49 protein-coding genes and 1 tRNA gene (1 of these 50 only partly in view) are annotated in these 57036 nt (G+C 61.8%); 20 read left to right on the top strand and 30 right to left on the bottom strand.

Going from position 1 to position 57036, the window contains the following annotated elements; translation table 11 throughout:
- Positions 1–761, bottom strand: partial view of a TRAP transporter large permease gene (locus tag C5L12_RS21965; RefSeq protein WP_105374200.1) — the 5' portion only. Its footprint begins 1162 nt before the window's first position; only the first 761 of its 1923 coding nucleotides appear in the window; it begins with the start codon at positions 759–761; its stop codon lies beyond the left edge, outside the window.
- A 1-nt stretch (position 762) separates the two neighbouring features.
- Positions 763–1323, bottom strand: a complete 561-nt coding sequence (locus tag C5L12_RS21960) for a TRAP transporter small permease subunit (RefSeq protein ID WP_105374199.1) — start codon at positions 1321–1323, stop codon at positions 763–765.
- Positions 1324–1722: 399 nt separating this feature from the next.
- On the opposite strand from C5L12_RS21960, the gene C5L12_RS21955 reads away from it, so the two are divergent.
- The 9 genes from C5L12_RS21955 to C5L12_RS21915 all read left to right on the top strand — a co-directional run bounded on the left by C5L12_RS21955 (position 1723) and on the right by C5L12_RS21915 (position 10073).
- On the top strand, positions 1723–4038 hold the full coding sequence (locus C5L12_RS21955) for a putative bifunctional diguanylate cyclase/phosphodiesterase (protein WP_245422995.1): 2316 nt from the start codon (positions 1723–1725) through the stop codon (positions 4036–4038).
- A 215-nt stretch (positions 4039–4253) separates the two neighbouring features.
- The gene (locus C5L12_RS21950; protein ID WP_105374197.1) at positions 4254–4478 is read left to right on the top strand and encodes an aa3-type cytochrome c oxidase subunit IV; all 225 of its coding nucleotides are present in this window, start codon (positions 4254–4256) and stop codon (positions 4476–4478) included.
- Positions 4479–4563: 85 nt separating this feature from the next.
- A complete protein-coding gene (locus tag C5L12_RS21945) occupies positions 4564–5817 on the top strand; it encodes a Re/Si-specific NAD(P)(+) transhydrogenase subunit alpha (protein WP_105374196.1) in 1254 nt (417 codons plus the stop codon).
- Positions 5817–6227 carry a proton-translocating transhydrogenase family protein gene (locus C5L12_RS21940; RefSeq protein WP_105374195.1) on the top strand — a complete coding sequence of 137 codons (411 nt, stop codon included), beginning with the start codon at positions 5817–5819 and terminating at the stop codon, positions 6225–6227. The genes C5L12_RS21945 and C5L12_RS21940 overlap by 1 nt, the downstream gene beginning before the upstream one ends.
- Positions 6228–6243: 16 nt before the next feature.
- Positions 6244–7644: an NAD(P)(+) transhydrogenase (Re/Si-specific) subunit beta gene (locus tag C5L12_RS21935; protein WP_105374194.1), complete on the top strand. Its 1401-nt coding sequence runs from the start codon at positions 6244–6246 to the stop codon at positions 7642–7644.
- A gap of 108 nt (positions 7645–7752) precedes the next feature.
- Entirely contained in the window at positions 7753–7983 is a 231-nt protein-coding gene (locus C5L12_RS21930) for an AbrB/MazE/SpoVT family DNA-binding domain-containing protein (protein WP_105374193.1), read from the top strand.
- Positions 7973–8374 carry a PIN domain-containing protein gene (locus C5L12_RS21925; protein ID WP_105374192.1) on the top strand — a complete coding sequence of 134 codons (402 nt, stop codon included), beginning with the start codon at positions 7973–7975 and terminating at the stop codon, positions 8372–8374. The genes C5L12_RS21930 and C5L12_RS21925 overlap by 11 nt, the downstream gene beginning before the upstream one ends.
- Complete coding sequence (locus C5L12_RS21920) at positions 8374–9351, top strand: acetylxylan esterase (protein ID WP_105374191.1); 978 nt, start codon at positions 8374–8376, stop codon at positions 9349–9351. The genes C5L12_RS21925 and C5L12_RS21920 overlap by 1 nt, the downstream gene beginning before the upstream one ends.
- Positions 9348–10073, top strand: coding sequence for an esterase family protein (locus C5L12_RS21915; RefSeq protein WP_105374190.1), 726 nt, complete (start codon positions 9348–9350; stop codon positions 10071–10073). The genes C5L12_RS21920 and C5L12_RS21915 overlap by 4 nt, the downstream gene beginning before the upstream one ends.
- Positions 10074–10084: 11 nt before the next feature.
- On the opposite strand, the gene C5L12_RS21910 is transcribed toward C5L12_RS21915, so the two are convergent.
- From C5L12_RS21910 to rpsU, 3 genes are all read right to left on the bottom strand, one after another.
- Positions 10085–11377, bottom strand: a complete 1293-nt coding sequence (locus C5L12_RS21910) for a TadE/TadG family type IV pilus assembly protein (protein WP_105374189.1) — start codon at positions 11375–11377, stop codon at positions 10085–10087.
- A gap of 187 nt (positions 11378–11564) precedes the next feature.
- Complete coding sequence (locus C5L12_RS21905; RefSeq protein WP_105374188.1) at positions 11565–12452, bottom strand: tetratricopeptide repeat protein; 888 nt, start codon at positions 12450–12452, stop codon at positions 11565–11567.
- A gap of 159 nt (positions 12453–12611) precedes the next feature.
- The gene (rpsU, locus tag C5L12_RS21900; protein ID WP_105374187.1) at positions 12612–12839 is read right to left on the bottom strand and encodes a 30S ribosomal protein S21; all 228 of its coding nucleotides are present in this window, start codon (positions 12837–12839) and stop codon (positions 12612–12614) included.
- A gap of 373 nt (positions 12840–13212) precedes the next feature.
- Here rpsU and C5L12_RS21895 point away from each other — a divergent pair, with 373 nt between their 5' ends.
- The 4 genes from C5L12_RS21895 (at position 13213) to C5L12_RS21880 (ending at position 18586) form a co-directional block, all read left to right on the top strand.
- Positions 13213–14466 (top strand): sarcosine oxidase subunit beta family protein, encoded by a 1254-nt coding sequence (locus tag C5L12_RS21895; RefSeq protein ID WP_105374186.1) that lies wholly within the window; start codon positions 13213–13215, stop codon positions 14464–14466.
- A gap of 241 nt (positions 14467–14707) precedes the next feature.
- Positions 14708–15064, top strand: a complete 357-nt coding sequence (locus tag C5L12_RS21890; RefSeq protein WP_105374185.1) for a sarcosine oxidase subunit delta — start codon at positions 14708–14710, stop codon at positions 15062–15064.
- Positions 15061–18039: a sarcosine oxidase subunit alpha gene (locus tag C5L12_RS21885; protein WP_105374184.1), complete on the top strand. Its 2979-nt coding sequence runs from the start codon at positions 15061–15063 to the stop codon at positions 18037–18039. Before C5L12_RS21890 ends, C5L12_RS21885 begins: the two co-directional genes overlap by 4 nt.
- Positions 18032–18586 (top strand): sarcosine oxidase subunit gamma, encoded by a 555-nt coding sequence (locus C5L12_RS21880; protein WP_105374183.1) that lies wholly within the window; start codon positions 18032–18034, stop codon positions 18584–18586. The genes C5L12_RS21885 and C5L12_RS21880 overlap by 8 nt, the downstream gene beginning before the upstream one ends.
- A 68-nt stretch (positions 18587–18654) precedes the next feature.
- Here the strand turns inward: C5L12_RS21880 and C5L12_RS21875 are convergent, their stop codons facing one another.
- Positions 18655–19101: a hypothetical protein gene (locus C5L12_RS21875; protein ID WP_105374182.1), complete on the bottom strand. Its 447-nt coding sequence runs from the start codon at positions 19099–19101 to the stop codon at positions 18655–18657.
- Between the two features lie 212 nt (positions 19102–19313).
- Here C5L12_RS21875 and C5L12_RS21870 point away from each other — a divergent pair, with 212 nt between their 5' ends.
- Positions 19314–19622, top strand: a complete 309-nt coding sequence (locus tag C5L12_RS21870; RefSeq protein ID WP_105374181.1) for a hypothetical protein — start codon at positions 19314–19316, stop codon at positions 19620–19622.
- 12 nt (positions 19623–19634) lie between these two features.
- On the opposite strand, the gene C5L12_RS29090 is transcribed toward C5L12_RS21870, so the two are convergent.
- From C5L12_RS29090 to C5L12_RS21785, 17 genes are all read right to left on the bottom strand, one after another.
- A complete protein-coding gene (locus C5L12_RS29090; RefSeq protein ID WP_280952545.1) occupies positions 19635–19760 on the bottom strand; it encodes a hypothetical protein in 126 nt (41 codons plus the stop codon).
- Positions 19760–19999: a hypothetical protein gene (locus C5L12_RS21865; protein WP_105374243.1), complete on the bottom strand. Its 240-nt coding sequence runs from the start codon at positions 19997–19999 to the stop codon at positions 19760–19762. Before C5L12_RS21865 ends, C5L12_RS29090 begins: the two co-directional genes overlap by 1 nt.
- Before the next feature lie 56 nt (positions 20000–20055).
- Positions 20056–20541 (bottom strand): MaoC family dehydratase, encoded by a 486-nt coding sequence (locus C5L12_RS21860; protein WP_105374180.1) that lies wholly within the window; start codon positions 20539–20541, stop codon positions 20056–20058.
- Positions 20542–20621: 80 nt separating this feature from the next.
- Entirely contained in the window at positions 20622–22571 is a 1950-nt protein-coding gene (gene glgX, locus C5L12_RS21855) for a glycogen debranching protein GlgX (RefSeq protein WP_105374179.1), read from the bottom strand.
- A gap of 199 nt (positions 22572–22770) precedes the next feature.
- Positions 22771–24399 (bottom strand): alpha-D-glucose phosphate-specific phosphoglucomutase, encoded by a 1629-nt coding sequence (locus C5L12_RS21845; protein WP_105374242.1) that lies wholly within the window; start codon positions 24397–24399, stop codon positions 22771–22773.
- Between the two features lie 2 nt (positions 24400–24401).
- The gene (glgA, locus tag C5L12_RS21840; protein ID WP_105374177.1) at positions 24402–25847 is read right to left on the bottom strand and encodes a glycogen synthase GlgA; all 1446 of its coding nucleotides are present in this window, start codon (positions 25845–25847) and stop codon (positions 24402–24404) included.
- A complete protein-coding gene (gene glgC, locus C5L12_RS21835; protein WP_105374176.1) occupies positions 25847–27109 on the bottom strand; it encodes a glucose-1-phosphate adenylyltransferase in 1263 nt (420 codons plus the stop codon). The genes glgA and glgC overlap by 1 nt, the downstream gene beginning before the upstream one ends.
- Before the next feature lie 10 nt (positions 27110–27119).
- Positions 27120–29330 carry a 1,4-alpha-glucan branching protein GlgB gene (gene glgB / locus C5L12_RS21830; RefSeq protein WP_105374175.1) on the bottom strand — a complete coding sequence of 737 codons (2211 nt, stop codon included), beginning with the start codon at positions 29328–29330 and terminating at the stop codon, positions 27120–27122.
- The gene (locus C5L12_RS21825; protein ID WP_105374174.1) at positions 29330–31792 is read right to left on the bottom strand and encodes a glycogen/starch/alpha-glucan phosphorylase; all 2463 of its coding nucleotides are present in this window, start codon (positions 31790–31792) and stop codon (positions 29330–29332) included. Before C5L12_RS21825 ends, glgB begins: the two co-directional genes overlap by 1 nt.
- Before the next feature lie 194 nt (positions 31793–31986).
- A complete protein-coding gene (locus C5L12_RS21820) occupies positions 31987–33276 on the bottom strand; it encodes a TadE/TadG family type IV pilus assembly protein (protein ID WP_165924240.1) in 1290 nt (429 codons plus the stop codon).
- 131 nt (positions 33277–33407) lie between these two features.
- Entirely contained in the window at positions 33408–34289 is an 882-nt protein-coding gene (locus C5L12_RS21815) for a transglutaminase family protein (protein WP_105374172.1), read from the bottom strand.
- An 18-nt stretch (positions 34290–34307) separates the two neighbouring features.
- On the bottom strand, positions 34308–36719 hold the full coding sequence (locus tag C5L12_RS21810; RefSeq protein ID WP_105374171.1) for a circularly permuted type 2 ATP-grasp protein: 2412 nt from the start codon (positions 36717–36719) through the stop codon (positions 34308–34310).
- An 8-nt stretch (positions 36720–36727) separates the two neighbouring features.
- Positions 36728–40066 (bottom strand): transglutaminase family protein, encoded by a 3339-nt coding sequence (locus tag C5L12_RS21805; protein WP_105374170.1) that lies wholly within the window; start codon positions 40064–40066, stop codon positions 36728–36730.
- A gap of 148 nt (positions 40067–40214) precedes the next feature.
- Positions 40215–41372, bottom strand: a complete 1158-nt coding sequence (locus tag C5L12_RS21800; RefSeq protein WP_105374169.1) for an ABC transporter permease — start codon at positions 41370–41372, stop codon at positions 40215–40217.
- Positions 41369–42310: an ABC transporter ATP-binding protein gene (locus C5L12_RS21795; protein ID WP_105374168.1), complete on the bottom strand. Its 942-nt coding sequence runs from the start codon at positions 42308–42310 to the stop codon at positions 41369–41371. The genes C5L12_RS21800 and C5L12_RS21795 overlap by 4 nt, the downstream gene beginning before the upstream one ends.
- Positions 42307–43272 (bottom strand): HlyD family secretion protein, encoded by a 966-nt coding sequence (locus C5L12_RS21790; protein WP_105374167.1) that lies wholly within the window; start codon positions 43270–43272, stop codon positions 42307–42309. Before C5L12_RS21790 ends, C5L12_RS21795 begins: the two co-directional genes overlap by 4 nt.
- On the bottom strand, positions 43269–43904 hold the full coding sequence (locus tag C5L12_RS21785; protein WP_105374241.1) for a TetR/AcrR family transcriptional regulator: 636 nt from the start codon (positions 43902–43904) through the stop codon (positions 43269–43271). The genes C5L12_RS21790 and C5L12_RS21785 overlap by 4 nt, the downstream gene beginning before the upstream one ends.
- A 153-nt stretch (positions 43905–44057) precedes the next feature.
- Between C5L12_RS21785 and C5L12_RS21780 the strand changes: the two genes are divergently transcribed.
- Positions 44058–45854, top strand: coding sequence for an ABC transporter ATP-binding protein/permease (locus C5L12_RS21780; RefSeq protein WP_105374166.1), 1797 nt, complete (start codon positions 44058–44060; stop codon positions 45852–45854).
- Between the two features lies 1 nt (position 45855).
- Positions 45856–46572 carry a DUF1003 domain-containing protein gene (locus tag C5L12_RS21775; RefSeq protein ID WP_105374165.1) on the top strand — a complete coding sequence of 239 codons (717 nt, stop codon included), beginning with the start codon at positions 45856–45858 and terminating at the stop codon, positions 46570–46572.
- A 42-nt stretch (positions 46573–46614) separates the two neighbouring features.
- Here the strand turns inward: C5L12_RS21775 and C5L12_RS21770 are convergent, their stop codons facing one another.
- Together C5L12_RS21770 and C5L12_RS21765 are read right to left on the bottom strand one after the other, a co-directional pair.
- The gene (locus C5L12_RS21770) at positions 46615–47496 is read right to left on the bottom strand and encodes a DMT family transporter (protein WP_105374164.1); all 882 of its coding nucleotides are present in this window, start codon (positions 47494–47496) and stop codon (positions 46615–46617) included.
- Positions 47497–47532: 36 nt separating this feature from the next.
- Positions 47533–49605: an ATP-dependent helicase gene (locus C5L12_RS21765; protein WP_105374163.1), complete on the bottom strand. Its 2073-nt coding sequence runs from the start codon at positions 49603–49605 to the stop codon at positions 47533–47535.
- A 197-nt stretch (positions 49606–49802) separates the two neighbouring features.
- On the opposite strand from C5L12_RS21765, the gene C5L12_RS21760 reads away from it, so the two are divergent.
- Positions 49803–49976, top strand: a complete 174-nt coding sequence (locus tag C5L12_RS21760) for a DUF1328 domain-containing protein (protein ID WP_105374162.1) — start codon at positions 49803–49805, stop codon at positions 49974–49976.
- Between the two features lie 241 nt (positions 49977–50217).
- Here C5L12_RS21760 and C5L12_RS21755 read toward each other — a convergent pair whose 3' ends face one another.
- The 4 genes from C5L12_RS21755 to cpdR1 form a co-directional block, all read right to left on the bottom strand.
- Entirely contained in the window at positions 50218–51036 is an 819-nt protein-coding gene (locus C5L12_RS21755) for a class I SAM-dependent methyltransferase (protein WP_157949099.1), read from the bottom strand.
- A gap of 10 nt (positions 51037–51046) precedes the next feature.
- Positions 51047–51931 (bottom strand): metal-dependent hydrolase, encoded by an 885-nt coding sequence (locus C5L12_RS21750; RefSeq protein ID WP_105374160.1) that lies wholly within the window; start codon positions 51929–51931, stop codon positions 51047–51049.
- A gap of 285 nt (positions 51932–52216) precedes the next feature.
- Positions 52217–52291, bottom strand: a tRNA-Val gene (locus C5L12_RS21745).
- Between the two features lie 105 nt (positions 52292–52396).
- On the bottom strand, positions 52397–52759 hold the full coding sequence (gene cpdR1, locus C5L12_RS21740) for a response regulator CpdR1 (RefSeq protein WP_037077221.1): 363 nt from the start codon (positions 52757–52759) through the stop codon (positions 52397–52399).
- A gap of 180 nt (positions 52760–52939) precedes the next feature.
- Here cpdR1 and C5L12_RS21735 point away from each other — a divergent pair, with 180 nt between their 5' ends.
- The gene (locus C5L12_RS21735; protein WP_105374159.1) at positions 52940–53827 is read left to right on the top strand and encodes an N-formylglutamate amidohydrolase; all 888 of its coding nucleotides are present in this window, start codon (positions 52940–52942) and stop codon (positions 53825–53827) included.
- Between the two features lie 319 nt (positions 53828–54146).
- Complete coding sequence (gene hisN, locus C5L12_RS21730) at positions 54147–54923, top strand: histidinol-phosphatase (protein WP_105374158.1); 777 nt, start codon at positions 54147–54149, stop codon at positions 54921–54923.
- A gap of 9 nt (positions 54924–54932) precedes the next feature.
- Here the strand turns inward: hisN and C5L12_RS21725 are convergent, their stop codons facing one another.
- Positions 54933–55901 (bottom strand): alpha/beta fold hydrolase, encoded by a 969-nt coding sequence (locus C5L12_RS21725; RefSeq protein WP_165924236.1) that lies wholly within the window; start codon positions 55899–55901, stop codon positions 54933–54935.
- Between the two features lie 453 nt (positions 55902–56354).
- Between C5L12_RS21725 and C5L12_RS21720 the strand changes: the two genes are divergently transcribed.
- Positions 56355–56840 carry an Hsp20 family protein gene (locus C5L12_RS21720; protein WP_105374240.1) on the top strand — a complete coding sequence of 162 codons (486 nt, stop codon included), beginning with the start codon at positions 56355–56357 and terminating at the stop codon, positions 56838–56840.
- The last annotated feature ends 196 nt before the right edge of the window (positions 56841–57036 follow it).

The following is a 57036-nucleotide window of genomic DNA, read 5'->3' as shown; positions in this document are numbered from 1 at the left end:
AGGACGTGGAGCCCGAGGTAATAGAGGCCTACCGATATCGCGATCATGACTAGGAGAGAGGTCACGCCGTTGCCCAGAGTGCGGGCCTCGAGCGGAAGGGCGGGCGCCCATTCCGGCTTCACCATGGAGACGACGAAGACGTAGACGCAGTAGCTCGCGACGATCAGCATCGCCGGATAGAGAGCGCCGACATACATGTCGCCGACCGAACGGCCGAGCTGGTCGGCCATGACGATCAGCACCAGGGACGGCGGCACGATCTGGGCTAGCGTTCCCGATGCCGCAATCGTGCCGGACACAAACGGACGATTGTAGCCGTAACGCAGCATGATAGGCAGGGAAATCAATCCCATCGCCATGACGGAGGCGGCCACGACGCCTGTGGTGGCGCCCAGCAGCGCGCCCACCAGGATGACCGCATAGGCGAGGCCGCCCCGGATCGGGCCGAAAAGCTGGCCGACGGTGTCCAGCAAGTCTTCCGCCATGCGGGACCGCTCGAGAATGATGCCCATGAAGGTGAAGAAGGGGATCGCCAGCAGGGTATCGTTGTACATGATCCCGTAGATGCGTTCCGGGTGGCTCTGTAGGAGCGGCCAGAAAAGCCGGATTTCCGGGGAAATATGCGAGAGTTCGACGCCTACGACAAAGTAGATGAGGCCGCCGGCGGCAAGCGTGAAGGCGACCGGATAACCCAGCAGCAGCATCAGCATTACGCTGGAGAACATCACCAGCGGCAGATTATGCGCAATAAAATCAATCATTTCAGACCTCGGAGGCGGCTGGCGGCATTTCGCCGGCGGTATCTTCGCGCGGATCTTCGATCCGGCCGGTCACAACGGCGAACCGCTTGATGATTTCCGAGAAGGCCTGAAGCAGAAGCAGGGCAAATCCCAGGAGAACGACAAGCTTGGCCGGCCAAATAGTGAGCCCGCCGGCGTTCGAGGATATTTCACCCGAGCGATACGAGAGCCAGAACCAGGGCCAGGCGAGCCAGGTCATCAACCCGGCAAACGGCACGAGAAAGATGGTGTGAAGCACGAGATCGATGATGTCGCGCGTTTTCTTCGACCAGGTCGCGGAAAAGATGTCGATGCGGACGTGCTCGTTTTTGAGCAGAGCATAAGCCGCAGCCAGCATGAAAACCGTGCCAAAAAGATACCACTGAACCTCTAGCCAGGCATTGGACGAGATGTCCATCGCCTTGCGGAGCACGGCGTTACCTGCGCTGATGAGAACAGCGGCCAGAAGTAGCCATGAAACCGATTTGCCGACGGCCGTCGTGACGGCGTCGATCAGTCGGCTGAGTGCAAGCAGTGCAGCCATTTTTCCCCTCCTCTCGGACCAATTTTGGATCGTTGTCCGGTCCTGAGATCTATAGATCAAGATATCGCGGAAAAGCCAATCGTCGGCGCCCGCAGGGCGCGAGCTGTATTCAGTGGCAACGCAAAAATCAATTGTCCAGGAGCCACAGAAGCCTGAAAACCACGGCTATCTCACTTGTTTCTCATGTTTGTCGCAACAAGGCGCCAAGACGCGCGACGCAAGCCCATGGCCGGACAAGAGGTGCCGAGCGTTCCCAATGCTGCGACTTTTATATTTCCGCGTCAGAATTTGTAGAGCACACCTGCCGGAAAGCGGTGTAGAATGTGATGCGAGCGGCGGGAACAATGAAATATTAAAGGGTTTTCCGCACGGTCCCTCGGACGCAAAGGGATGAGCCCGATGAGAGAGATCGAAGCGGAGAGGTTGTCGACGGATGTTTTCCTGTCGTTCGTCGCTTCGCTGTTTGGAAACCGTGGAACACTCTGGACGGGCGTGATCGTCCATGTCCTCTGGTGCCTGTTGGTCTTTTATTTCAACGGCTCCGAGCTCTTTCTCCTGTTTGCCGGCTGTTTCGTTGCGGTTTTTACCTACCGCATGTACTGGTTTTACCGGTTCGATCAGGTGGATAAGCAAACGCTCAAGCATGATGAGATCGTCAGCTGGGAACGTCAATACGTCATCGGCGCTTTTTTGACCGCTCTGCTTCTCGGCCTCGCCAGCGGTTATGCCCTGCTGGTCTTGCAGGACCCGTTCGTCAGCATCGCCTCGGTTGCGATCGCGCTGGGTTCGATGATGTCGGTCATCGGCCGCAACTACGGCTCGCGGGCCGCGGTCGATCTCCAGATGATCGGCTGCTGCGGGCCGATCCTGATCGCCTGCCTGTTCACCGGCGATCTCCATCTTTCGGCGCTGGCCATCCTGCTGGTCCCCTTCGCGCTGACGACGCGGTTCATGGCGAACGGCATCCGGGATTTTCTCTATCAGAACGTCATTTCCTCCCGGACCATGGCTGTCGTCGCCGGACGTTTCGACATCGCGCTCAACACCATCTCCCACGGGCTCGTCATGCTCGACCGGGAAGGGCGGATCCAGGTGGTCAACCGCCGCGCCCGCGACCTGCTCGGTCTCCACCTGCAGCGCGAACTGAAGGACCGGGACTTTGCCGCCGTGCTCTGCGAAGATGCGGGAAACGTACCGGCCGGCATCCTGCGGCAGCTCTATCGGCTTGCGGATGGCTCGCTCGAACGCGCGCTTCTGACATTCAAGGACGACCGCCATCTGGACTTCTCCGTCAGTCGGCGTTCCGATGGCGGGGTGGTGCTGATCTTCGAAGATGTCAGCGCGCGGATCGAAGCCGAGGAGAAGATGCGGCACATGCTGCAGTTCGACGCGCTGACCGGCCTTCCGAACCGCGCCCACTTCGCTGATCTTGCAGGGGAAAAAGTGCGCGATCGCGGGGAAGTACTTGCGGCGCTGGCGGTCTTCGACGTGGACGGTTTCAAGCACGTCAACGACATGCGCGGCCATGTGGTGGGTGATCGCCTGCTCGCCGCGATCGGGGCGCGGTTTGCAGCGCTCAAGACGGACGGTATCGTCGCCGGCCGGCTGATCGGCGACGAATTCGTCCTCCTGCTGCTCGGCGCGGATGCCGGAGAACTGGAGCAGCGGATCCGGCAGATCCATGCGGACGTGCAGGGCGACTACAAGGTGGAAGGGCTCCGCCTGCCGGTAACCATGAACGGCGGCTGCGTCATCCTGACGTCCCGCGATTTCGACATGGAGAACTGGCAGATCAAGGCGGATCTAGCGGTCAACCATGCCAAGGCCGCCGGCAACGGTACGCTTGTCTTCTTCCGTCCGGAAATGGATGCGCAGTACATCGACGAACAGAAGCTGCGGGGCGATCTCCGGCAGGCGATCCAGAACCGCGCCCTGCACGTGGTTTACCAGCCGCTGTACCTTCCGGACGGTTCGGGAATCAAATGCAGCGAGGCGCTGGTGCGCTGGCGCCATCCGGATCGCGGCGTGGTCGGGCCGAACGTGTTCATTCCGATGGCCGAGGACATGAACCTGATCTCCCAGATCACCTACCAGGTCATCGAGCAGGCCTGCCGCGACTGCGCGACCTGGCCGGAGGGGGTGGCGGTGTCTGTCAACCTGTCGATCCAGGACCTCGGCAACGACGATATCGTGACGTATGTGGCAGAGGTTCTCGACCGGTATGCGCTCTCGCCGTCACGGCTGCGCCTGGAGGTGACGGAAAGCTGCTTCATGGACGAGCCGGTGGCCGTCAGCGCCATTCTCAACCGGTTCCGGGCCACCGGCGTGACCATTGCGATCGATGATTTCGGTACCGGGTTTTCGAGCCTCAGCTATCTGGATACGCTGCCGGTGGATGTCGTGAAGATCGATCGGGCCTTCATCCGCAACATCGGCGAGGACGAACGCAAATTGAAGCTGCTGCGCGGCATCGTCAATCTGTCGCGGGAGCTCGGCTTGAAGATCGTGGTCGAGGGCGTCGAGACGACAGAGCAGCTCGCGCTGATCAACCGTCACCGCTTTGCCGATCTGGTTCAGGGGTTCGTTTTCTCCATGCCGGTCGATTCTGCCCAGATTTCCGTCCTTGCTGCTGCGCCCAAGCCCGTAAAGCCTTCAACCGCTCGGCGCGGCGTCAGGCAGACGCCGGTCCGCCGGCTGACGACCGCGGAGCGCTGATCCGCCTCTTGCGGCATTTTACCGCCTCCGCAAAGCTGGCGTACCCGGGAGCACTTAGGTGCCATTGCGCTTTCCCACGCCTTTGTGTAAGGCCTGAAGCAACGTCCGGCATGCTTTTCAAAAGGCATGATTCCGGGCAGTGACGAGGATTTTTCCGCACGCGGATGCTTTCATCTGCAAGGCCGTGTGCGGCTTGCTTCAAGGAGACGCGACTGATGGACAATCACCATAGCGGACCGGTGGAAACGGGCGCTTCCATGGACTATGCGGAACATGAAAAGACCTACAGCATGTTCCTCGCCGGCGCCAAATGGGGCTCCATGGTCGTCGTCGTGCTGTTGATTGCCATGGCCGCCGGCTTCTTCGGCGGCGTTGGCTTCCTCGGCAGCCTCATCCTGTTCGTCGTTCTCAACATCGCCGGCGCATTCCTGCTGCGCTGATCTTCACAAGCCGGCTTTTGCCTATGGCCTGAGGAAGGACGGAGCATTCCGTTCTGTTGCGATACCGACTGGGAGGAGACAGTCTTTGGCAAAGATCATTCATGTAAGTCGCGAAGGCTCGGACGAACCGCGCGTGTCGGCGTCACCGGAGACGGTGAAACGCCTAGCTGGTCTTGGTTTCACCATCGTGGTCGAGAGCGGAGCGGGGATTGCCTCCGGTATCCCGGACGGTGATTTCGAGGCGGCAGGTGCACGCATCGGTGCGGCTTCGGATGCCGGTTCTGCCGACATCGTGCTTCGGGTCAACCGACCGACCGCTGCTGAAGCTGCCTCCTACAAATCCGGCGCGGTCGTCTTTGCGGTCATGGATCCTTACGGCAACGAAGCGGCGCTTGCCGCGATGGCCAAGGCCGGCCTGACGACCTTTGCCATGGAGCTGATGCCGCGCATCACCCGCGCACAATCGATGGACGTGCTGTCCTCCCAGGCAAACCTTGCCGGTTATCGCGCCGTCATCGACGCGTCCCACGAATATGGCCGAGCCATGCCGATGATGATGACGGCGGCCGGCACAGTGCCCGCCGCAAAGGTCTTCGTCATGGGGGCCGGCGTTGCCGGCCTGCAGGCGATCGCCACGGCCCGCCGTCTCGGTGCGGTGGTGTCGGCGACCGACGTTCGCCCGGCTGCAAAGGAACAGGTCGCCTCGCTCGGTGCCAAATTCATCGCCGTCGAGGACGAGGAGTTCAAGGCGGCGGAAACGGCGGCCGGTTATGCCAAACCGATGTCGGAAGCCTATCAGGCGAAGCAGGCGGCACTCGTCGCCGAACACATCGCCAAGCAGGATATCGTCATTACCACGGCGTTGATCCCCGGCCGTCCGGCGCCGCAGCTCGTGACGCGTGCCATGCTTTCTTCGATGAAGCCGGGTTCGGTCGCGGTCGACCTCGCCGTCGAGCGCGGCGGCAATATCGAAGGCTCGCAAAAGGGCAAGGTGGCAAACGTCGAAGGCGTTACCGTGATCGGTTATGCCAATGTGGCCGGGCGCATCGCCGCCTCCGCCTCGGCGCTTTATGCCAAAAACCTCTTCGCCTTCATCGAGACCATGGTTGACAAGACCTCCAAGGAATTCGCGGTCAATCCGGAGGACGAGCTGGTCAAGGCGACCATGCTGACCCATGCCGGCCATGTCGTGCATCCGAATTTCGCAGCGGCTGTCGCAGCTCTCGTCAGGGAGGCGCCGGCCGCGCCTGCCGCCATCGCTGAGCCGGTGCCGGCAAAAACTGCCCGGCCGCGCAAGAAGGCCGTGGCGGAAAGTGCCGCGAAGGGGGAGGAGCTTTGATGGCGAACGAAATGATGAACAAGGCGCTCGAAGGGCTCGATCAGGCCGTTGCCGCGGTCAAGGCGGCAGCGGAAACGGCGCCTGATGCCGTGGCGCAGGCTGCCCATGGTGTATCGGGCGGGGCGATCGATCCCTTCGTCTTCCGGTTTGCGATCTTCGTGCTGTCGATCTTTGTCGGCTATTACGTTGTGTGGTCGGTGACGCCGGCGCTGCACACCCCGCTGATGGCCGTCACCAACGCCATTTCTTCGGTCATCGTCGTCGGCGCGCTTCTGGCGGTCGGCGTCGCAGCCAGCGGCTTTGCCACGGGCTTCGGTTTCATCGCGCTGGTGCTCGTCTCGGTGAACATCTTCGGCGGCTTCCTAGTGACCAGCCGAATGCTTGCCATGTACAAGAAAAAAGATCGCTGAGGGGTTCTGAAAACACATGTCGCAGAATTTCGCAGCCTTCCTTTACCTCGTTTCCGGCGTGCTGTTCATCATGGCGCTGCGCGGACTTTCCCACCCGACCACCAGCCGCAAGGGCAATGTCTACGGCATGGTCGGCATGGGGATCGCCATCGCCACCACGCTGCTGCTCGCCACGCCGAGTTTCGGCGGCTTCATCCTGATCGTGCTGGCGCTCAGCATCGGCGGCGGGGCAGGTGCCTATATCGCCCGTACCATTCCAATGACGGCGATGCCGCAGCTCGTCGCCGGCTTCCACTCGCTGGTCGGTTTCGCCGCCGTCATGGTGGCCGCTGCCGCCCTTTATGCGCCGGCCTCCTTCGGCATCGGCGAGCCGGGCGTGATCCACGGCCAGGCACTTATCGAACTGGCGCTCGGTGCGGCGATCGGCGCGATCACCTTCACCGGATCGGTCATCGCATTCCTGAAGCTCGACGGGCGCATGTCCGGAAAGCCGATCATGCTGCCCTACCGGCACTTCATCAATGCTGGCCTGCTTCTTCTGGTCGTCATCTTCATGATCGGCCTCGTCCAGACCGAAAGCCATGCGGATTTCTGGCTGATCGTCTTCCTGTCGCTGGCGCTCGGCGTGCTGATCATCGTGCCGATCGGCGGTGCAGACATGCCGGTCGTCGTGTCGATGCTGAACTCCTATTCCGGCTGGGCCGCCGCCGGCATCGGCTTCACGCTCGGCAACCTGGCGCTGATCATCACCGGCGCCCTGGTCGGCTCGTCAGGCGCGATCCTCTCATACATCATGTGCAAGGGCATGAACCGGTCCTTCATCTCGGTTATCCTCGGAGGCTTCGGCGGCGAGACGGCGGCAGCCGGCGGTGACGACGGCGTGCAGCGGACGGTGAAGCAGGGCTCAGCGGATGACGCCGCCTTCCTGATGCAGAACGCCGAGAAGGTGATCATCGTGCCGGGTTACGGTATGGCGGTCGCCCAGGCCCAGCATGCGCTGCGCGAATTGGCCGATACGCTGAAGAGCCACGGGGTCGAGGTCAAATACGCAATCCATCCGGTGGCCGGGCGCATGCCGGGGCACATGAACGTGCTGCTCGCGGAAGCCAACGTGCCCTATGACGAGGTCTTCGAGCTGGAAGACATCAATGCGGAGTTCGCGCAAGCGGACGTCGCCTATGTCATCGGCGCCAACGACGTCACCAATCCGGCCGCGCGCGACGACAAGTCCTCGCCGATCTATGGGATGCCGATCCTCGACGTCGACAAGGCGAAGACCTGCCTCTTCGTCAAGCGCTCGCTCGGCTCTGGCTACGCCGGCATCGACAACACCTTGTTCTACAAGGACGGCACGATGATGTTGCTCGGCGACGCCAAGAAGATGACCGAAGATATAGTCAAGGCGATGAAACACTGAGAAGAGCGAACAAATCGCAGCAAAAGAGGCCCGGCAATGCCGGGCTTTTTTAATGTGTGGAAAGCGTTAGGATATGCATTATTCAAAATGTCTCTCCGGAGAGATGCCATGCAAGTTTCCAAGTGGGGCAATAGCTTGGCGGTTCGGTTGCCCGCGACAGTGGTCGAAGCTCTCGAGCTGAAGGAAGGCGACGAGATCCAGATACGGGCGGTTGACGCAAGGGAGTTCGAGGTGGCGCGCAAGCCCACGCGCGAGGAACTTCTTCAGCGGTTGAGAAAATTCCGGGGTCGTCTACCCGAGGACTTCGTGTTCGATCGGGACGAGGCGAATGCCCGGTAATTTCTATGACACCAATATCCTGCTCCATCTTGCTTCAGGTGACGCCACGAAGGCTGCGGCGGCCGAGCGCGCGGTCGATTTGGGTGGAGCGATCAGCGTCCAGGTCCTGAACGAATTCGTTCAAGTCGCACGGAGCAAGATGGGATTTTCCTGGGAGGATGTTCATTCCTTTATCACGACAATCCGCGCCCTTTTGACGGTCGTGCCCTTAACTATCGACATCCATGACAAGGGCCTTCAATTGGCCGAGCGATATAATTTTTCGATCTATGAGGCGATGATCGTTGCCGCAGCGCTTTCCAGCGACTGTGATACCTTGTTTTCCGAAGATCTCCAGGAGGGGATGCAGATCGGAGGTCTTTCGATCGTCAATCCGCTGCAGAACACTTGATGACCATCCCCACCTCTCACCCGTTCGATTTCGATCCGACCTACGGCCTGGGGCTCAAGGAGTTGCGCGCGGTTGCGCCGCCGGAGGCGCCGGAGGGTTTCGATGAATTCTGGGAGCGCCGCTATCGCCGGGCGCTGGGTGTGGATCCGCGGCCAAAACTCCAGAAAAGCAAACTCGCCCATCCGAAATGGCATGTCTTCGACCTTACCTATATGTCGAGCGGCGCATTTCCGATCGGCGGCTGGCTTCTTCTTCCGCGGCAGGGCGAAGTGCGGCGCGGTCTGGTCGTCGGGCATGGTTACGGCGGGCGCGATGCACCGGATTTCGACATGCCGGTGGACGAGACGGCGCTGCTTTTCCCATGCTTCCGGGGCATGTCACGGAGCGCCCGACCGCCGATCTCCTCCGATTCCAGCTGGCATGTGCTGCATGATATCGACAAGCCGGAACGCTACATCATCGGTGGCTGCGTCGACGATCTGTGGATCGCGGTCAGCACGCTGCTCCTTCTCTACCCCTGGCTTGCCGGCCGGATCGGCTATAGCGGCGTCAGCTTCGGCGGCGGCATCGGCGGGCTCGGCATTGCCTATGACAGCCGCATCTGTCGCGGGCATCTGTCGCTGCCGACCTTCGGTCATCAGGAACTGAGGCTCAGGCTGCCGAGCATCGGCAGCGCCGCGGCGGTGCAGGCGTACCAGCAGAAATACGGCAATGCGCTTCCCACGTTGCGCCTGCACGATTCGGCGGTGGCGGCGGGACGCATTACCGTACCGATGCTGATGAGCGTCGCGCTTTTCGATCCTGCCGTGGCGCCGCCCTGCCAGTTCGCGATTGCCAATGCGCTTCCCCAGGCACCGGGGCCTTCAAAATTTAATGAAATCTTCATCCTCGACGCCGGGCATTTCGACTATCCTGGCCAGGAGGCGCAACACGCTATCCTCAACGAAAAGGTCAGGTCTTTCTTCGGAGCGTCATGAACCGCGAATATCATCGCTGGTACAGCCCCAGGCTACACCGGGATATGGAACTCCTGGTGTTCGGCCATGCCGGTGCCAAGGTGCTGATGTTTCCGACGCGGGACGGGCGCTTCTTCGAATATGAAGAGCTGGGCCTCGTGGCGAGCCTCAGCGACAAGATCACTGCCGGCCATCTGCAGCTCTATTGCGTTGACGGGCTGGCAAGGGAGACATTCTACGCCTCGCACTGGCATCCGGCCGATCGCCTGCGCCGCCATGAAGCCTTCGAGGCCTATATCCTCGACGAGGTCCTGCCGCTGATGGCGAGGAACCCGCACGACTGCACCATCGCGCAGGGCTGCAGTCTTGGCGCCTTTCAAGCGGCAAACCTGGTCTTCCGGCACCCGCATCTTTTCCGCAAGCTGGCCGCTTTTTCGGGCCGCTACGATCTCACGCTGAAGGTCGAGTCCTTCGGCGATCTCTTGGACGGCTATTACGACGATAGCGTCTATTTCCACACGCCGTCGCATTTTCTTCCCGGTCTTTCAGGCGATTGGCGGCTCGACAGGTTGAGACAGGTGGAGATTGTCTTGACCATCGGCAATGCCGATCCCTTCCTCGACAACAACCGGCACCTGAGCCAGGTGCTCGCCGAAAAGGGCGTCGGGCACCAGATGCATGTCTGGGATGGGCGGGCCCACCGGGCCGGCGCCTGGCGCAGGATGGCGGCGCTTTATATTTGACGGTTCCAGCGTCAGCTGGCGAGGCGCGGCGTGCTGACGATCTTCAGGAACAGTGCGTTCATCGCTTCGGTAATGCCCTGCGAGGGGCTGACCTCGAAGAAATAGCCGGGGGTGGCGCAGGACTGCATGCGGGGGCCGATCTCGCCCTGGAACGGCGCGATCCAGTCTCTGTACCAGCCGTCGGTGGGCAGCGGCAGATAGGTCGTGTAGAGCACCGCGATCTTGTAGCCGGCCTCTTTCAGTTTGTCACAGGCTCTGATGTCGATCGGCTCCTGACAACGGGTTCCTTTCGTTCTCTTCGTACAGCCGGCACCCTTGCCACTATCGTTCACGCCGTCGGATACGAAGAAGACGATCTTTTCCGGGCTTGCGGCGCTGAGGCCGGTTCCGGGCTTGTCCATCTTCTTGCCGATATTCTTCAGTGCGCGGTCGAAATCCGTCTGCTGGTCGTTGTCATAGTTCTGATATGGGATCGACATCAGATCGATCAACGCCGCTTTTTCCTTGGCGGTCTTGAGGTCGTCGCTCAGCGAGGAAATTTCCAGAAGCTTGGTGTCCTCGGCCTTCTCGCCGAAGGTATAGACCGCCATGCGGAACTGGTTGGGGCTCTTGCGCACCTTCATGGCGGTGTCCATCAGCGCGGCAGTCGCCTGGGCGACAACGTTGATACGGATGGTGACGCCGAGCCTTTTAGCAATATTGTAGTAGCTGTTTGGATCCTCGACGCCGTTTTCGACGATGTGGCATGCGAAGGCGCATTCTTTAGGCGTGTTTGCTATCAGGACGCTGATATCGTCGGGGGTGGCGCCGACGCCCATGGACGGCGTATTGTCGAGCAGCAGATAGAAATCGCGGAAGGTCTCCGTCTGGAAGACCGCCGTGGCCTGGCCCGCGACCGTGATCTCATTCTTGTTGATGACTTTGAGCAGTGTGGTGGGAAGGGAAGCCGAATAGGTGAAGACGGCCTTGAGCTGATTGTCCTCGCGGACCACCGTGGCCTTGATGTCATTGAGGGTGAATCCGCCGCTTCTTGCGAGCTGCGCGCGGAAGATATTCTCGGCATCCTTGATGGCCGCTTCGATGGAGCCGTTGCCTTTCATCTTCATCGCTTCCGACACGCCGATCGAGCTCTCCGCGACGGCGCCGAGCGCCGCCGCGTCGGCGGCGTCCTGAAGTTGCTGCTTGATCATCAGGGCGTCTGCGAAGTCGATGGAAAGACCGGCTACACCGATAAGCGGCACGAGCATCAGAGCGCTCATGAGGCCAAAGTTGCCGGATCTGTCCCTCAGTAGTTTGCCAAGCATTCTGCGCCCCCCGATATTGAGGGGTTCAGAATATTCTATAAGCGTAACGCCTTTATTAGAATTTATAGTTTACGCATATTAGAGATAAGCGGGGATGGAGCCGGTGATATTGCGGGCGCACGTCTTTGAGGCACCGGTTGCCCCGGTGCGATCAGTCCGCTTCATCGAGCTTGCTGCGTTGTCGATGTCAGCTCGTCGCACGGGTGCGCGCGGCACCATCCTGGGCCGGCTTGTAGTTGGGATCCAGACGGATGGCATGCGAATAGGACTTATAAGCCCGTGCCTTGTCGCCGCGGCGCTCGTAGACCAATGCCTGGTTCGCCCATGATTCGGCGAGCTTGTCGTTAAGCTCGATGGCATGGTTGAAGTCGGCAAACGCGTTGTCGTCGTCGTTCAGGGCCACGTAGGAAATGCCGCGGCCGTTATAGGGTTCGGCCGAATTCGGCGAGAGCGAGATCGCCTTGGCAAAGTCCTCGATCGCCTGGGCATGCTGGCCGCGAAGCTGATAGATCAGGCCGCGATTGTGGTAGGCGCGGCCGTCGGTGGTGTCCAGCTCGATCGCCTTGGAGAAATCGTTGAAGGCTTCGTTGGTGCGGCCCGCTTGCCGGTAGATATTGCCGCGGCCGATATAGGCGACGTCGTAGTTCGGGTTGATCTGCAGCGCCCGATTATAGTCGTTGGCGGCTTCCACCGGCTTGCCCATGTTGCGGTAGACGAGCGCCCGGTTGGCATAGGCCTGGTAGAATTGCGGATTGAGCTGGAGGGCGCGGTTGAAATCGTTGAGCGCCTTAGAGAATTCGCCGGCCCGCCCGTAGGCCGTTCCACGCACGTTGTAGCCTTCCGGATCGTTCGGGCTGGCGTTGATGACGGTGGACAGGGACGCGATGTTTTCCTGGCTGCCCTGCGCCCGGTCCACGGTGATCATGTCCGAGGTGGTATTGGTCGTCGAGCAGCCGGCCAGCGCAAGCGTCAGAAGGGTGGCGGAAAGTGCGGTCTTGCCGCGAATACTTGAAAAGATGGTCAAAGGGCCGGAAATTCGAGTTCCACGATTGAGAACGGCAGTTTTGGCGGCCATCAGACGCTTTTCCTCTTATCGGGCGAAAGGGTAGTTTCCTGCATGCCTTACCCCATTCAGGCCGGACATGCAGTCGGTTCAAGACCAAATCAAAAAGAGCGGCGGCGCCCATGTCGCCACCGCCCTACAAGCATTAGAAAACGTCGAAATAACGGCCGATCAACGGCTCGGGCGCGGTGCGGCGATCAGGCCTTCACGCTGAGCGCGCTTGCGGGCAAGCTTGCGAACGCGACGAACGGCTTCGGCCTTTTCACGAGCCCGCTTCTGCGAGGGCTTTTCGTAATAGTCGCGCATCTTCATTTCACGGAAAATGCCTTCGCGCTGCATCTTTTTCTTGAGAGCGCGGAGCGCCTGGTCGACGTTGTTGTCGCGGACTAGTACCTGCACGTGAATCCCGTTCCTTTGGTTGTTGCTCGCCGAGATCGGTACGATTCGAGGCGAAAAAATAACGTCCGCCCGGCGTGAGCCTGAGCGATTGGTGAAGGCAGATATCAGAAGAGTCTGCGGAAGTCCAGATGGTCGATATCCTTTATCGATCAAAATCGATTTTCGGAGAGCGGCGCGTCCGGATGTACCGTTCCGGCCGCAAGAGCAATGTATCACGGGAGACGCAGGACGCGACCAATCGTCCCGCTCTCCGCTTTGTCGAAACAATCCTCGAATGCGTCGCAAAAGAGCCATTGCGACGCATATTGATTTGCGATGGGTATGGCTCTACCCAGAATGGCCGGTTTGTCGATCCCAGGAGTTTTGAGGCGAGATGCGCAAATATTCGATTTTCGCCGTAGCCCGCGAGGCCTTGCGCGCCCACAAGGGCTGGGAGGCTCAGTGGAGCTCTCCGGAGCCCCGGTCAAGCTATGACGTCGTCATCGTCGGTGCAGGCGGGCATGGACTTGGTGCCGCCTATTATCTTGCCAAGGAGCACGGCATCACCAATGTCGCGGTGATCGAAAAGGGCTGGCTCGGCGGTGGCAATACCGGCCGTAACACGACCATTATCCGCTCCAACTATCTCTATGAAGAGAGCATGGACATCTATGAGCATTCCCTGAAGCTGTGGGAAGGCTTGAGCCAGGATCTCAACTACAACGTCATGTATTCGCCGCGCGGCGTGATGATGCTGTCGCACAATGTCCATGACCAGCAGTCGTTCAAGCGGCACATCAATGCCCACAGACTTTACGGCATCGACAACGAATGGCTGACGCCGGAACAGGCCAAGGCTTACTGCCCGCCGCTCGATATTTCAAAGACGGCGCGCTATCCGATCAATGGTGCGACCCTGCAGCGGCGCGGCGGCACGGCGCGCCACGATGCCGTCGCCTGGGGTTATGCGCGGGCGGCGTCCGACCGCGGCGTCCACATCATCCAGAACTGTGAGGTGACCGGCATCCGCCGCGGGCCGAACGGCGAGGTGCAGGGCGTGGAAACGACGCGCGGCTTCATCGGTGCGAAGAAGATCGGCGTCTCGGCCGCCGGCCACTCCTCGGTGGTCATGGAAATGGCAGGCGTGCGCGTGCCGCTCCATTCCACGCCGCTGCAGGCGCTGGTTTCCGAACCGCTGAAACCGATCTTTCCCTGTGTCGTGATGTCGAACACGGTGCATGCCTATATCTCGCAGTCCGACAAGGGCGAGCTTGTGATCGGCGCCGGCACCGACCAGTACAATTCCTATTCCCAGACCGGCGGCCTGCAGATCATCACCCATACGCTCGATGCGATCTGCGAGCTTTTCCCGATTTTCCGCCGCGTGAAAATGATGCGCCAGTGGGGCGGCATAACCGACAACACGCCCGACCGTTCCCCGATTCAGGGCGTGACGCCGGTGCCGGGCCTGTTCGTCAATTGCGGCTGGGGCACGGGCGGCTTCAAGGCGACGCCGGGTTCGGCCAACCTCTTCGCGCATCTGATTGCCAAGGGTGAGCCGCACCGTCTGGCGGCAGGGCTGACGCTCGACCGGTTCCGCACCGGCCGGCTGATCGACGAAGCGGCTGCCGCTGCGGTGGCGCATTGAGGGGGCGTGGGATGACTACCTTGGCTGTTACGGCCGCCTCGATCTCCCTCTTCTCCCCGCCGGGGAGAAGGTGGTCCGAAGGACCGGATGAGGGGGGCGAAGCCAATCGGCACGCATTGAGTTTGCCGTATGTACACCCCCTCATCTCCTCACATCCGCTCGGCACTTCTCTCCTCTGGGGAGAAGAGGAAGGCCTGCCGCTGCCTCCGTCGATCCATCTCCAAAACTTTCGGAGCCCCGCATGCTTCTGATCCATTGTCCCTATTGCGAGGAAGATCGCTCGGAACTCGAATTCCGCTGGGCCGGCGAGGCGCATATCGCCCGGCCGGAAAACATCGCGGCGATCACGGATGAAGAATTCGCGGAATATTTCTTCCTGCGCAACAACGAAAAAGGCCTCACCTATGAGCGCTGGCGGCATATCCATGGCTGCGGCCGCTTCTTCAATGCGGCGCGCGATACGGTGAGCGACAAGTTCCTAATGACCTATAAGGCCGGCCTGCCAAAACAGCCGATCCCGACGGCGGAACAAGCCGCAGCGATCGCAGAGGAAAAGACCGTCGAGACCTGGGAAGCCACGGAAGGAGACGCCCGATGAGCGCTTCTTCGAAAGATCTCGGCGCCTTCCGCATCAAGGGCGCCGGCCGGCACACGCCGGCCAGGACCGCGCGCTTCACCTTCGACGGCAAGAGCTACACCGCCATGGAGGGCGATACGGTTGCCTCCGCGCTTCTGGCGCATGGCGTGCATGTGGTCGGCCGCTCGTTCAAATACCACCGGCCGCGCGGCATTCTCTCTGCCGGTCCGGAAGAGCCGAACGCGCTCCTCGACGTTTCCCGGGATGCAGGCCGCCGCCAGCCGAACGTGCGGGCGACCGTGCAGGAAGTGTTCGATGGCGTGAAGATCGCCTCTCAGAACCGCTGGCCGTCGCTGAAATACGATATCGGCGCCTTCAACGACCTGCTGTCGCCCTTCTTCGCCGCCGGCTTCTATTACAAGACCTTCATGTGGCCGAAGGAAGCCTGGCACAAACTCTACGAGCCCTTCATCCGCCGGGCCGCAGGCCTCGGCGAGGCGCCGAGGGAAGAAGATCCGGATCACTATGCCAACCGCTATGCCCATTGCGACGTGCTGATCGCGGGTGCGGGCGTGGCCGGTCTGACCGCGGCGCTTTCGGCCGCCGCAACGGGCGCCAGCGTCTTCCTCGTCGACGAACAGCCGGAAGTCGGCGGTGCTATGCATTTCGATGCCGCGGCGACGATCGATGGGGTAAACGGTTATGAGTGGGCGCAAAAGACGGCGGCCAGGCTGAAGGCCATGCCGAATGTGACGGTGCTGACCCGCACGACCGTGTTCGGTTACTACAACCACGGTTTTGTCGGCCTTGTGGAGCGGGTGACCGACCACGTGGCCCGGCCGGGCAGGGATCTTCCCCGCGAGCGGCTGTGGCAGGTGCGGGCGAAACGCGTGGTGCTGGCGACGGGCTCGATCGAACGGCACATGGTTTTTGCCAACAACGACCGGCCGGGCATCATGCTGGCGTCCGCGGCGCGGACCTTCCTCAACCATCACGGTGTGGCGGTCGGCAAAAAGGTCGGCGTCTACACGGCACACGATTCGGCTTATGAAGCCGCTTTCGACCTCAAGCGGGCCGGCGTCTCGATCGCCGCGATCGTCGATTGCCGCAACCATCCGGGCGATGCGGTTCTGGCGGAGGCACGCGCGCTCGGCATCGACGTGCTGACGGGGCATTCCGTCGTCAACACATCCGGACGGCTGCGGGTCTCGTCCATGAGCGTCGTGCGCAACGGCGGCTCGAATGCCCGCAAGGTCGCGGTCGATTCGCTAATCGTTTCGGCAGGCTGGACGCCGTCCGTCCATCTCTTCTCCCAGTCGCGCGGAAAGCTGCGCTTCGACGAGCAGAACCAGCGTTTCCTGCCGGATATCTATGCGCAGGATTGTGTCTCTATCGGCGCCTGCAACGGCACCGACAATCTTTCCGATCTGATCGACGAGGCGATTGCAGCCGGCGGCGGCGCGCTGGCGCTTTCCGGCGAAAACCGGTTCGAATGGACCGGCGGCATGATCGGTGCAGCGGAAGGTGCAGGGCCGGATCACGTGGTCAAGGCTTTCGTGGATTTCCAGCATGACGTGACCGCCAAGGACATCCGCCTTGCGGTTCGCGAGGGCATGCATTCGATCGAGCATATCAAGCGCTTCACCACCAATGGCATGGCATCCGACCAGGGCAAGCTTTCCAACATGCACGGCCTGGCAATCGCCGCCGAAATGCTCGGGAGGCCGATCCCGAAGGTCGGGCTCACCACCTTCCGCGCTCCCTATACGCCGGTGACCTACGGCACGCTGGTCGGCCATTCGCGCGGCGATCTTTTCGACCCGGCCCGCAAGACGCCCATGCATGCTCTGGAAGCCGCCGAAGGCGCGGAATTCGAGGATGTCGGCAACTGGAAGCGCGCTTGGTATTTTCCGAAGCGCGGCGAGGACATGCATGCCGCCGTCAACCGCGAATGCCGGACCGTGCGCGAAGCGGCGGGTGTGTTCGACGCCTCGACGCTCGGCAAGATCGAGGTTGTCGGGCCGGATGCGGCCCAGTTCCTCAACCTGCTCTACACGAATGCGTGGGACACGCTGAAACCTGGAAAATGCCGCTACGGCATCATGACTCGCGAGGACGGCTTCGTTTACGACGACGGCGTCGTGGGACGTCTTGCAGAAGACCGCTTCCATGTGACCACCACGACCGGCGGCGCGCCACGGGTGCTGCACCACATGGAAGATTATCTGCAGACCGAATTCCCGCATCTGAAGGTCTGGCTGACGTCGACCACCGAGCAGTGGGCTGTGATCGCGGTGCAGGGACCGAAGGCGCGTGAAATCATCCAGCCTTTCGTCGAAGGGCTCGATATTTCGAACGAAGCTTTCCCGCATATGAGCGTTGCCGAGTGCAAAGTCATGGGCGTGCCGGCGCGATTGTTCCGCATGTCGTTTACCGGTGAACTGGGCTTCGAAGTGAACGTGCCGGCCGATTACGGCCCGGCGGTCTGGAAGGCCATCTGGGAGAGGGCAGAGGGCATGGGCGCCTGCCTCTACGGCACGGAAACCATGCACGTGCTGCGCGCCGAGAAGGGCTATATCATCGTCGGCCAGGACACGGATGGAACCGTCACGCCGGACGATGCAGGGCTCGGCTGGGCAGTCTCCAAGAAGAAGGCGGATTTCGTCGGCATCCGCGGATTGAAGAGGCCGGACTTGATCCGCGATGGCCGCAAACAGCTTGTCGGGCTTGTCACCAACAGGCCAAGCGATATGCTGGAAGAGGGCGCTCAGATTGTCGCCGATCCAAACCAGCCAAAGCCGATGACCATGCTCGGCCATGTAACGTCGTCCTATTGGTCCGAGAATTGCGGCCGTTCCATCGCGATGGCACTGGTGGCGGACGGCCGGGCGAGGATCGGTCAGACGCTCTACGTGCCGATGAGCGACAGGACAATTGCCGTGGAAGTCACCGACATGGTGTTCTTCGACAAGGAAGGGGGCCGCATCCATGGCTGATCTTGTATCTCGCAGCCTGCCTCTCGCAGGCTTTCATGGCGGCTCCGCCACCGTTCGTCTCGAAGCAGCGCCGCCTGCCGAGCGGCTGTCTCTGAGGGTAAGGCCGGAGGATGTGGGGGCACTCTCCGGCGCACTCGGCCTTGATTTGCCGACGAAGCCGAAAACTTCCGTTTCGGCCAACGGGCGTACGGCGCTCTGGCTCGGCCCGGACGAATGGCTGGTGATCGGTGACGTAAACGGCGGCCTGATGCAAGCTGCGGCAAATTCCGGGACGCCGCATTCGGCGGTCGATGTCTCTCACCGCAACACGGCGATTCTCGTGTCGGGTCCGGGTGCGGCCAATGCGATCAATGCCGGTTGCCCGCAGGATCTGTCGCTGAAGGCGTTCCCTGTCGGTGCATGTTCACGCACCATTTTCGGCAAAGTGGAGATCGTGTTGCTGAGGACCGCGGAGGACGCGTTTCGCGTCGAGGTCTGGCGGTCGTTTTCCGACTATGCCTTCGGGCTGCTGTCTGAAGGCGCGCGGGACGCGTCGGCGGCGGTCTAAAATCGGACGGGGCGACCTTCTCCCGAGAGGACGGCTCCTCGTGCGGGAGAATTCGTGGATGCCGTTTGCTACCTGTTTATCGTGGTAGGCGAAACAGTCTCGAACAACCTCGGAAACGATCCGAGCTGGACGCTCTTGCACGAGATCTTTGTGAACGAAATACAGGCTTGCAGGACACCGCTGTCCGGGCTGATGGACCAGACGATTTTCGGCGGATAGGTGTTCCGGCGCACCACCGGTATCCAGCCGCCGGACCAACCTGGAACCATATCGGTCGACGCAGTGGATCGACGCAAACACTCAAGCTTCGTGACAATCGTCTTCACGTTGACATAATAAACGCACCACCAGGTTATGTTTTGCTGGGTGTCGACGGCAAGGCCATGAAGCGACCAGACGCCGTTTGAAAGCCCGGCGGTTGCTGCACGGAACTCGTATCTGTCGCCCGGCTCGGCAAGAGCCTGCGTGTGGATCAGGAGTGTAAGTGCGAGTGCGAATGGCACTATCGTACCCATGACTGCCTCGTGGTCGGTCAGTCATCGGATATTAACCTCTCGTCGCGCGAACGCATCGCCATCTTTTGACGTAGGCCCGACCCATGCCGGTCCTCCAACTTCCAAGCGGAATTGCGGGAACCGCGACGGGCATATGCTCAATTTAGAGCGATAGCCGGACTTGACTTGCAGTGCAGGAACCGCACTCTCTGGCGTCAAAACGGGAGGGGTTGATGGGCGAATATCAGTTGATGGCGATTGCGGTCGCGCTGGCCGTGATCGGCGGCGGGGTCGCGGCAAAACTGGCAAAGATCGAGATCTGGAAGGGTATCGTCGTCGCGGCCGTGGCAGCGCTCGCCGCAATCGTGGCGTTCTTCGTGCCAGGTTTCGACAGAAGCCTTGCCATGCCGCTCGCAGGCCTCGTCGGTGCGGGCGTATCAGGCGCCTTGCTCGGCCTTTCGGCTCCAACCACGGCCAATATCCTGATCGGCACGGCGGTGCCGCCGATGCTTGCCTTTGTGATCATGGAGATGAGTGCTTAAATCGCAGCGAGATCACTCGCCCGGATGGCGGTTCTTGTGCTTCCGGTCGAGGTCCCATTCGTGCAGGCGCATGGCAACATAGGCGATCAAGACGATGATCGCCGGCAAGCCGACGGAATAGAAAAGCCAGAGGTCCATTAGGCCAGCCTCCTCAATATTCGTCTTGCCATGTAATGTAGTAGAACGGCACTCAAAAGCCAACCCGCAAGATAGACGGCCATCCTGCCGCCGGAAATGGCGTTGAAATTCGGAAAATTGTACAGGTAGCCTGCCAACGGCGTCACGATACCAACCGTCACGCATGCTGTCGATGCGCGATCGAAAGCATTCGCGAGAAGTTTTGTCTGCTCTACCTCAGCAGGATTAAGAGCACCCATTCTGTCCACATGCCCCATGTTCCCCAGGAGAAAGATGAAAGCAGATCGGTGCGATGTCAAACGCCTTCCGGGCGGTCCTTGGGGTCGAACTGGACGATAGTGGTCCAGATGGCGGTCAGCGCCGGCTTCAGCTCGTTTTCTATCTCGACCGACACGTCATAGGTGATCATCAGCATGCCGCCGCCCCGAAAGCGGGCCTCCGACAGCTTGAAATGTCCGCGGACGCGGGCGCCGGACTTCACCGGCGACATGAAGCGGATGCGGTCGAAACCGTAATTGATACCCATGGTCTGCTCCCGGATCTTGGGCACGCAGTCGTAGTTCATGGCCGAGAGCAATGAGAGCGTCAGAAAGCCATGGGCGATCGTGCCGCCGAAGGGGCTTTCGGCTGCGGCGCGTTCCGGATCGACATGGATGAACTGATGGTCATGGGTCGCATCGGCAAAGAGGTTGATCATCGTCTGGTCGACGGTCATCCATTCGGATACGCCGAGTTCGGTGCCAACCAGGCCGCCGACTTCGGCGAGCGAAACTTCACGCATGCAACCTCACTGATTTCAGTATTGGTTAGAAGACTTTACAGGATTTGATCCGCTTGGCGAGCGGAAGATTTTGCGTCGCATCATTCCTCGATGCAGAAGCGGACGGATCGGGCCGGCAGGACCTGATTCCAGAGCTCGCCAGAGGCGAGATGCTTCCAGCCCCAACCGGGCAGGGCGAAGCTCATCTGCTCGTGACCGCGATTGAGAAGCACGGCCAAGCGGACTTTTTTTCCGGTCTCTCGGTCGAGCGTCGCCAGGATAGCGCCGAGGACGGGATTGTCGGGACTGTCCCAGTCGCCGGCCTCCATTGGCTGGCCGCTGGCCGCGATCCATTCGATATCGCCATTGCCGGCGAAGAAGCCGGTCTCGGAAAAGACGGAGAAGCGCTTGCGCATGACGGCAAGGGTGGCGGTGTGCTCGACGAGATGTTCGTCGATCGCTTTCCAGTCGAGCCAGGTGATCTCGTTGTCCTGGGCATAGGCATTGTTGTTGCCGCGCTGGCTGCGGCCGGCCTCGTCACCCATGGTGAGCATGACCCAGCCGCGGCTGACAAACAATGTTGAGAGGAGAGCGGCAACATCCCGGCGGCGGTTTTCGACGGTGACCGGATCGTCCGCCTCTCCCTCGACACCGTTGTTCCAGGAAAAGTTGTCGTTGTGGCCGTCGCGGTTCTCCTCGCCGTTCCCCTCGTTGTGTTTCTTTTCGTGGGAGACGAGGTCCATCAGGGTGAAACCGTCATGGGCGGCGAGGAAATTGACGCTGCGGGTGGCATGACGACCGTGACGGCCGAAGATGTCGGAGGAGCCGGCAAGCCGGGTGGCGAGCGCGCCGGTGGTCCAGCGTTCGCCGCGCCAGTAGCGGCGGATATCGTCGCGGGCGCGGTCGTTCCATTCGAGGAAAGGCTCGGGAAAATTGCCGAGCTGGTAGCCGCCGGGGCCGATGTCCCATGGTTCTGCGATCAGAATGCGGTCCTTGAGCGCCTCGTCAGCAAGTATGGCCTTCAGCGTCTCACTCTGCGGATCGAAGCCTGAAGCGGTGCGGCCGATGACCGGCGCAAGGTCGAAGCGGAAGCCGTCCACGCCCGCATGGATGACGAAATGGCGGAGCGTGTCGATGATCAGCCGGCGAACATGGGGTTGATCGCAGGCGACGGTGTTGCCGGTGCCGGTGTCGTTGACCAGATGACCCGGTTCCCCCGGCACGTGCCGGTAATAGGAGAGGTTGTCGAGGCCGCGCATGGAGAGGGTCGCGCCATGACGGTCGCTTTCTCCGGTGTGGTTGAAGACGAGGTCGAGGATGACGCCGATGCCTGCCTGATGCAGCGCCGAGACGGTGTCGCGCAACTCCTTGACGCCGCCGGGGCAAAGGCGCGGGTCGAGCGCCATGAAGGCGATCGGGTTGTAACCCCAGCCGTTGGTGAGCTTCAGTGGCGGCAAGTGGCGCTCGTCGATCCAGGCGGTGATCGGCATCAGCTCGATTGCATCGACGCCGAGCTTCTTAAGATGGGTGATGATGGAGGGATGGGCGAGTGCCGCGACCGTACCGCGGATCGCTTCGGGTATGTCGGGGTGGAGGATGGTGAAGGGCTTTACCGCCACCTCGTAGATGAAGCCGCCGGTCGGCAGCAGCGGCTTGCGGATTTTTGCCAGCGGGTCGCTGGTCACGATCGCCTTCGGCACCAGGCCGGCGGTATCGACGCCGAATACCGAAAGCTTCGTATCGTGCCGGAAGGGCCGGTCCAGTTCGCGGGCGTATGGGTCGATCAGAAGCTTCGACGGGTCGAACCACAGGCCCTTTTCCGGATCATAGATGCCCCAGGCGCGATAAGCGTAGCGCTGCCCGGCAGCAATGCCTCGAACCGATGCGCGATGGATGTCGTCGCGGCCGCGCACCAGCCGGTGGCGCGCAGTCTCCTTATTGCCATCTGTATCGAAAAGACAGAGCTCTATCCGCTCGGCATGATGGGACCAGATTGCGAAGTCAGCGCCGTCTGGCGTGAGGGTTACGCCGAGTTTGGGGTTGGGGGTCACAAGGCACCCCCCTCTGCCCTGCCGGGCATCTCCCCCTCAAGGGGGAAGATCGGGTGGGGCGACGTTTCGCTCCCCCTCAGGGCCGAGTAAGCGGGAAGGTAGCGCGTCTTGCCAATCTCCCCCCTTGAGGGGGAGATGCCCGGCAGGGCAGAAGGGGGTAAAGGCATCCGCGACCTCCCAGGTTCGAGATCCTAAGCAATCACGTAATCACCGTTGGTTTGTCCCGGCCGGTGCGCTTCTTCAACTCGGAAATCTCGTCGGCGATGGCGATGAGGTCGGAGAGTGCTTCCTGCGTCTCGATTCCGTGGCGGGAGGGATTGGGTTCGTAGCGCTCGACATAAACGCGGATCGTGGCGCCGGAGGTGCCGGTGCCGGAGAGGCGGAAGACGACACGGGAACCGCCCTCGAAGAGGATGCGGATGCCCTGGTTCCTCGAGACCGAGCCGTCGATCGGGTCGTTGTAGGCGAAGTCGTCGGCCGCCGCGACCTTGAGGGAGCCGAAAGTCTTTCCGGGCAGCGTTGGGAGCTTCTCGCGCAGCGCGGCGATCAGGCTGTTGGCGGCGTCGGTATCGACTTCCTCGTAATCGTGGCGGGAATAGTAGTTGCGGCCGTATTCGGCCCAGTGCTTGGTGACAATTTCAGCGACGCTTTCGTTGCGGGCGGCCATGATGTTCAGCCAGAAGAGGACCGCCCAGAGGCCGTCCTTTTCGCGCACGTGGTCGGAACCGGTGCCGAAGCTTTCTTCGCCGCAGACCGTGACCTTGCCGGCATCCATCAGATTGCCGAAGAACTTCCAGCCGGTCGGCGTTTCATACATGCCGATGCCGAGCTTTTCCGCCACCCGGTCGGCGGCGGCGCTGGTCGGCATGGAGCGGGCGATGCCGGCGATGCCCTTGGCATAACCCGGCGCCACGGTGGCATTCGCCGCGATGATCGCGAGGCTGTCGGAAGGGGTGACGAACATGCCCTTGCCGACGACCATGTTGCGGTCGCCGTCGCCGTCCGAGGCCGCGCCGAAATGCGGGCCGTCGGCGCTCATCACGTCGTCGTAGAGTTCCTTGGCGTGGACGAGGTTTGGGTCCGGGTGGTGGCCGCCGAAATCCGGAAGCGGCGTCGCATTGCGCACCGATCCGGGAGCTGCGCCGAGGCGGTTTTCGAAGATTTCCCTGGCATAGGGGCCGGTCACGGCGCCCATGGAATCCATCGCGACATTGACCCCGCTGGCCAGAAGCGCGCGGATGGCGGGGAAGTCGAAGAGTTGCTCCATCAGATCCGCGTAATCGGCAACCGGGTCGATGACCTCGACCGTCATGCCGGCGACATCGAATGAGCCGATTTCGTCGAGGTTCACGTCGGCCACGTCGGCGATCTTGTATTCGCTGATGATCTTGGAGCGGGCGAAGATGGCGTCGGTGATCCTTTCCGGCGCCGGGCCGCCATTACCGATATTGTACTTGATGCCGAAATCCTCCGTGGGTCCGCCGGGATTGTGGCTGGCCGACAGGATGATGCCGCCGAAGGCATGGTATTTGCGGATGACGTTGGAGGCTGCAGGCGTCGAGAGGATGCCGCCCTGACCGACCATGACCTTGCCGAAGCCGCTAGCGGCTGCCATCTTGATCGCCTTCTGGATGACTTCGCGGTTGTAGTAGCGGCCGTCGCCGCCGATCACCAGGGTCTTGCCGTCGAAGTCTTCGAGCGAATCGAAGATCGAATGGATGAAGTTCTCGGCATAGTTCTCCTGAGCAAAGACCGGCACTTTCTTGCGCAGGCCGGAGGTTCCCGGCTTCTGGTCCTGATAGGGGGCGGTTGCGACGGTTTTTATCATGCTCATGCACCTTTTTTCGCAAGGAGTTCGGAATAGAGCGCGGCATAAAGCCCGGCACTCTTTTCCCAGGAAACGTCGGATTTCATGCCCTGCTTCTGCAACTGGGTCCAGACCTTGGGGTCGTGGTATAGCCGGACGGCGCGACGGATCGCCCGGCGCAGGTTTGGCGCAGTGACGGGGCCGAAGGAAATGCCGGTCGCGGCCTTTGTGGCGAGCGCCGCGTGACTTGCATCGATGACCGTATCGTTCAGGCCACCGGTTCGGGCGACGACCGGCACGCAGCCGTAGCGCAAGCCATAGAGCTGCGTCAGCCCGCAGGGTTCGAAGCGGGACGGGATGATGATGGCGTCGGAGCCGGCCTGCATCAGATGCGATAGCGGCTCGTCGTAGATCGAGAGAACCGAAACGCTGCCGGGATGACGGGCAGCGGCGGCGTGAAAGGCGTTTTCCAGCGCCCGGTCGCCGGAGCCGAGGACTGCCAGCCTGCCACCGAGATGCACGAGATCGTCGACGGCTTCGGCCAGAAGGTCCATGCCTTTCTGCCAGGTCAGCCGCGAGATGACGCAGAAAAGCGGGCCCTCCCCCTTGGTCAGGCCGAAACGATCCGCAACGGCGCGCTTGTTGCCGGCACGGGTCTTCAGCGTCGATGCGGTATAATTGACCTTTACGGCAGGATCCGCAGCGGGGTCCCAGACATGGGCGTCGATGCCGTTGACGATACCATGCAGATCGGAGTGGCGGAGCGATAGCAGTCCCTCGAGGCCCATGCCGAATTCGGGCGTGAGTATTTCCTCGGCATAGGAGGGGCTGACCGTGCTGATCGCCCAGCTCGTCTGCAGCCCTGCCTTCAGGTATCCGACGCCGCCGAAATATTCGACGCCGTCGATGCCGAAGGCATGGGGGGGCAGTTCGAGATAGGGGAATATGTCGGCGCCGAACTGGCCCTGGAAGGCGATGTTGTGGATGGTGATGAGGGTCGGAACCTCCGGCTCCGGCGCATAACGCATATAGGCCGGCAGCATGGCGGCCTGCCAGTCGTGCACATGCACGATATCCGGTTTCCAGCCCTCAAGGCCGGCTTGGGCAATCATCGCGCCGGCCTTGGAAAGGGCCGCAAATCGCCGCCAGTTGTCGAAATGATCCTTACCGGTCGCATCCGCATAAGGTCCGCCCGGCCGATCGAAGAAGGTCGGCGAATGAAGGATCAGGAGGTCAAGGCCCTGATGTTCGACTTCCAGCACCTCGGCCTTGCCGCCCAGCAGGCTGTCGAAACTCAGAACGCGTTCGGCATCCTTTACGGCGCTCAGGACTGCCGGATAGCCCGGCATCAGCGTCTTCACCGAGACGCCGTGACCCTTCAAGGCAAGCGGCAGAGCGCCGGCGACGTCGGCAAGTCCGCCGGTCTTGACCAGCGGATAGACTTCGGACGCGACCGATAGAACTTTCATTACAGATCCAGTTTGTCGATCATCGGCTGGGTGATCAGGCAGATGCCGGTTTCCGTCCGGCGGAACCGCTTCGCATCGAGTTCCGGATCCTCGCCGACCACCAGGCCTTCGGGAATGGTTACACCGTGATCGATGACGACATTGCGAAGCTGCGCACGCCGGCCGATGCGGACATTCGGGAGAATGACGGCACCTTCAAGGCGGGAGTAGGAATTTGCGCGAACGCCGGTAAAAAGAAGGCTGTTGTAGAGCGTCGAGCCGGAGATGATGCAGTCGCCCGACACGACGGAAGAGATTGCCGAGCCGCGGCGGTCTTCGTCATCATGGACGAATTTCGCGGGCGGGGTGATTTCCGCATAGGTCCAGATCGGCCAGGACTTGTCGTAGATGTCGAGTTCGGGGGTCACGGCAGTGAGATCGACATTTGCCTGCCAATAGGCGTCGATGGTGCCGACATCGCGCCAATAGGGTTCGCGCTCGAAATCGGAGCGGACGCAGGAGCTTGCGAAACGGTGGGCGACCGCTTTGCCGTTCTTGACTATGTGAGGAATGATGTCCTTGCCGAAATCGCGGCTGGAACCGGGATCGGCGGCATCGCGCTTCAGCGCATCCATCAGGAACTTGGTGTGGAAGACGTAGATGCCCATGGAGGCAAGCGCGAAATCCGGATTGCCCGGAATGCCTGGCGGATCGGCAGGTTTTTCCACGAAGGCGATGATCTCGTCCTTCTCGTTGACATGCATGACGCCGAAGGCGGTCGCGTCCATACGCGGTACTTCGAGGCAGCCGACGGTGACATCCGCGCCGGAATCCACATGCTGCTGGAGCATGTATTCGTAGTCCATCTTGTAGACGTGGTCGCCGGCCAGGATGACCATGTATTCGGGCGCGTAGGACTCGATGATGTCGATGTTCTGGAATACCGCGTCGGCGGTGCCCTCGTACCACTGCGTTTCGGAGACGCGCTGGGAGGCGGGAAGGATGTCGAAGCTTTCGTTGCGTTCGGGACGGAAGAAGTTCCAGCCGCGCTGCATGTGGCGGATCAGCGAATGGGCCTTGTATTGGGTGGCGACGCCGATGCGCCGGATGCCGGAATTCAACGCGTTCGAAAGCGCAAAGTCGATGATGCGCGCCTTACCGCCGAAATAGACGGCGGGCTTGGCGCGGCGGTCCGTCAGTTCCTTCAACCGGCTGCCGCGTCCTCCGGCGAGCACATAGGCCATCGCATCCCGCGACAGAGGCTGAATTCTTTTTTCCGTCATCGATCCCTCCCTATTGTTCAAATTCCAGCATGATCGTCGCGAGCGGCGGCAACGTGACCTCGGCGCTGACGGATCCTCCCGCGTTCACCGCCTGAACGCGCCCGCCATTGCCCTTGCCGCTGCCCCCGTAGATTTCGGCGTCGGTATTGAGGATTTCCCGCCATCTGCCTTCGTTTGGCAAGGGGAGGCGATAATTTTCACGATAGACAGGGGTGAAATTGCTGATCACCGCCACCGGCTTTTCTCCCGGCGCCATGCGCAGCCAGGCAAAGACCGAATTTTCCGCGTCGTCGACGACCAGCCAGCTGAAACCTTCGCCTTCGCAGTCGCGGGCATGCAGCGCGGGCTTGGAGCGGTAACAGAAGTTCAGGTCGCGCACGAGACGGCGCACGCCTTCATGCGGATGATACTGAAGCAGGTTCCAGTCGAGGGATTTGGCCTCGCTCCATTCGCCCCATTGGGCGAATTCCTGGCCCATAAAGAGCAGCTTCTTGCCGGGATACCCCCACATGAAACCGTAATAGGCGCGCAGGTTGGCAAACTTCTGCCAGTCGTCGCCGGCCATCTTGGCAATCAGCGAGCCCTTTCCGTGCACCACTTCGTCATGGGAGAGCGGCAGCACGAAGTTTTCGGCAAAGGCATAAACAAGGCCGAAGGTGATCTCGTTGTGGTGATGCTTGCGGTGGATGGGCTCACGCTTCAGGTAGCTCAGCGTGTCGTGCATGAAGCCCATGTTCCACTTGAAGCCGAACCCCAGGCCGCCTTCGTGGACAGGATGGGAGACTTTTGGCCAGGAGGTGCTCTCTTCGGCGATAGTCATGACATTGGGATGGGCGCCGTAGGAGAGCGAATTCATCTTCTGGAGGAAGCGCACCGATTCCAGGTTTTCGCGCCCCCCGTACTCGTTCGGCACCCATTCGCCTTCCTTGCGCGAATAGTCGAGGTAGAGCATCGAGGCGACCGCATCGACACGCAGTCCGTCGAGATGGAATTTTTCAGCCCAGTAGAGCGCGTTGTTGACGAGATAGGAAAGCACCTCGATGCGGCCGAAATTGTAGATCGCCGTGTTCCAGTCCGGGTGAAAACCCTGGCGCGGATCTTCATGCTCGTAGAGCGCCGTGCCGTCGAACTCGCGCAGGCCGTGCTCGTCGGTCGGGAAATGCGCCGGCACCCAGTCGAGGATGACGCCGATGCCGACCTTGTGGCAGCCGTTGACGAAACGGGCAAAACCCTCCGGCTCGCCGAAACGGGCGGTTGGCGCAAAGAGGCCGGTCGTCTGGTAACCCCAGGAAGGATCGAAGGGATGTTCGGTGATCGGCAGAAACTCGATATGGGTGAAGCCCATGTCGGTGCAATAGGGGATCAGCTCCGAGGCGAGCTCGTCCCAGGTGAGGAAGGAGCCGTCAGGCTTCTGGCGCCACGAGCCGGCATGCACCTCGTAGATTGTGATCGGCTGGCGGCGGTGATCGGCCTTTTCCCAGAACTGACGATGGGCGTTGTCTTCCCATTTCTGTTCCAGTTCCGACGCGGTGACGGAAGCGTTCTTGGGACGCATTTCGGCGCGCCGGGCATAGGGGTCGGCCTTCAGCGGCAGGACCTTGCCGTTCTTGCCGACGATCTCGAACTTATAGGCGGAACCTGCCCGGACATCCGGCGCGAAGATTTCCCAGATCCCGGTATCGACCCGCAGCCGCATCACGTGGCGGCGGCCGTCCCAATTGTTGAAGTCGCCGACCACCGAGACGCGCTTGGCGTTCGGCGCCCAGACGGCGAAATGGAACCCTTCCACACCCTCATGCTTCACGGGGTGGGCGCCCATCTTGTCAAAGAGGCGAAGATGCGAACCTTCCCGGACGAAATAGTCGTCCATGGGGCCGAGGACCGGGCCGAACGAGTAGGGATCGGTCACCGCCCATTCATCGTCGCCGCGTCGGGCGCGGTAGCGGACGGGCTGCAGGTGCGAGGCGCTGACGAGGCCTTCGAAATAACCCGCATCGTGGCGGCGGGTGAGTTCTCCGAGTTCTGTCCCGCTGAGCGTGAGCGCAGTGACCGCCTCGGCACCGGGAATGAAACAGCGGGCCCGGAACGCGTCCCCGAGCTTGTGGAGCCCGAGGACGGCGAAGGGATTGGTATGCCTGCCTTCCAAAATCGCCTCGATCTCGGATAACGGAATTTCGCCTGGGGCTCTTCCGTCATCGGTGACGCGCGGCGGTTTCTTCATCAGGCTCTCCAGATTTCCGACGCGTACTGGCGAATAGTTCTGTCAGAGGAGAACCATCCCATGCGGGCGGTATTGCGAATTGTTTTTGAATACCAGGATTTAGGGTCGGTCCAGATTTGGTCAACGTGCCGCTGCGCTTCGGCATAGGCGTCGAAATCGGCAGCGACCATGAACCAGTCGTGATTGTAGATGCCGTCGATCAGCTCGCTGAAGCGGGACCGGTCGTCCGGCGAGAAGACGCCAGTGGCGATCGCGTTCAGCGCCTGGGAAAGCTCGCGGGACTTTTCGATGATGGCGCGTGGATTGTGGCCGTCGGCGCGTACCTTCGCCACCTCGTCGGCCTTCAGGCCGAAAATGACGATGTTGTCATCCCCGACATGATCACGCATCTCGACATTGGCGCCGTCGAGCGTGCCGATCGTCAGCGCCCCGTTCAGCGCGAACTTCATGTTGCCTGTGCCGGAGGCTTCCATGCCGGCGGTGGAAATCTGCTCGGAAAGGTCTGCCGCCGGAACCATGATCTCGGCCAGCGAGACGTTGTAGTTCGGCACGAAGACGACCTTGAGCAGACCGCGCACGGCCGGGTCGTTGTTGATGACGCGCGCCACGTCGTTGGCGAGCTTGATGATCAGTTTCGCATTGTGATAGCTCGGCGCCGCCTTGCCGGCAAAAAGCTTCACCCGCGGAACCCAGTCGAGTTCCGGATGCGAGCGGATCTGATCGTAGAGCGCCACGGCTTCGATGATATTGAGCAGCTGGCGCTTGTATTCATGGATTCGCTTGATCTGGATGTCGAACATGGCCGAGGGATCGAGGCGGATGCCCATGCGGCTGCCGACGAGGTTTGCCAGCTGCACCTTGTTCGCCCGCTTGACGGCCGCGAACTTCTCCTGGAAGGCCGCGTTGTCGGCAAAGGCGTCGAGCGCCGTCAATGCCTCCGTGTCGTCCAGGAACTTGTCGCCGATCGCCTCCTGAACGAGGGAGACGAGAGCAGGGTTGCACTGCATCAGCCAGCGTCGCGGCGTAATGCCGTTGGTCTTGTTGTTGATGCGGGTCGGGTAGAGCGTGTGAAGATCGGCAAAGACCGTGACCTTCATCAGATCGGTATGGAGCGCCGAGACGCCGTTGACCGAATGCGATCCGACAAAGGCGAGGTTGCCCATGCGCACGCGGCGCTCGCCGGCTTCGTCGATCAGTGAGATCGAGCGGATCTGGGTATCGGAGAAGCTCTTGTGCTTGCGTGCCTCGATCAGGATCAATGCGTTGACCGCATAAACGATCTGCATATGGCGCGGCAGCAGGCGCTCAAACAGCGGCACCGGCCAGCTTTCGAGCGCTTCCGGCAGCAGCGTGTGGTTTGTGTAGGAGAAGGTCTGGCGGGTGATGTCCCAGGCCTGTTCGAAATCGAGCCCATGGATGTCCGTCAGCAGGCGCATCAGTTCGGCGATCGAGACGGCCGGATGGGTGTCGTTGAGCTGGATCGCCACCTTTTCATGAAGGTTGGTGAAGTCCGGATATTGCTGCAGGTGGCGGCGCAGGATGTCCTGCAGCGAGGCCGAGGAGAAAAAGAACTCTTGGCGCAGGCGCAGTTCCTGCCCGGCAGGATTTGCGTCGGCCGGATAGAGGACGCGGGTCAGGCTTTCGGCCTTGTTGCTCTCGCGCAGTGCGCCGATATGGTCGCCGGCGTTGAAGGCATCGAGCAGGATCGGATCGATCGGCTGTGCCGACCAGAGACGCAGCGTATTGACGCGTTTGCCGCGCCAGCCGACGATCGGCGTGTCGTAGGCCATGGCGATGACGCGTTCGGCCGGTTTCCAGACATAACGGGGCGTTTCCTCGTAACCGCCGACCGTCTCCACGCTACCGCCGTAGCCAATCTCGTAGGAACTTTCGCGGCGCTCGAATTCCCAGGGGTTGCCGTGGGCGAGCCAGGTTTCCGGCAATTCCACCTGCCAGCCGTCGGCCATCTGCTGGCGAAAGAGGCCGTGAACGTAGCGGATGCCGTAACCATAGGCGGGGATGTCGACTGTCGCCATGCTCTCCATGAAACAGGCGGCGAGACGACCGAGGCCGCCGTTGCCGAGTGCGGCGTCCGGCTCGAGCCCGGCGATCACGTCGACGTCGACACCAAGCGAGGTCAGAGCATCGCGGATTTCCTTCATCAGACCCATATTGCTGACCGCGTCGCGCATAAGCCGGCCGATCAGGAATTCGAGCGAGAGGTAATAAACGCGCTTGCCGCCGGTCCTGTAGACCTTGCGGGTCGACTCCATCCATTTGTCGATGATTCGGTCTCGCACCACGAGGATCGCCGCGGTCAGCCAGTCGTGCGGCTTGGCAACCTTCGCATCCTTGCCGATGCGGTAGGTCAGGCGTTCGATAATTTCTTCCGCCATGATTTCGGGGCGGGAGCTGCGGGGAGCCGGCTGAAGGGTTTCAGCCGTGGAAGACGTTTCATTCATAAGTCGCCAACTTTCTGGTGGAGCGGGGGGATAGCGTCCGATTCAGTCCATCTGGCACGATGTTGTGGCGACAGTTTATGCACCGTTATGACCCAGTTGCAACGGTCGTTTTATCTTTGCGCAATTGATGGGCAAAAGCACAACGAAAAACGCCCCGCCGGAGGCGGAGCGTTCCGTGGCCTGACTTTGCGGGGTCAGTTGGTCAGGCGGGTGCCGGTCTTTGCGGCCTTGCGGGCGATTTCGCCGAAGCTCTGGACCAGCTGGGTCATGCTGTTCGGCTCGTAGTAATAATCTTCCTTGCCGCTGGAGCAGTATTCGAGCAGTTCCTTGCCCTTCGTGGGTGCCATGAAAGCGATCGTATAGATCTTGATGGCATTGCCGGCCTGGTCCTTGTCTGCCTTTGCCTGATCGCAGAGGGCGCGGACCTTGACGTCGATGGTCGAGTTCCAAGTGCCGCTGTTGCCGGTCATTTCACCGTCGGTCATCAGCACGATGAAGCGCTCGAAGCTCGTATTGCCTTTGCCGGTATGCGCAGTCTTTTCGGCCCCATTCGCTGCCTTGAGCGCTGCAAATGCATTGGCCATGGCCCCGCTGGCATCGGTTCCGCCATCCGGGACGGCCGGCATGTTATTTACATAGGTCTTGACGTAGGACGTGCCCCACTGGATCGATTGTTCGGGTTTGGTTCTGTCGTCGTAGGAATCGGCGCCAACGCGGATGAGTTCCATGTTGGGATCCGCCTTGTCCAGTTCCCCGAACATGACGGCGGCCGCAGCCTTCAGAGATGCCATCTTGGTCAGGTAGTTTGGTACCTCCTTGTAGACCGTACGCTCGCACATCTTGTTAGGGTTGTACTTCGTGGGGCAGCTATATTTTTCTTTTTGGTCTGTCGCGACCAGTTTTGTCGGCTGCGCGGGATTGACCGTCGTCGTATCCCAGGCCATCGAGCCGGATTCGTCGAGCGCCAGATACATGGAGAGCGCATTGCCCTCGCGGCCGCTTGCGGACTGGCTCTCGACGCTGATCGTCATCTTGTCGAAGCCGAGAAGGGCGGTCAGTCCGCTCATCGGTACGTCATAGGTCGCCTTGAGGCGGATGTCGTAGCTTGCGGCGGTGTTCGTGGCGATCGTGGCCGTCGCCGCCGCCTCGGCGTTCTGCCTGAGCGCCTCCCGGGCCGCTGCCTTTTCTTCCTCGGTCATGTCGGACGTGTTGATCGTCTGCGCGGCCTGGGCGACGTAGAAATCCATCATCAGCTTTTCCGCGTCCGTCTCGCTCATGGTGCCTTCTTCGGACATGGCGGACGCCGCGGCGAGCGTGGCCGCGTCGGCGGCGGCCTGAAGATGGTTCTTTTCCTCGATCACGCGCGTCAGATCGATCGCGACACCGGCAGCTCCCATGAGGACCGGTATCGCAATGGCTGTCATGATTCCGAAATTTCCGGCGCGGTCCTTCATCAGCCGCGCAAAATGCGTGCAGGTTTTCATAGCCCCAACCCCCGTCCAAATCATTTGAACAACTGAAGCCATGCTAAGTTAAGGCGCGTATAGGAAGGCCTAATGGAATTAATAGAATTTTAGCAATTACAATAAATTAGCCTCATAACGAGGCGGAATTGTCAGGAATTCAAGGGAACGACGTCGACCGCCTGGACGACTTTCTGATTTCCGTAGCCCTTGAGGACGCCGACAACCGGGGCGATGTCGGCATAGTCACGGCCATAGGCGACGACGATGTGGTCGCTGCCGGCCGGAATGTCGTTGGTCGGATCCAGCTCCAGATAACCGAGCGTCTCGCCGCACCATACCCTGACCCAGGCATGCATGGCATCCGCTCCTTCGAGGCGCTCCTTGCCGGGCGGCGGAATGGTGCGCAGGAAGCCCGAGACATAACCGGCCGGGATGCCAAGGCTGCGTAGGCCGACGATCATCACATGGGCGAAATCCTGGCAGACGCCGCGCTGCAAACGGAAGGCCTCCTTCGGGGTCGTGTCGACGGTGGTGGCCTCGGGGTCGTAGGTGAAATCCTTGTGGATGCGGGCGCAAAGGGCCAAGGCGATTTCGCGCACGGTCTGTCCGGGCCTGGCGATCTCGCGGGCATAGGCGGCGATCTGCGGCTCCTCCGCGAGACGGGGGCTCGGGCCGGCGAGGTGATGCGGCGAGGCGGGATCGACCGACCAGAGTTCCGCGAGCTCCTCCTTGAGTTCGTCGAGTTCCGGCGAGAGGTCTGCCGTTATCGTCGGCGCTTCCACCATGACGCGGGCCTGCATGCGGATATCGAGCCGGTCATGCGGCGCGCGGACGAGAACCGAGGTCGCCTGCTGGCCGAAGAAATCGATGAAGGTGGTCCGCTCGTCAGCGTTCGGCGCGACGGTCACGGAGCCGGCAATCAGCCGCTGCCGGTCGGGAAGCGACAAAGGCAGGACGCGGATCACATGACGGGCGCCGGAAGCCGGAACGTCGTAGACGTAACCCATGTGGAGGTTGAGATCGTAGAGCATGGCCACTCTTCCCGCACCCTAACTGAAGTAAGTCTGGCCGAGAATATCGGACAGCTTCTCCATCTCCTGTTCGAGCTTTCGGTAGACCTCATGGTCCATCGCCTCCGGCGTCATGACGGCGAGGCCGGAATGAAGCCGCATCGCCTCGCGGTAGAAAGGCGACATCTGGCCGTTGACGAAGGCATTCGGCAATTGCTCCACCTCGGTGCGGATCTCATTCAGCTGGAAAAGGATCGAGCGCGGGTTCAAGGGATCGAGCGCCAGCAGGTCGGCGACCGTCAATCGGGCGGTGGCGACGTTGTAGCGGCGCCGATGGGTCATGACGCTGTCGCCGATCTCCAGCAGCATGTCGAGCGAGCCATCCGGGGCCTCGGGGCCGGACATATGGCCGAGCAGCCGGGTCATGTGCAGCGCACGTTCCAGATGGCGGCCGATCGACAGGAACCGCCAGCCGGTGAAGCGGTACATGTTTTCGTGAACGAGACCGGCAAAGCCGGCGAGCTTGCGGAGCAGGATGGTGGTGGCGTGGCTGGCGTCATCGCCCGGCTGGACCGCCTCGTGGAAGCGGCGGGCGGTCTTGGCAAGGTCGGTCAGGGCCAGCCAGCCGTCCGGCGAAAAGCGATCCCGGATGTTGCTGGCCGAATAGATCGCGCTGTCGATATTGCGCAAGAGCGGGGCCGGCACGGCCTTCGACATGTCGATGTCGATCGCCTTGAGGTAACGCGACACATCGGCCAGCAGCGGCTGCCCCGGATCGGCGGATTCGGCGTAACGCAAGTGCCAGGCGCGCAGGATGCGCAAAGCCCCTTCCGCCCGCTCGATATACCGGCCGAGCCAGTAGAGATTGTCGGCCGCGCGGCTCGGCAGGCTGCCGGGCATGTTGCGGGTGAAACTCTCCTCCGGCGGCAGCAGCGTCGGCTTGGGCACGGGCTTGTCGCTGACGATCCAGACGTCGGCCGCCGCGCCGCCCGCCTGCATAGCGATCGCCGCGACGTCGGGGCCTGAACCGATGCGGGCAAAGCCGCCGGGCATGATCTGCCAGCCGTTTTCGGTGCGCGCCGCAAAGACGCGCAACGACATCGGCCGCGGGACAAGCTTGCCGTTCACATAAGCCGGGGTCGTGGAAAGCGTCACGACTTCCTGGCCGACAAGCTTGGCGCCTTCCGAGGAGAGCCAGTCGCCGATCGACGCCTTCGCGGTTTGGCGAAGCGACGAGCCGAGCACCGACTGGCCATTGTCGTCGAAGAAGGGGAGGCGGGAATAGGCGGGGCCGATGACCATCTTCTCGATGTTCTTCGCCACATGATCGCGTTCGGCCTTCTGGCCGCACCACCAGGTGGCGATCGACGGCATCAACAGATCATCGCCGAGCAGACGACGACAGACGGTCGGCATGAAGGCAAGAAGGGCGCGGGTTTCGAGGATGCCGGAGCCGAGCGCATTGACGAAGGTGACCGCGCCCGAGCGCAGCGCCTGGACCATACCCGGCGTGCCGATATGGGAGTTCTGGTTGAGTTCCAGCGGATCGGCATAGGAAGCATCGAGACGCCGCCAAAGGACGCCGATCGGCTTCAGGCCGGCCACGGTCCTCACCATGACGCGGTTGTTCACCACCGTCAGGTCCTCACCCTCGAGCAGCATGAAGCCGAGGTAGCGGGCGATATAGGCGTGCTCGAAATAGGTCTCATTGGCCGGGCCTGGCGTCAGGACCGCGATCCGGTCCTCCGGATATTGCTTGTGCGCCTGCAGCGCGTCGCGGAAGGCGCCGAAGAAGGAGGCGAGACGATGCACGTGGCTTTCGCCATAGATGTCGGAAAGGGCGCGCGTGGTGGCGACGCGGTTTTCCAGCGCAAAGCCGGCGCCCGACGGCGCCTGGGTGCGGTCTGCAAGCACCCACCAGTTGCCGTCCGGGCCGCGGCCGATCTCGAAGGAACAGAAATGCAGGTAATGGCCGCCGACCGGTTTGACGCCGACCAGCGGCCGCAGGAATTCGGAATTGCCGGCGATCAGGGCCGGCGGCAGGATGCCTTCCTGCACCAGCCGGTTTTCGCCGTAGATATCGGAGACCACCGCTTCCAGAAGATCGGCACGCTGCACGAGGCCTTTGGAAACCGCTTCCCATTCCTTGCCGTCGATCAGCACGGGCACGTGGCTGATCGGCCAGTTGCGCTCGCCGCTCCCTTGCGCCCCATAGGTCCGGTAGAAGACGCCGGCATCGCGCAGATACCGGTCGGCGCGTGCGAACCGCTCCTGAAGATCGCCTTCCGGCATCCGGCTCAGATGCGAGATCAGGTTGCGCCAGACCGGCCGGATCTGGCCATTGGCGTCCAGCATCTCGTCTGCGATGCCCGGCAATGCTGCATAGCCGAGAACCGGATCATTGAGGATCCGCGTTTCGGTTACACGGTCGGTTGCCGGTGCCTTGGACATCGGGCGTTTCAGACTCCTAGCGGCCGGCGCAGATCGAGCGTCAGCGGGAATTCGGGAGAGGGCGTTTCGGCAAGAAGCGCATAGCGCCCTGCCGTGTGCCCCCACGGTTCGAACCGGGAAAGCCGGCGGGCCTCGGCCTCGTTGCCGTTGACTGGGAAGGTCTCATAATTGCGACCGCCCGGATGGGCAACATGGTAGATGCAGCCGCCGATCGATCGGCCGGACCATGTATCATAAATGTCGAAGGTGAGCGGCGTATTAACCGGCAGCACCGGATGAAGGCCGGCGGACGGCTGCCATGCCTTGAAACGTACGCCGGCAACTGCGACGCCGGACGTGCCGGTCTCCTTCAACGGCACGGCCCGGCCATTGCAGGCGACCGTGTAACGCGACGGATTGCTGGTTTCGAGCCGCACCTGCAGCCGCTCCACGGAGGAATCGACATACCGGACGGTGCCGCCGATGGCGCCCTGTTCGCCCATCACATGCCAGGGTTCGAGCGCCTGACGAAGCTCCAGTTTGGAGCCCTCGTATTCCACCTCGCCGAAGAAGGGGAAGCGGAATTCGAGTTGTGCGGTGAACCATTCGGGCCGGAGGTCGAAGCCGTTTTCCCTGAGATCGGCGAGCACGTCCAGGAAATCGGCCCAGACATAGTGCGGCAGCATGAACCGATCCGCGAGTGCCGTGCCCCAACGGACGAACCTGCCTTGCAGCGGGTTCTTCCAGAAGCGGGCGATCAGCGCGCGGACGAGAAGCTGCTGGGCGAGCGACATGCGCGCATTCGGCGGCATTTCGAAGCCGCGGAACTCAACGAGGCCGAGGCGGCCGGTCGGGCCGTCCGGCGAAAACAGCTTGTCGATGCAGATTTCGGAGCGGTGGGTATTGCCGGTGACATCCGTCAGAAGGTTGCGGAAGAGGCGGTCGACCAGCCAGGGCAGGGGCGGTACGCCCTGGCCGGGCGCCGGCACCTGGGAAAGCGCGATTTCCAGCTCGTACATCGAATCGTGGCGGGCTTCGTCGATACGTGGCGCCTGCGAGGTGGGGCCGATGAACAGACCGGAGAAGAGATAGGATAGCGAAGGATGCCGCTGCCAGTGCAGCACGATGCTCTTCAAAAGGTCCGGGCGGCGCAGGAATGGACTGTCGTTCGGATTGGCGCCGCCGACCACCACATGGTTGCCGCCGCCGGTGCCGGTGTGGCGGCCGTCGATCATGAACTTGTCGGCGCCGAGCCGGCTCTGGCGGGCCTCCTCGTAGATCGCCGTAGTGATCGACACGGTTTCCTTCCAGCTTGCGGCCGGATGGATGTTGACCTCGATGACGCCGGGATCGGGCGCGACGCGGATGACATTGATGCGTTCGTCGTGCGGCGGCGCATAACCCTCGATATGGACCGGCAGACCGAGTTCGGCAGCGGCGTTCTCGGCGGCGGCGATCAGTTCGAGATAGTCCTCGATCTTCTCCACCGGCGGCATGAAGACGCAGAGCCTGCCGTCTCGCGGTTCGACGGATATGGCAGTGCGCACGGCGCCGCCGATTTCGCCCAGCACCTGCTCGACGCGGCCGAGATTGGCCGGATCATCCGCCTTGAACGAGGATTCGGGCATGGCGCGGCCCGCCGGCACGATAGCATCGGGCAGGGGCTGGCGGGGGATGGAGGGATCGGCTTCGTGGATATAGGGAAACTGCGACGGGGGCACGTAAGGCAGCGTGCCGAGCGGCAGACGATAACCGACGGGGCTGTCTCCGGGAACGAGGAAGATCTTGCCGCGGCGGGTGCGCCACTTTTCGCTCATCCAGCGTTTGCGGCTTGCCGTTCCTCTGGCCTGTGCATTCCAGGCCTGGACGGGCAGGACATAACCGCTCGGACGCGTCAGGCCGCGCTCGAAGACACGGGCGATGCGGTTGCGTTCCTCCGGATCCTTGAGTTTGGAATTCGAGGGATCAACGTTTTCCGGCAGGCTGCCTTCCTTGATGATCCATTCCGCCGGATCCTCGTAGGCCGGGGCCACATAGTCAGGATCCAGGCCAAGCTCACCGGCAATGCCCGCCAGCAGCTTTTCCGCATCGTCATCGCCGATGTCGTAGTCGCGGCCTTCCTCAGCCACCAGGTCGGGATTGCTCCAGATGGGGCTGCCGTCCTTGCGCCAGTAGAGCGAGAAGGTCCAGCGTGGCAGGCTCTCGCCGGGATACCACTTGCCCTGACCGTAATGCAGGAAACCGCCCGGCGCGAAACGCTCGCGCAGCCTGCGGATCAGGATATCGGCCTTCTCGCGCTTGGTGGGGCCGACGGCGTCGGTATTCCATTCGTCGGATTCGAAGTCGTCGATCGACACGAAGGTCGGCTCGCCGCCCATGGTGAGGCGGACGTCCTGCGCGTGCAAGATGCGGTCGACCTCTTCACCGAGATCGTTGAGCGCTTCCCAGGATTCGTCGGAGAACGGCTTGGTGATGCGGGGGTGTTCGGCGACGCGGGCAACCTTCATGTCGAAGTCGAAGGAGGTTTCCGCCTCGCCGAAATAACCGCCGGAGATCGGCGCGGCGTTGCGGTAGTGCGGCGTTGCTGCAAGCGGGATATGGCTTTCGCCGGTCAAGAGGCCGGAGGTCGGGTCGAGACCCACCCAGCCGGCTCCCGGCAGATAGACTTCGCACCAGGCGTGCAGATCGGTGAAGTCGACTTCAGTGCCGGAGGGGCCGTCGAGCGCTTTCAGGTCGGGTGTCAGTTGGATGAGATAGCCCGAGACGAAACGGGCGGCGAGACCGAGGTGGCGAAGGATCTGGACCAGTAGCCAGCTGGTGTCGCGGCAGGAGCCCATGGCCGAGGTCAGCGTCTGCTCCGGCGTCTGCACGCCGGGCTCCATGCGGATGACATAACCGATCGCCTGCTGCAGGCGGGCGTTGATGCCCACCACCATATCGACCGTTGGCTGGCCGGGGGACATGTCGAAGGTCTTGAGATAGTCGACAAGCGCCGGCTCCGCCGGCTCCGGCTTCATATAGATCGACAGGTCTTCGACCAGCGTTTCCGGATAGTCGAAAGGCCACTTTGTGGCTTCCTCCTCCACGAAAAAGTCGAAGGGATTGTAGACCGTCATATCGGCGATCAGATCGACCTCGATCTTCAATTCGGTGACCGGATCGGGAAAGACATAGCGGGCGAGGTAGTTGCCGTAAGGGTCCTGCTGCAGGTTCACGAAGTGGTTTGATGGGGTGACCTTCAGCGAATGGCTCAACACCTTCGTTCGGGAATGAGCGGCGGGCTTCAACCGGATGATCTGAGGCCCAAGGCGGACAGGCCTGTCGTATTTGTAATGGGTGAGGTGGTAGATACTCGCCTTGATCGCCATGCTGCCCCTTTGGTCGCCCCTTGCCGGCCTTCGATGGCCGATCAATGATCGTTGCAAGGATTTTGTGCGTTGCACGAAAATAATGCAAGGCGGATTCGGGAGGTTATCCTGGTTCGGGCCATATCGGGGAAATACGCAGGAAAATCTGTCAGTCGAGCGTCCGGCGGAAGCGGGTGACGGCAATCAGCATGGCGAACGTCATCAGGCCGGCGAGGACGCTCGTATCATAGGCGAGCGTGGCGATATCCGCACCCTTCAGCATGATCGCGCGGACGATGCGGATGTAATGGGTCAGCGGCAGCGCCTCGCCGATCCATTGTGCCCAGCCCGGCATGCCGGCGAAGGGGAACATGAAGCCCGAGAGCAGAATGTTCGGCAGGAAGAACATCATCGCCATCTGAACCGCCTGCAACTGGTTGGTCGCCAGGGTCGAGAAGGTGTAGCCGATCGACAGGTTGGCGACGACGAAGAGCGCCGTCGCGGCGGCCAGTGACGGCAGGTCGCCGAGGATCGGAACCCGGAACACCAGGATGCCCGCCGAAATGATGATGAGGGCCTGGATGAGGCCTATCAGGACGTAGGGCGTGATCTTGCCGAACATGATTTCCAGAGGCCTGATCGGCATGGAGAGCAGGTTTTCCATGGTGCCGCGCTCCATCTCGCGGGTGACGGAGAGGGCGGTGAAGATCAAAAGCGTCATCGTCAGGATCGTGCCGAGCAGGCCGGGGACGATGTTGAGCGTCGACGAACCCGCAGGGTTGTAGCGGCGATGCTGCACGATCGAGAAAGCGGGTTTCGACGGTTCCGAAAACTCGATCTGCCGGTCGTTGGCGAGGGCCGACGCAACGATGCCGGAGAGCGCGCCGAGCGCCGAGCTCGATGCAACCGGATCGGTGGCATCGGCGGCGACGAGAAGGGCGGGCGTCTCGCCGCGCCTTACCGCCCGTTCGAAGCCTTCCGGAATCTCGACCACGAACAGCGCCCGGCCCGATTCCAGCAGCGAATCCATGTCCTCGGTGCGGGTGATGACGGACTGGACCTCGAAGAAATCGGTGTTCTTCAATGCGGCGAGGATCGAGCGGCCGATATCGCTGTTCTCGCGCATCAGAACGGCGGTCGGCAGATCGTGCGGGGTTGTGTTGATCGCGAAACCGAACAGGAAGAGCTGCATGACCGGGATCATGATCATGGTGGCGAGCGTCACGCGGTCGCGGGTCATCTGGATGAATTCCTTGACGGTCATCGCCCAGAAGCGCTTGAAGAAACCTCCATTGCCGTTGAGTTCCGGGTCATGGGGCGCGGTCATCGGAAATTGTCCTCCGAGCGGCCCATCAGGTCGATGAAGGCATCCTCCAGCGTCGGCTCGCCCTTTTCCCATTTGAAGCCCGGGCGCTGGCGATAGGGGGCGATCGCCTGTTCAAGCGCCGATTCGTCATGTCCCGCCACATGCAGGCTCAGTCCGAACGGGGCGATCATGTCGATGCCCGGCTGCTGCAGGAGTTCGGCCTGGAGGTGGTGGACATCGGGGCCGGAGACGGTCCACGTGACGAGACCGGTGCCTTCGATGACTTCATCGACAGTCCCCTGGACCAACAGCTTGCCGTAGGCGATATAGGCAATCTCGTGGCAGCGCTCCGCTTCGTCCATGTAGTGGGTGGAAACCAGAACCGAGAGGCCATCGGCGGCGAGCGCATGGATCTCGTTCCAGAAGTCGCGGCGCGCCTGCGGGTCGACACCTGCGGTCGGTTCGTCGAGGAGGAGAAGTGCAGGCTCGGGCAGGATGCAGGCGCCGAGCGCCAAGCGCTGCTTCCAGCCGCCGGAGAGTTCGCCCGCGAGCTGCTTTTCGCGACCCTTCAGACCGAGCCGCTCGATCGCTGCCTTCGCCTTGCCGCGGGCATCGGGAAGTCCGTAAACGCGGGCGACGAATTCCAGGTTCTCGCGGATGGACAGATCCTGATAGAGCGAGAATTTCTGCGTCATGTACCCGACGCGGCGACGGATGCGGTCGCTCTCGGTCAGGATGTCGAAGCCAAGGCAGGTGCCGTTGCCGCTGTCGGGGGTCAACAGGCCGCAGAGCATGCGGATGGTGGTCGTCTTGCCGGAACCGTTGGGGCCCAGGAAACCGTGGATGCGGCCCTTCCTCACCGACATGGAGACATCGTCGACCACCTTGCGGCCGCCGAAGCTCTTGGTCAGATGATGCACGTCGATGACGGTTTCGGGGGACTCGGCGGTTGCGGTCATGGCCGGGCTCCTGCGGCAACATCGACCGGCTGGCCGGGACGCAGCGTTGCAGGATCGGCGGGAATTGCCTCGATGCGATAGACGAGTTTTGCTCGTTCCTCGAGGCTGTAGATCTCCGGCGGCGTGTATTCGGCAGTTTTCGCGATAAAGCTGATCCTCGCATCCGACGGCCGGCAGGCGTCGCAGGTGACACGGACCGGCTGGCCGAGGGACAGCGCTGCAATTTCGGTCTCAGGCACGAAGAAGCGGATGCGGACGTTTTCGGGCGGGAGGAGTGCCACGATCGGTCGCCCGACCGGTACGACCTCGCCGAGGCGATAATAGAGGGTTTCGATGCTGCCGGCGGCGGGCGCGGCGACGGCGCGGCGGGCAAGCGCTGCTTGCGCCGAGGCGAGTTCGGCCTTGGCCGCAGCCATGGATTCCTTTGCCTGGCGGAGCGTCTGTTCGCGCGCCGGCAGATGGGCGAGCGTGATCTGGCTGCGCACATTGTCGAGCGCGGCACGGTTGGCGGCTTCGGTCGCGATCGCCGCGTCGAGGCTCGCCTGTGTGGCGGTGCCGCGCTCGGCGAGAACGCGGGTCCGGTCGAGATCCTGTTTGGCGAGTTCCAGTCTGGCATTCGCCTCGCGCTCGGATGCGCGCAGCACGTCAATCTCTTCCGGCCGCTTCTGGGCCGCTTCGGCAAGTTCGAGCTCGGCCTGTGCGCGTGCAAGCGCTGCACGGGCCGCGGCGACGGCCGCCTCTTCGCTCGATGTCTCCAGCTTGAAGAGCGGGTTGCCTGCAGCGACGGTGCCGCCTTCCTGCACGTCGACCCTTTCCAGGCGGCCCGTGCCTTCCGCGCCGATGAAGAGCGTATCAGCCTCAACCCAGCCCTGATACGGACGCGGGCTCTTCTCTGCAAAAAGGAAGGGCAGGGCGGCAAGCGCGATACCGGCCAAGAGTGCGATGACGAATATCCGCTTCATTGCGTGCCTCCTTCCGAGAGGTCCTCAGCCGGCACGAAGAGCGTGTCGAGAAACGTGTCGAAGAGCTTTTGTGTGTCGAGGTGTTCGTAGGGTTCGAAAAGCGTCGTCCAGATGATCGAGAGCAGGGGCGGGGCCATGACGAGCTGCGGCGTCTCGACGATCTTCGGGTTGCGCAGCTCACCGCGGGCGGCCGCGCGGCCGAGCAGGATGCGCAGCACGCCGAGCCCCCTGGAGATGATTTCCCGGTGATAAAATTCCGCGACGGCTGGAAACATCGGTCCCTCCGCCAGGATCAGCCGCAGCAGATGCCGGCGATCGGTCTCCAGCACCTCCCGCCTGAAGAGAGCGTAGAACATCGAGACCGCGAAGCGCGGCGTAATGCTTTCGTTCGCGACGAATTCGCCCATCTGGCCGAGGATGGGCGAGGCGACACCGGACACCAGTTCGGTAAACAGCGCGTCCTTGTCCGGAAAATGCAGGTAGACGGTGCCCTTGGCGATGCCGGCGCGGGCTGCGACATCCTCCATCCGGGTGGCGGCAAAGCCCCGCTCGGCAAAACAGGCAAAGGCGGACGCAAGGATTTCGGCCCGGCGCTGCTGCGGATCCCGCTTCTCTCTTCGTTTCTCGGCCATCGCGATTCCAAATATGACTGACTGGTCGGTCATTATCACCTATTGGAGGATTTTGCAAACAAAAGTCATTAGGGTGGTGGTAGGGGTAGGTGCAGTATAATGAAGCGGACGGAGGGTTCTGAGTGAAAGGCGTTCGAGGGCGAGATACGGAGAATGGCTGAAATTCCGGAGGCAAGGCCTCAGACCTATGAGTTGCCGCTGAGCGGACAGCTTCGAATGATGATTGGCGCCTTTTGGGCAGCGCCGGTCCGCAATCGGGTGCTTGTCCTGACGGCGGCGCTTTTGATCGTCATCTTCTCCACGACCTATGCCCAATACCGCCTCAACGTATGGAACGGGCCTTTTTACGATTCGCTCGAACGGCGCGACATGCCGGAATTTCTGAACCAGCTCGTCGTGTTCGCGGTACTCGCCTTCACATTGACGCTTCTCAACGTCATCCAGGCATGGCTCAACCAGATCACGGCGATGCGGATGCGGGAAGGGTTGGCGCGAGATCTGGCGAATGTCTGGCTCGTGCCGGGGCGGGCGCTGAAGCTCACGAGCGCCGGCGCGATCGCCGCCAATCCCGACCAGCGGCTGCACGAGGATACCCGAATCCTGGCGGAGAACACCACGAACCTGGCGATCGGGCTCGTCAATTCCACGATTCTTCTGGCAAGCTTCATCGGCGTGCTCTGGGCCATCTCGTCCGACTTCGTTTTCCATTTCGGCGACAGAAGCATCTCGATCCCGGGCTATATGGTCTGGGCAACGGTCCTCTATGCGGTGATCGGCTCGATGCTCAGCAATATCGTGGGACAACGGCTGCCGCGGCTCAACGCGGACCGTTACGCCCGCGAGGCGGACCTGCGCGCGGTGCTGATGCGCACCAACGAGAACATGAAGCCGATCACGCTTGCCCGCGGCGAAACGAGCGAGCTGCGCCGGGTCCACCTGGCGATCGACAACGTGCTCGAAATGCTTCGCCAAGTCGCCTGGGCGCTTACCAACCTGACCTGGGTTTCCGCAGGCTTCGGCTGGCTGGCGCTGGTCGCTCCGATCATCATCGCCTCGCCGATGTATTTCTCCGGCGGGCTTTCCTTCGGCGGCTTGATGATGGCCGTCGGCGCGTTCAACCAGGTCAATCTGGCGCTCAGGTGGTATGTCAACAATTTCGGGGTCATCGCCGATTGGAAAGCCACGCTGGCACGCGTCTCCTCCTTCCGCAACGCGTTGCTTGCGATGGACACGCCGGCTGTGGAAGGTGAACTGCTCACCTATCGCGAACAATCCGATGCGCAGGGCATCCGCCTGTGCGGCGTAATGGTCTATGGCGACCCCGACCGCGGCGAGGCGGGGCACGGCATCCGTCTCAGGGAAGGCGAATGCGTGATCAGGCCGAGCGGGCGGGTGATGATCAACGGCGATCCGGGCGCCGACCGGCATCTCTTCTTCCAGGCGCTCGCCGGCATCTGGCCGTGGGGGCGGGGCGAGATCGGCCTGCCGCCCAGGGATGGCATGGTCTTCCTGCCTCAGGAAGGCTACCTGCCGACAGCGACCCTCAAAGAGGCGATGACCTATCCCACCGGCCTGCCGGATGGCAGCGACAAAGCGCTGGCCGAGGCGCTGGAAAAAGTCGGGCTGCACCGGCTCGTGGATCGCCTGAACGATGTGGAGCGATGGGACAGGGTTCTCGACAAGGATGAGGAGGCGCTTCTTTCGATTGCCAATGCCGTGCTGCGCAAACCCGAATGGGTGATCATGGACGACGTGCTGGAAGGCCTGGAGCCGGAAACGCGGGAGCGTATGCTCGACGTGCTTGCCGGCCTCGACACTTCGACCCTGGTCTATATCGGCCGCGCCGAGGACTATCTTGAAAAGTTCTCGCCGACGATTTTCCATCTGTCGCCATTGCAGCAAAACGGCAAGGGTTCCCAGAAGGCAGCTGAAGCCAAGGAAGAGGCATGACATGAGCCGCCATCCGGGAACCAACAGGACGGCGCAGTGTGTTGTCTGCGGCCGAGCCTTTCCGTTGCCGAAGCTTCGCAAGATCGGTCAGCTCAGGCCGGGCCTGCACGAGATGATTGCCGCCGAAGTCGCCGATTGCGGGACCGAAAGCCTGATCTGCGACGAAGATCTCGCCCATTATCGCCGCCGCTATGTGGAAAAGCTGCTCGCGGAGGAGCGCGGAGAGCTTTCCGAACTCGACAGACAGGTGCTCGACAGTTTCGAGAAGGGTGTTTCCACAGTGCAGAGCAGCGCTGCCAATGTGCTGGAGCGCAAACCCACATTGGGAGAGCGGACAGCCGACCGGGTTGCTTCGTTCGGCGGCTCCTGGACCTTCATCCTGTTCTTCATGGGCGTGCTTTTTTCCTGGATGGCGCTCAACGTCTCCGGCCTTTTTGCCGAGCCTTTCGATCCATATCCCTTCATCCTGCTGAACCTTGTCCTGTCCTGTCTTGCAGCCCTGCAGGCGCCTGTCATCATGATGAGCCAGCGGCGGCAGGAGGAGAAGGACAGGCGGCGCGCCGAAAACGACTATATGATCAACCTGCGCGCCGAACTCGAAATCCGCCAGCTGCACGAAAAGATCGACCATCAGATGGCCCATCAGTGGGAGAGGCTGGCCGAATTGCAGCAGATCCAGATCGACCTTCTGGAGCGGGGCGATACCCAGAGGGGGTAGCTCTTTTGATGATGCCGGCCCGCGGAAGGCGGCGCAAAATCATCAGGTCGGCGTGCACTGGATGCGGTTGGCGTTCGGCCTGCGCAGGTTGAAAAGGTTACCGGCAAGAATCAAGGCAGCGCCCAGCGCCGTCAGGCCATCGACAGCCTCGGCATAGAGCAGATATCCGAGCAGCGCCGACAGCGGAACCCGCAGATAGTCCATCGGCATGACCGTCATCGCGTCGCCGTGGGAGAGAGCCTTGGCCATGCAATAGTGGGCAAATGTGCCTGAAAACGCGATGACGAGGATCCACGGCCACATTTCTGCGGATGGCCAGACCCAGACCCGGAGCGCCGGTACGAGCCCGACCACCGACTGGATTATGAGCATCCAGAAGATGATCTTCGTCGCACTGTCCGTGCGCGTCAGGAGCTTGGTCATGATGAAGGATATGGCGAAGACGAAGGCGGCTCCAAGTACGACCAGGTGACCGGGGTTGAGTGGGGCTGCTCCCGGCCGGACGATCAGCACGACGCCCACGACGCCGAACAGGATCGCCACGCCCTTGCGCCATGTCAACCGCTCGCCGAGAAAGGCCGCGGCCATCAGGGCTGCCCAGATCGGCGCAGTGAACTCGATGGCGATGACCTGCGCCATCGGAATCAGGGTGAGGCCCATCAGCCACGCGAACTGGCCGATATAGTGGGCGACGTTGCGGCCGATATGGCTCGGCAGGATCGACGTGCGCATCGCCCGTATGCCGCCTTCGCGAAAGACGAACGGCAGCAGCATGAAAAACGCGATCACGGAACGCATCTCCATGACCTGGAAGACATCGAGTTCACGCGTTATCGCACGCCCCGAGACGGCCATCAGCAGAAGCAGGGCGATCGAAGCCATCATCCAGGCCGCAGCCTTCATGTTCGACGGACTATTGTTCACTGATGTCTCCTCTGGACGCAGGACGGAGGCGAAAGCCTAGCGCCACATGCCCCGCATGCGGGCAGTCACGTCGATACGCACCTGATGGCGGGCCTGGCGTTCGGCGTCGGACATGGGTGCGACGACCGGCCAGGCGGCGGTTTCGAAGAATTGCAGCAGCGTTGCCGGGATGAAGCGGGTGCGAGCGGCGTAGACATGCTTGTCGCCCTGCGACGCCTGGCCGTGCACAAAGAAGCGCTGCGGGGTGATGAGGTGCAGGTGGTCCTTCGCCCGGGTCATCGCGACATAGAGCAGGCGGCGTTCCTCCTCGATCTCGGCGGTCGAGCCGACGCCGAGATCGGACGGGATGCAGCCGTCGACGCAGTTCAGAAGGAACACCGACCGCCATTCCTGGCCCTTGGCGGAATGGATAGTGGAGAGGATCAGGTAATCCTCGTCAAGCAGCGGCGTCCCAGCCTCGGCGCTCGTGGCATCGGGCGGATCGAGCGTCAGTTCGGTGAGGAAACGTTCGCGGGAATTATAGCCGGACGCAATCTGTTCGAGCTGCAGGAGGTCGGCTTTCCGCGTCTCGGCATCTTCGTGGATACGGGCGAGATGAGGCTCGTACCATTGGCGGGCAAGGCCGATCTCGGCAGGCCAGCCGGCGCCGCTTTTGCGCAGTGCCGCCAGCATGTCGACGAAGGCCGGCCAGTCCTCGCCGGAACGCGGCGGGGTGGGGATTTCCTGCAATGCGGCGAGCGGTTCGGGATCGGCAGCGATGGCGTCGAGGATTTTTCCTGCCGTCTGCGGGCCGATGCCGGGGATGAGCTGCATCAGCCGGAAGCCGGCGACCCGGTCGCGCGGGTTCTGGGCAAAGCGCAGCGCAGCCAGCATGTCCTTCACATGTGCGCTGTCCAGAAACTTCAGGCCGCCGAACTTCACGAAAGGGATGTTGCGGCGGGTGAGCTCCACTTCCAGCGGACCGGAATGGTGCGAGGCGCGGAAAAGCACGGCCTGCTGTTTGAGCGTCATCCCGGTTTCGCGGTTTTCGAGGATCTTTTCGACGATGTAGTTCGCCTGCTCGGTCTCGTCCTTGACGGCGACCAAGCGCGGGCGCTCCGCGGACTGTCGGTCGGTCCAGAGGTTCTTGGTAAACCGCTCGCGGGCGAGGTCGATGACGCCGTTGGCGGCGGCGAGGATCGTATTCGTGGACCGGTAGTTACGGTCGAGGGTTACGATATTGGCCGGCGGATCGAAGGAGGCCGGGAAATCGAGGATGTTGCGGATCGTCGCGGAGCGGAAGGAGTAGATCGACTGGGCATCGTCACCGACGACCGTCAAACCTCGCCCGCCGGGCTTCATCGCCATGAGGACCGAGGACTGCAGGCGGTTGGTGTCCTGGTATTCGTCGACCAGAACGTGGTCGAAGCGGCTGCCGATATCCTCGGCGATTGCAGCCTCGCTGATCATCTGCGCCCAGTAGAGCAGGAGATCGTCGTAATCGAGGACGTTCTGGGCCTGCTTGGCCTCCACATAGGTCGCGAACAGTTCGCGGAGCTGCTTTTCCCAGGCGGAGCACCAGGGGAAGTGAAGCTTCAGCACCTCGTCCAGCGGCGTTTCGGAATTGACGGCGCGGGAATAGATGGCGAGGCAGGTGCCTTTCGTCGGAAAGCGGTTTTCGGTCTTCGAGAAGCCGAGCTCGTGGCGGACAAGGTTCATCAGGTCGGCGGAGTCTTCCCGGTCGTGGATGGTGAAATCCGGATCCAGGCCTATCTCACCCGCATGCAGGCGAAGCAGCCGGGCACCGATGCCGTGGAAGGTGCCTGCCCAGGCGAGAGCATCGGTCATGATCCCCGACTTGGCGCCCAGCACCTGCGAGCAGATACGCTCGACGCGCCGGGCCATTTCAGAGGCCGCGCGGCGGGAAAAGGTCATCAGGAGGATGCGGCGCGGGTCGGCGCCGGAGACGATCAGGTGCGCGACGCGATGGGCAAGCGTATTGGTCTTGCCAGAGCCCGCGCCGGCAATCACCAGAAGCGGGCCCGCTGGTCCGCCATTCGGCACGTCCGAGCCATGCTCCACCGCCCGGCGCTGCGCATCGTTGAGTTTTTCCAGATAGGCGACCGACATTCCGTTCCTGATTGGGCCGTTCCTGATTGAGCCCGTTCCCGATGTGTTCGAATTAGCTCTAGCTGATTCGCTTGGCTTCGCCTTCCTTTCCGTCTTCCTGCCTCCCGCTTTTCAGGCAACTGCAGAGGTTTACGCCGGATTGGAACCTTGGAACCTTTTTTCACGTTATCCGCCCATCAACGCGAAGGAATAACTCCATGCTGAAGTGGGCACTTATTTTTCTGGTCATCTCGCTGATCACGGGCTTTCTCGGCTTTTCCGGCATTTCGGCCGCAACCGCGAGCATCGCCAAGATCCTGTTCTTCATCGCGCTCGTCATCTTCCTGGTCTTCCTCGTGCTGGCGCTGATGGCCGGCGCCGCATTGACCTAGGCCTTCCGACGCGACATCCCGATCCCTCGGCGGACGCGGGGAGGTGCCCATCGCGGCCCTCTCCGCGTTTCGTATCTGTGGACGCCGGAAAAGAAAAAGCCCCGCCGAGATACGGGCAGGGCAGTTGGGGAAAATCCGCGCCAGCTGACGCGGATGAACTGACATTTCGCATATCCAGCGGCGATCGGCGAGGCTGGTTCCGGGTGATTCGGTACGGTTGCCCGCAACAATTTGCAGCCGGTCACGCCGTCTTGCGGTAGCGGCGGGCCACGTAGACAACGCCGCCTCCGGAAAGTCCCTTATAGAGGATCGAGCCTTGCGCTCCTGAAAATTCGGTCATGAAGCGCCGCATCAGCCGGGCACGGCCGATGCGTTCGCGTTTTCTCGCTTCCGCCGCGTCAAGCGCCGCAACGACGCCTACGGAAAGGCTGCGCTCCGCCACCAGCTCAAGCCCCGGTACGGAGAGCTGACGGTCGAGTTCGGAAAGTTTGCCCTTTGGCCGCATGTCGGCAAAGGTGAACCAGCCGCCCGGCGCAAGCACGCGGGCCGCTTCGCTGGCAAAGGCGGGGACGTTTGCGTAGCAATGGGAGGATTCGATGTTGACGACCACGTCAAACGAGCCGTCGGCAAAAGGCAGTCGCTCCGCATCGCCGACTTCAAAGGAAAGCGAAGCCGTGTCGGCGTTCAGCCGCCGCGCAAGGCGCACCGTCTCCGGCGAGTAGTCGAGGCCGACGACGCTCGCCGGCGCATGGTAGCGCGCGATATAACGCGATCCGCCGCCACGCCCCGAACCGATTTCGAGAACCCGCGCGCCTGCCAGCGGCAATCCTTCGACCGCCTGATGATAGAGGCCGATAAAGGCCCGTTCGGGCTCGTCTTCCGCTTTCAGCGGAAAGGCGGCGCCTTCGGGCATGAAGCCGTAGTTCATGAAACGCCAGTCGTCGTCCCGCCAGAACCGGGACAAGATGTTGTAAACGCCGCGCCATGCCCATTTCTGGGTTCGCGGAAAGGCGCCGCGCTCGACCGCGTTCAGGACATTGGAGAACATGTTTCTTGCCATGGTCTCGGTCCTACTGAGCCGGCGCGGCAGCGGCTGCCGGCGGCATATCCTGATAAAGCCAGGCCCGCCCCTTGCGCACCAGTTCGGCATCGTCGCTGTTCTTCGGATCGAAACCCGGCAGGTAATATTTCAACACCAGGGGCATGCAGCGCCGCCAGAAGCCGGGGGCGAAGAACACGACCCAGATGAAGCGCAGCCAGAAGCGGATGCCGGTCTTGACGCCGTCGGTGCGGGCATAAAGCCGCGTATTTCGCAGAAAGATCAGCAGGAATGGAATGACCGTGGCATTCATCGCCGAGACCCGCAGCAGGTAGCGTTTCCAGCCGGGCAGATCTGGCGTCACCGCCTTCAAGACATCGAGCGCCACCGCCTTGTGCTCGAGCTCCTCCAGAGCATGCCACATCCACAGGCGACGGTAGGCTGGCGCTGCCGTTTCCAGAAGGTCCGGGCGGCGCAGGGTCACCGTCGACAAGGTTGCGGTCAGGTGTTCGATGGCGCAGGTAACGGCCAGCCGGTGCAGCGGGTTCTTGGCGACCCCGAGCGCAAAACGGACCGGCTTTTCCATTTCCTCGACGTCATAGCCGAGCGACGCCATGGCCTTGTTATAGTCTTCGTGTTCGCGGGTATGGAAAGCTTCCTGCACCGCATAGCCGTTGATTTCCGCCGCCAGCTCCCGATCCGTGAGCTTCGACGCGTAGTGCTTCAGGGAGCGGATGAAATAGCGCTCGCCTTCCGGCAGGAAGATGGAAAGACCGTCCGCCATCACCGTCTTGATGATGTCGCCGTCATACCAGTGCCGCGTGGCGTTTTCCAAAATTCCGAAGCGGATGTCGCGTGGGATGATGTCTGCTTCGTCTCCCGCCGCATGCTCACTAAAGCTGCTCGATCCTGCCATTATCCACCTGTTTGTTCGAAACCGGACGCCGGTGCACCGCGACCCGCCGGACTGCAACCACTGTCCCCCGCGTTATTGCAGATCGGCAAGCGGCAGGGCAAGATCATCGTTGTCCGTTGCCGACCCAATACCGAAATTGCGTCGGGATTGCGCCGGCCGAAAGGCCAAGACGCAAAAGCGCCGCCCAAGCAGCGGGTTCGGCCAGCCGGATCAAAGTCGTGAGAAGGTGAAAAAGCGGGTTATGTCGTCAACCGCGCAAACGCCTGAGAAACCAGGAAAGAGGGATGGTGGGCGTGACAAGGATCGAACTTGTGACCCCTACGATGTCAACGTAGTGCTCTCCCGCTGAGCTACACGCCCATCCGTGGCGGCGCATAGACCATAGACTGGTCGGGCCGTCAACTGGTTTTTGTCGCGAAATGCGAAGCTTTTTTGAAGGCCTCGCATTTCCCGGCATTCGACATCTCAGGCGGCGAGAAGCTTGTTCACTTCGTCCACCAGATCGCGCAGGTGGAAGGGCTTCGAGAGCACCTTTGCGTCCTTCGGAGCCTTCGAATCGGAGTTCAATGCAACGGCGGCGAAGCCGGTGATGAACATTACCTTGAGGTCCGGATCGAGTTCCGTCGCGCGGCGGGCAAGTTCTATCCCGTCCATTTCCGGCATGACGATATCGGTCAGGAGAAGCGAGAAGGGCTCCTCGCGCAACCGGTCATAGGCGCTTGCGCCGTTATCGAAGGAAGCGACCTTATAGCCCGCCTTTTCCAGCGCCTTCACCAGGAAGCGGCGCATGTCGTTATCGTCTTCGGCGAGAAGGATTTTCTGAATCATCTCCGGGACCGTCATCCAATGCAATTTTTAAGTTAGGGAACACTCACACTGCCAAGACACGGTAAACATCCGTTTAATGGGGGTGGAAGAGGTTTTCGTGGGGTATAGATAGTATGGACTTCATGCCAGGCAACTGGCAACATGCGGTCTTGAACAAGTTCGTGACATGGTAAAGGCAGGATGGATTGCAGCGAGGGTGATTTTGGACATTTCGAAGTAAGGGAGCCCGCTGCGCAGACAATCCCCTTCGTTTTCAACTCGCCCCATAGCGGCCGCTTCTATCCTCCCTCCTTCCTTGCCGAGACCAATCTCGATTCGCTCGCCATCCGCCGCTCGGCCGATCATTATGTCGACGATCTGTTCGCAGATGCGCCGGAGCTCGGCGCGCCGCTGCTGCTTGCCCATTTCCCGCGCGCCTACCTGGACGTGAACCGCGAGCCCTATGAGCTCGATCCCCGCATGTTCGACGGGCCGTTGCCGCCCTTCGTCAATATCGGTTCCATGCGGGTCGCAGGCGGGCTCGGAACGATCCCGCGTATCGTTGCGGAAAACATGGAAATCTACCGGCATCGCCTGTCGGTGGAAGAGGGTATGAGCCGCATCGAGACGATCTACAAGCCCTATCACGCCTGCCTGAGAAAGCTGATCGCCCGAACCCATGCCCGTTTCGGGCTTGCGATCCTGATCGACTGCCATTCCATGCCGGGCAATATCCGGCTGTCAGGCTCCGACGTCCGGCCGGACTTCATCATCGGCGACCGCTACGGCACCAGCGCCTCTGCCGAGCTTTCCCGCGCGGCGATGCAATTCCTGGACGGCATGGGCTTTTCGGCCGTCCGCAACAAGCCCTATGCCGGCGGCTTCATAACCGAACACTACGGCCGGCCGGTCCGGGGTCTGCATGCGCTGCAGATCGAAATCAACCGGGCGCTCTATGTGGACGAGATGACGCTTGCCAAAAAGCGCGACTTTCCGGCGATCGCTGCCGCGCTTTCCACCTTCATGCGCCAGATGGCAGATTTCGCCGTTGAATTTTCCGGCAGCGGCGGCGCACTCGCCGCCGAATAACACCCCATTATCCACAAGCTTTTGTCTGCCGGTCGATCGCGGGCAAAAAAAACCGCGCTTGTGGGCGCGGCTAAGTCTAGGGAGGAAACACCCAAGGAGGGTATTTACAGTCAAAGACTGTAAGATGAGATTAGTATTGCGCTGCACAATTGTCAAGCAATAACTTTTTGTGCTCAATTTTTCAGCATTTTTGGGCGAAGCGGTGAGATATGCGCCAGTGCCTGCCTGTTTTCCCGCTCTACGCCTCCAAATTCAGCCGGTTTCCAGCTTGCGGCGATTCGATTAGAAGAAGTTTCCATTCCACGAGGGGATTTCTTCGATGCTTCCCGACCGCAATTTTTTCTATACGCTTGCCGATGCCGCCAAGGCTGAAACGCTGCCGCGTTTCCGCACCGGCCTTTCAGTGGTCAACAAGCTGGAAAGCGGGTTCGATCCCGTCACCGAGGGCGACCGCGCCGCCGAGACCGCGATCCGCCTGCTGATCGAGGAAAAGTTTCCCCATCACGGCATCCTCGGCGAGGAGCACGAGAATATCGGTCTCGACCGCGAGCATATCTGGGTCATCGATCCAATCGACGGCACACGCGCCTTCATCTCTGGCCTGCCGGTCTGGGGTACGCTGATCGGCTTCCGCTCGAACGGGCGGGCGACGATGGGGCTCGTCGACCAGCCGTTTACCGGCGAGCGTTATTTCGCCGATGGAACACATTCCTGGTACCGCGGTCCGGACGGCGAGCGGCAGATCGCGACGCGGGATTGCGGCGAGCTCAAGAATGCGATTCTCTTCACCACCTCGCCGCATATCTTCACGGGAGCGGACCTGGCGCTTTACCGCTCCGTCGAGGAAAAGGTGCGGCTCTTCCGCTACGGCTGCGATTGTTATGCCTATGCGCTGCTCGCCTCGGGCAACGTCGATCTCGTCGTGGAAAACAACCTTCAACCTTATGACGTCGGGGCGCTCATCCCGCTGATCGAACAGGCGGGCGGGATCATTACCACCTGGGACGGCGGTCGGCCGGAAAATGGCGGCAATATCGTCGCGGCCGGAAGTCCGGCGGTGCACCGGCAGGCGCTGGAGCTGCTTTCCGGCAAATGACCGGAAAGATCAGGCGGCGCTTTCGGATAGGCCGAAACCGCCGTCCTGGCCGGGCATGAAGGCTTCGATCGCGGCCAGTCCCTGGGCGCGATAGATGTCCTTGTCCTGGAAGAGTTCGTGGCGAGCGCCGTTTATGGTCACGAGCTGGGCGGCGCGGAAATTGCGCGACAGCTCCTCCTGGGCCCGGTAGGGGACGATTCCATCCAGCACCGGAGCGAGGATCAGAGTCGGGATCGTTATCCGGGTCAGATGCGCCTGGTTCGATACGCGGCGCGCGGCCTTGAAGGTTTCGCGAAGCCAGCGGGCGGTAGGCGCCCCGACCGTCAATTCGGGGTGGGCTGCGATGATTTCCGCATTGCGCTGGAAACGCTTGAAGTCCGAGGTCAGCGGATTGCCCTCGAACGGCCGACGGCTCTTGTCCGTTCCAAGCTGGATGCGGCCGAAGCCGGTAAGGCAGGCGAGACCGGCAACAGTCCGGATCACGCCTTCCGGTACGCCCTGGCCGGAGAGCGCGACATAGGGGGCCGCGAGGACCATGCGGTGGATACGGTTCGAAAGCCGCGGTGCCGCAGACAGGGCTATCAGCGATCCCGTCGAATGGCCGACCAGGAAAAATGGCAGGCGGGCATCCGGCAGCACGATGTGCTCCAGGAAGATCTCGAGATCCCGCTCGTAGTCGGAAAAGCGGCGCACATGGCCCTTGCGCGGATTTTTCGTCAGCCGGTCCGATCCGCCTTGGCCGCGCAGATCGAAGGTTGCAACCCACAGCCCCATGGCGTTGAGGTCGCGGATCGTTTCGAAATACTTTTCGATAAATTCGTTGCGGCCCTGCATGATGACCACGGTGCCGATCGCCGGCGAACGCTCCGAACGGAAGAGTCCGTAGCGCAGCCGCGTGCCGCGATGACCGGTGAAATAACCGGCCGTATAATTGGATGGCGCCGGATTGCCGGGGGTGAGGTGGAAAACGTCGTCCATGGAATCTGCCGCTTCGGTCATAGGCATAAGCGACAGCAGCAGCGGCGGCGCGTCAAGGGGAAAAGAGGCGGCGCGCAGCAGACAGAGAGCGTCGCATTCGCTGGCTGCGGGTTACAGTAAAAGAAAGCCGGAACCGCGGTTGGGGAAACCGGACGGCTCCGGCCAGGCAAAGGCCGAAGCGAAGGGACGAATAGGCTTCAGCCAGTAGAGGCAGTCTGCCTTCCAATAATCTTTGTTCTATCAGATGCCGTCTGAACCTAAGCCGAATCAGCTGTTCATATGGGGTTCAGGCGCAAAACCGGTTTCTTCAAAAAAAGGCCTTGAAGCGGGAAAATTCAATTCCCATCTCAGTCCTGCGGGCGCCGATGAGGGTCCGCCGAACGGCTCCGGCATCGCCAGAACGGGATGCTGAAGGCCAACCAGAACCGCAACGTCGCTTCAAGAGAGGACACCATGCGTCACGTCGATTTTTCCCCCCTTTACCGCTCCACCGTCGGTTTCGACCGCCTTTTCAACCTGCTCGACAATCGTAGCGTCGCCGACCAGACCCCCAGCTATCCGCCCTACAACATCGAGCGGACTGGCGAGAATACCTACCGCATCACCATGGCCGTCGCCGGTTTCGACGAAAAGGAACTTTCGCTCGAAGCCCACGCCCATGTGCTGACCGTCAAGGGTGAAAAGAGCGAAGAAGACATTGGCAACGGCCAGAGCGAATACCTCTACCGCGGCATCGCCAAGCGCGCCTTCGAGCGCCGCTTCCAGCTCGCCGACCATGTCGAGGTACAGTCCGCTTCGCTGAAGAACGGCCTGCTTCACATCGATCTTCTCCGGGACATCCCGGACGCCATGAAACCCCGCCGCATCGCGATCGCTGCCGAAGCCGGCGATACCGCAAAGCAGATCGAGGCCCAGGTCGCCCCGCAGCAGATCAACTGATCTTCGGCTCCCAGACCTCTAGCCGAGGACAGCAAGCCCCGCGGCCCTTCCGAAAGGAGGGGCCGTTTTCGTTGTGCGCCCAGCATGGGCGCATTCTTGTGGGTGCAAGTCCCACCGTGAGCTGGTCACAGCAAGCGAAGAGAAGCGCAACTGCGTGAGGGTGACCGAGCGTGGGGAGGAAGCGTGGATCGAAACT

Origin of the sequence: Neorhizobium huautlense, from assembly GCF_002968575.1 — a bacterium.
Lineage (GTDB): Bacteria > Pseudomonadota > Alphaproteobacteria > Rhizobiales > Rhizobiaceae > Neorhizobium > Neorhizobium huautlense.
The sequence above is the reverse complement of the archived record's forward strand: the minus strand, read 5'-3'. Positions and strand labels throughout refer to the sequence as shown.

What these genes read in the sequence shown, in the direction of transcription:
- C5L12_RS21880 (WP_105374183.1), top strand. Translation starts at nt 18,032, where the DNA reads ATGGCTGATCTTGTATCTCGCAGCCTGCCTCTCGCAGGCTTTCATGGC.
- C5L12_RS21820 (WP_165924240.1), bottom strand. Translation starts at nt 33,276, where the DNA reads ATGAAAACCTGCACGCATTTTGCGCGGCTGATGAAGGACCGCGCCGGA.
- C5L12_RS21735 (WP_105374159.1), top strand. Translation starts at nt 52,940, where the DNA reads ATGGATTGCAGCGAGGGTGATTTTGGACATTTCGAAGTAAGGGAGCCC.
- glgB (WP_105374175.1), bottom strand. Translation starts at nt 29,330, where the DNA reads ATGAAGAAACCGCCGCGCGTCACCGATGACGGAAGAGCCCCAGGCGAA.
- C5L12_RS21790 (WP_105374167.1), bottom strand. Translation starts at nt 43,272, where the DNA reads ATGAAGCGGATATTCGTCATCGCACTCTTGGCCGGTATCGCGCTTGCC.
- C5L12_RS21955 (WP_245422995.1), top strand. Translation starts at nt 1,723, where the DNA reads ATGAGAGAGATCGAAGCGGAGAGGTTGTCGACGGATGTTTTCCTGTCG.
- C5L12_RS21875 (WP_105374182.1), bottom strand. Translation starts at nt 19,101, where the DNA reads ATGGGTACGATAGTGCCATTCGCACTCGCACTTACACTCCTGATCCAC.
- C5L12_RS21760 (WP_105374162.1), top strand. Translation starts at nt 49,803, where the DNA reads ATGCTGAAGTGGGCACTTATTTTTCTGGTCATCTCGCTGATCACGGGC.
- C5L12_RS21775 (WP_105374165.1), top strand. Translation starts at nt 45,856, where the DNA reads ATGAGCCGCCATCCGGGAACCAACAGGACGGCGCAGTGTGTTGTCTGC.
- cpdR1 (WP_037077221.1), bottom strand. Translation starts at nt 52,759, where the DNA reads ATGATTCAGAAAATCCTTCTCGCCGAAGACGATAACGACATGCGCCGC.
- C5L12_RS21890 (WP_105374185.1), top strand. Translation starts at nt 14,708, where the DNA reads ATGCTTCTGATCCATTGTCCCTATTGCGAGGAAGATCGCTCGGAACTC.
- C5L12_RS21725 (WP_165924236.1), bottom strand. Translation starts at nt 55,901, where the DNA reads ATGGACGACGTTTTCCACCTCACCCCCGGCAATCCGGCGCCATCCAAT.
- C5L12_RS21915 (WP_105374190.1), top strand. Translation starts at nt 9,348, where the DNA reads ATGAACCGCGAATATCATCGCTGGTACAGCCCCAGGCTACACCGGGAT.
- C5L12_RS21785 (WP_105374241.1), bottom strand. Translation starts at nt 43,904, where the DNA reads ATGGCCGAGAAACGAAGAGAGAAGCGGGATCCGCAGCAGCGCCGGGCC.
- C5L12_RS21810 (WP_105374171.1), bottom strand. Translation starts at nt 36,719, where the DNA reads ATGTCCAAGGCACCGGCAACCGACCGTGTAACCGAAACGCGGATCCTC.
- C5L12_RS21720 (WP_105374240.1), top strand. Translation starts at nt 56,355, where the DNA reads ATGCGTCACGTCGATTTTTCCCCCCTTTACCGCTCCACCGTCGGTTTC.
- glgA (WP_105374177.1), bottom strand. Translation starts at nt 25,847, where the DNA reads ATGAAAGTTCTATCGGTCGCGTCCGAAGTCTATCCGCTGGTCAAGACC.
- C5L12_RS29090 (WP_280952545.1), bottom strand. Translation starts at nt 19,760, where the DNA reads ATGGACCTCTGGCTTTTCTATTCCGTCGGCTTGCCGGCGATCATCGTC.
- hisN (WP_105374158.1), top strand. Translation starts at nt 54,147, where the DNA reads ATGCTTCCCGACCGCAATTTTTTCTATACGCTTGCCGATGCCGCCAAG.
- C5L12_RS21815 (WP_105374172.1), bottom strand. Translation starts at nt 34,289, where the DNA reads ATGCTCTACGATCTCAACCTCCACATGGGTTACGTCTACGACGTTCCG.
- C5L12_RS21960 (WP_105374199.1), bottom strand. Translation starts at nt 1,323, where the DNA reads ATGGCTGCACTGCTTGCACTCAGCCGACTGATCGACGCCGTCACGACG.
- C5L12_RS21750 (WP_105374160.1), bottom strand. Translation starts at nt 51,931, where the DNA reads ATGGCAGGATCGAGCAGCTTTAGTGAGCATGCGGCGGGAGACGAAGCA.
- C5L12_RS21930 (WP_105374193.1), top strand. Translation starts at nt 7,753, where the DNA reads ATGCAAGTTTCCAAGTGGGGCAATAGCTTGGCGGTTCGGTTGCCCGCG.
- C5L12_RS21950 (WP_105374197.1), top strand. Translation starts at nt 4,254, where the DNA reads ATGGACAATCACCATAGCGGACCGGTGGAAACGGGCGCTTCCATGGAC.
- C5L12_RS21925 (WP_105374192.1), top strand. Translation starts at nt 7,973, where the DNA reads ATGCCCGGTAATTTCTATGACACCAATATCCTGCTCCATCTTGCTTCA.
- C5L12_RS21920 (WP_105374191.1), top strand. Translation starts at nt 8,374, where the DNA reads ATGACCATCCCCACCTCTCACCCGTTCGATTTCGATCCGACCTACGGC.
- C5L12_RS21765 (WP_105374163.1), bottom strand. Translation starts at nt 49,605, where the DNA reads ATGTCGGTCGCCTATCTGGAAAAACTCAACGATGCGCAGCGCCGGGCG.
- C5L12_RS21755 (WP_157949099.1), bottom strand. Translation starts at nt 51,036, where the DNA reads ATGGCAAGAAACATGTTCTCCAATGTCCTGAACGCGGTCGAGCGCGGC.
- C5L12_RS21865 (WP_105374243.1), bottom strand. Translation starts at nt 19,999, where the DNA reads ATGGGTGCTCTTAATCCTGCTGAGGTAGAGCAGACAAAACTTCTCGCG.
- C5L12_RS21870 (WP_105374181.1), top strand. Translation starts at nt 19,314, where the DNA reads ATGGGCGAATATCAGTTGATGGCGATTGCGGTCGCGCTGGCCGTGATC.
- C5L12_RS21935 (WP_105374194.1), top strand. Translation starts at nt 6,244, where the DNA reads ATGTCGCAGAATTTCGCAGCCTTCCTTTACCTCGTTTCCGGCGTGCTG.
- glgC (WP_105374176.1), bottom strand. Translation starts at nt 27,109, where the DNA reads ATGACGGAAAAAAGAATTCAGCCTCTGTCGCGGGATGCGATGGCCTAT.
- C5L12_RS21885 (WP_105374184.1), top strand. Translation starts at nt 15,061, where the DNA reads ATGAGCGCTTCTTCGAAAGATCTCGGCGCCTTCCGCATCAAGGGCGCC.
- C5L12_RS21805 (WP_105374170.1), bottom strand. Translation starts at nt 40,066, where the DNA reads ATGGCGATCAAGGCGAGTATCTACCACCTCACCCATTACAAATACGAC.
- C5L12_RS21860 (WP_105374180.1), bottom strand. Translation starts at nt 20,541, where the DNA reads ATGCGTGAAGTTTCGCTCGCCGAAGTCGGCGGCCTGGTTGGCACCGAA.
- C5L12_RS21910 (WP_105374189.1), bottom strand. Translation starts at nt 11,377, where the DNA reads ATGCTTGGCAAACTACTGAGGGACAGATCCGGCAACTTTGGCCTCATG.
- C5L12_RS21825 (WP_105374174.1), bottom strand. Translation starts at nt 31,792, where the DNA reads ATGAATGAAACGTCTTCCACGGCTGAAACCCTTCAGCCGGCTCCCCGC.
- C5L12_RS21800 (WP_105374169.1), bottom strand. Translation starts at nt 41,372, where the DNA reads ATGACCGCGCCCCATGACCCGGAACTCAACGGCAATGGAGGTTTCTTC.
- C5L12_RS21845 (WP_105374242.1), bottom strand. Translation starts at nt 24,399, where the DNA reads ATGATAAAAACCGTCGCAACCGCCCCCTATCAGGACCAGAAGCCGGGA.
- C5L12_RS21895 (WP_105374186.1), top strand. Translation starts at nt 13,213, where the DNA reads ATGCGCAAATATTCGATTTTCGCCGTAGCCCGCGAGGCCTTGCGCGCC.
- C5L12_RS21905 (WP_105374188.1), bottom strand. Translation starts at nt 12,452, where the DNA reads ATGGCCGCCAAAACTGCCGTTCTCAATCGTGGAACTCGAATTTCCGGC.
- C5L12_RS21780 (WP_105374166.1), top strand. Translation starts at nt 44,058, where the DNA reads ATGGCTGAAATTCCGGAGGCAAGGCCTCAGACCTATGAGTTGCCGCTG.
- C5L12_RS21795 (WP_105374168.1), bottom strand. Translation starts at nt 42,310, where the DNA reads ATGACCGCAACCGCCGAGTCCCCCGAAACCGTCATCGACGTGCATCAT.
- C5L12_RS21940 (WP_105374195.1), top strand. Translation starts at nt 5,817, where the DNA reads ATGGCGAACGAAATGATGAACAAGGCGCTCGAAGGGCTCGATCAGGCC.